Genomic DNA, 56,928 nt, shown 5'->3' on the forward strand with positions numbered 1-56,928 from the left:
CTTGGCCTGTTCCTCGCCGTGTGCGGTGAGGGGCAGGTCGGTCCAGCTGGTGTGCTGTCCCGACACGCTCCACTCCGTCTCCCCGTGGCGGACCAGCAGAAGATCCCCCACGGCGGGCCTACTTCGCCGACTCGACGGCGTGGCCGCCGAACTGGTTGCGCAGCGCGGCGATCATCTTCATCTGCGGCGAGTCCTCCTGGCGGGAGGCGAACCGTGCGAAGAGGGACGCCGTGATGGCGGGCAGCGGTACGGCGTTGTCGATGGCGGCCTCGACCGTCCACCGCCCCTCGCCGGAGTCCTCCGCGTAGCCGCGCAGCTTGTCCAGGTGCACGTCCTCGTCGAGGGCGTTGACGGCCAGGTCGAGCAGCCAGGAACGGATCACGGTGCCCTCCTGCCAGGACCGGAAGACCTCGCGCACGTTCTCCACGGAGTCCACCTTCTCCAGCAGCTCCCAGCCCTCGGCGTAGGCCTGCATCATGGCGTACTCGATGCCGTTGTGGACCATCTTCGAGAAGTGCCCGGCGCCGACCCGGCCCGCGTGGACGTAGCCGTACGGGCCCTCGGGCTTGAGCGCGTCGAAGATCGGCTGGAGCCGGTCGACGTGCTCCTTCTCGCCGCCGACCATCAGGGCGTAGCCGTTCTGCAGGCCCCAGACGCCGCCGGAGACACCGGCGTCGACAAAGCCGATGCCCTTGGCTCCGAGTTCCTCGGCGTGCTTCTCGTCGTCCGTCCAGCGGGAGTTGCCGCCGTCGACGACGGTGTCGCCGCTCTGGAGCAGGTCGGCGAGTTCGTCGACGACGGACTGGGTGGGCGCGCCGGCCGGCACCATCACCCAGACGGTGCGGGGGGCTTCGAGCTTGGCGACGAGTTCGGCGAGGTCCTTGACGTCGGATACCTCGGGGTTGCGGTCGTAGCCGACGACGGTGTGGCCGGCGCGGCGGATCCGCTCGCGCATGTTGCCGCCCATCTTGCCCAGACCGATGAGGCCCAGCTGCATCGATGTCATGTCAGTTCTCTACTTCCTGAGTTCGCGGTAGGCGGCGACGAGAGCGGCGGTGGAGGGATCGAGGCCGGGGACCTCGGCGCCCTGGGTGAGGGCGGGTTCGACGCGCTTGGCGAGGACCTTGCCCAGCTCCACGCCCCACTGGTCGAAGGAGTCGATGTTCCACACCGCGCCCTGCACGAACACCTTGTGCTCGTAGAGGGCGATGAGCTGACCGAGGACCGACGGGGTCAGCTCGGGGCTGAGGATCGTGGTCGTGGGGTGGTTGCCCTGGAAGGTGCGGTGCGCGACCTGTTCCTCCGCCACGCCCTCCGCCCGGACCTCCTCGGCGGTCTTGCCGAAGGCGAGCGCCTGCCCCTGCGCGAACAGGTTCGCCATCAACAGGTCGTGCTGAGCCTTGAGTTCGTCGCTCAGCTCGTCGACGGGACGGGCGAAGCCCAGGAGGTCGGCCGGGATGAGCTTCGTGCCCTGGTGGATCAACTGGTAGTAGGCGTGCTGCCCGTTGGTGCCCGGGGTGCCCCACACCACCGGCCCGGTCTGCCACTGCACGGGCCGGCCCGCGCGGTCCACCGACTTGCCGTTGGACTCCATGTCGAGCTGCTGGAGATAGGCGGTGAACTTCGACAGGTAGTGGCTGTAGGGCAGTACGGCATGCGACTGCGCGTCGAAGAAGTTGCCGTACCAGATGCCCAACAGGCCGAGGATCAGCGGGGCGTTGGACTCGGCCGGGGCGGTGCGGAAGTGGTCGTCGACGATCCTGAACCCGTCGAGCAGCTCCCGGAACCGCTCCGGGCCGATGGCGATCATCAGCGACAGGCCGATCGCCGAGTCGAAGGAGTAGCGGCCGCCGACCCAGTCCCAGAACTCGAACATGTTGGCCGTGTCGATGCCGAAGCCGGCGACCTTCTCGGCGTTCGTGGACAGCGCGACGAAGTGCTTCGCGACCGCCTTCTCGTCGCCCCCGAGGCCCTTGAGCAGCCAGGTCCGGGCCGAAGTGGCGTTGGTGATCGTCTCGATCGTGGTGAACGTCTTGGAGGCGACGATGAACAGGGTCTCCGCGGGGTCCAGGTCGAGGAGCGCCTCGTGCAGGTCGGCGCCGTCGACGTTCGACACGAAGCGGAACGTCAACTCCCGTGCCGTGTACGCCCGCAGCGCCTCGTACGCCATCGCGGGGCCCAGGTCGGAGCCGCCGATGCCGATGTTGACGACATTGCGGATCGGGCGGCCGGTGTGCCCGGTCCACTCGCCGGAGCGGACGCGCTCGGCGAAGCCGCTCATCCTGTCCAGCACGGCGTGCACCTGGGGGACGACGTTCTCGCCGTCGACCTCGACGACGGCGCCGGAGGGGGCGCGCAGCGCGGTGTGCAGGACCGCGCGGTCCTCGGTGAGGTTGATCCGCTCGCCGCGGAACATGGCGTCGCGCAGCCCGAACACGTCGGTGGCGGCGGCGAGTTCGCGCAGCAGGGCGAGCGTCTCGTCGGTGACCAGATTCTTGGAGTAGTCGATGCGCAGGTCGCCGACGCGGACCACGTAGCGCTGTGCGCGCCCCGGGTCCGCCGCGAACAGCTCCCGCAGGTGCGCCTGCCAGCGGGCGCGGTGGTCCTCCAGGGCGGCCCACTCGGGCCGCCGGTCGAGCCGGGAGGAGGAGGTGTCAGACATGGGAAGAGGTCTCCTTGGCGGCCTCGCCCCGCAGGGCGACGGCGTACATCTCGTCCGCGTCGAGGCGCCGAAGCTCCTCGGCGATGAGTTCGGAGGTGGCGCGGACCTTCAGGGCGAGGGTGCGCGAGGGCTGGCCGGGCAGGGTGAGCGTGGCCAGGGGGCCCTCGGGGCGGTCGATGACGATGTCGCCGTCCGCGGTGCCCAGGCGCACGGCCGTGACGACCGGTCCGGCGGTGACGACGCGGTCGATCGTGACGTTGAGCCGCGCCTCCAGCCAGCGGGCCAGCAGCTCCGCGGCGGGGTTGTCCGCCTCGGCCTCCACGGCCCCCGAGACGATCGGCACGCGGGCCTGGTCCAGGGCCGCCGCCAGCATCGAGCGCCACGGCGTGAGCCGGGTCCAGGCGAGGTCGGTGTCGCCGGGGGCGTAGGAGCGCGTCCGGGCCTGAAGTGCCGCCAGCGGGTTCTCGACGGCGTAGAGGTCGGTGATCCGGCGCTGCGCGAGCGCGCCCAGCGGGTCCTTGGCGGGGTTCTCCGGCGCGTCCACCGGCCACCACACGACGACCGGCGCGTCCGGCAGCAGCAGGGGCAGGACGACGGAGTCGGCGTGCTCGGACACCTCGCCGTACGTCCGCAGGACCACCGTCTCGCCGGTGCCGGCGTCGGCGCCCACCCGGACCTCGGCGTCCAGCCGGGAGGCCGTACGGTCGCGCGGGGTGCGGGCGTGCCGCTTGATGACGACCAGGGTGCGCGCCGGGTGCTCGTGCGACGCCTCCTCGGCCGCCTTGATCGAGTCGTAGGCGTTCTCCTCGTCCGTGACGATCACCATCGTCAGGACCATGCCCACGGCCGGTGTGCCGATGGCGCGGCGACCCTGCACCAGCGCCTTGTTGATCTTGCTTGCCGTGGTGTCGGTCAGGTCGATCTTCATGGCCTGCGCCAGCTCCGTCCGTCTCGTGCGAGCATCTCGTCGGCTTCCTCGGGTCCCCAGCTGCCCGAGGCGTACTGCGCGGGCCTGCCGTGCCGTGCCCAGTACTCCTCGATCGGGTCGAGGATCCTCCAGGACTCTTCCACTTCCTGGTGGCGCGGGAAAAGGTTGGCGTCGCCGAGCAGCACGTCCAGGATGAGGCGCTCGTACGCCTCGGGGCTGGACTCGGTGAAGGACTCGCCGTAGGCGAAGTCCATCGTGACGTCCCGGATCTCCATCGAGGTGCCCGGCACCTTGGAGCCGAACCGCACCGTGATGCCCTCGTCCGGCTGGACGCGGATGACGATGGCGTTCTGCCCGAGCTCCTCGGTGGCCGTGGAGTCGAAGGGGGAGTGCGGCGCCCGCTGGAAGACCACCGCGATCTCGGTGACCCGGCGGCCGAGACGCTTGCCGGTGCGCAGGTAGAACGGCACGCCCGCCCAGCGGCGGTTGTCGACGTTCAGCTTGACCGCGGCGAACGTGTCCGTGGTGGAGGCCGGGTCGATGCCGTCCTCCTCCAGGTAGCCGCGCACCTTCGCGCCGCCCTGCCAGGCGCCCGCGTACTGCGCCCGCACGGTGTGCCGGCCGAGGTCCTCGGGCAGCTTCACCGCCTTCAGCACCTTCAGCTTCTCGGTGAGCAGCGAGGCCGCGTCGAAGGAGGCGGGCTCCTCCATCGCGGTCAGCGCCATCAGCTGCAGGAGGTGGTTCTGGATGACGTCACGGGCCGAGCCGATGCCGTCGTAGTATCCGGCCCGGCCGCCGATGCCGATGTCCTCGGCCATCGTGATCTGGATGTGGTCCACGAAGGACCGGTTCCAGATCGGCTCGAACATCGTGTTCGCGAACCGCAGCGCCAGGATGTTCTGGACGGTCTCCTTGCCCAGGTAGTGGTCGATGCGGAAGACCTGGTCGGGTTCGAAAACGTCGTGCACGACCGTGTTGAGCTCCTGGGCGCTGGCCAGGTTGTGCCCGAACGGCTTTTCGATGACGGCCCGTCGCCAGGCCCCCTCCGGCGCCTTCGCCAGCCCGTGCTTCTTCAGCTGCTCGACGACCTTGGGGAAGAACTTCGGCGGCACGGAGAGGTAGAAGGCGAAGTTGCCGCCCGTGCCGCGGGAGGTGTCCAGCTCGTCCACGGCCGCCTTGAGCTGCTTGAACGCCGTGTCGTCGTCGAAGTCGCCGGGGACGAACCGCATGCCCTCGGCGAGCTGCTGCCAGACCTCCTCGCGGAACGGGGTCCGCGCGTGTTCACGCACCGCGTCATGGACGACCTGCGCGAAGTCCTGGTCCTCCCAGTCGCGGCGGGCGAAGCCGACGAGGGAGAAGCCCGGCGGAAGCAGACCGCGGTTGGCGAGGTCGTACACCGCAGGCATCAGCTTCTTGCGGGACAGGTCGCCGGTCACGCCGAAGATGACGAGGCCGGACGGGCCCGCGACGTTGGGGAGGCGTCGGTCGCGGGGATCCCTCAGTGGGTTCTCCCAGTCCGCGCCGAGCGTACCGGTACTCATTACGCGTCAACTCCCTTGCTCATCAGCGACTTCGTGACCGCGTCCAGAAGGTCCTGCCACGCCGTCGCGAACTTGGCGACACCTTCGTCCTCCAACCGGGTGACGACCTCGGCGTAGGAGATGCCGAGTGCCTCGACGGCGGCGAGGTCGGCACGGGCCTGCGGATAGCCGCCGGTCACCGTGTCGCCGGTGATGTCGCCGTGGTCGGCGGTGGCGTTCAGCGTGGCCTCGGGCATGGTGTTGACCGTGCCCGGTGCGACGAGATCGTCCACATACAGCGTGTCCTTGTATGCGGGATCCTTCACCCCGGTGGACGCCCAGAGCGGACGCTGCCTGTTCGCCTTGGCCCCGGCGAGCGCGGTCCAGCGGTCCCCCGCGAACACCTCTTCGTAGGCCTCGTAGGCGAGGCGCGCGTTGGCGAGCGCCGCCCGGCCCTTCAGCGCGAGGGCCTCGTCGGTGCCGAGGACGGTGAGCCGCTTGTCGATCTCGGAGTCGACACGGGAGACGAAGAAGGAGGCGACGGAGTGGATGGCGGCCAGGTCCAGGCCCCTGGCCTGCGCCTTCTCCAGGCCCGCCAGATAGGCGTCCATGACCTCGCGGTAGCGCTCCAGCGAGAAGATCAGCGTGACGTTGACGCTGATGCCGAGGCCGACGACCTCGGTGATCGCCGGCAGGCCCGCCTTCGTCGCCGGGATCTTGATCATGACGTTGGGACGGTCGACCAGCCAGGCGAGCTGCTTGGCCTCGGCGACGGTGGCCGCCGTGTCATGGGCCAGACGGGGGTCGACCTCGATGGAGACCCGACCGTCGACACCCTGCGATGCGCTGTACACGGAACGCAGGATGTCCGCTGCGGCCCGCACATCGGCCGTCGTCATCATCCGCACGGCCTCGTCGACCGTGACGCCCCGCACCGCCAGGTCGGCGAGCTGCTCCTCGTAGCCCTCGCCGGAGCCGATGGCGGCCTGGAAGATGGACGGATTGGTGGTGACGCCGACGACGTTCTTCGTCTCGACGAGTTCGGCGAGGTTGCCGGAGGCGATCCGGCGCCGCGACAGGTCGTCCAACCAGATGGACACGCCCTCGTCGGACAGGCGCTTGAGCGCTCCCGCGGTCGCGGTTGCTTCGGTCACTGTGATCATCTTCTTTCTGGCGGTCGGATCAACCACGCGCGGCGGCGAGCGATTCCCGGGCTGCGGCGGCGACGTTCTCGGCGGTGAAGCCGTACTCGGCGAACAGGGTCCCCGCGTCGGCGGAGGCGCCGAAGTGCTCCAGCGAGACGATGCGTCCCGCGTCGCCCACGAACCGGTGCCAGGTGAGACCGATGCCGGCCTCGACCGCGACCCGGGCCTTCACCGACGGCGGAAGCACTCGGTCGCGGTACTCGCGCGGCTGCTCCTCGAACCACTCCACGGACGGCATCGACACCACTCGGGCGCCGATCCCCTCGGCCTGGAGCGCCTCGCGCGCGGCGACGGCGAGCTGCACCTCGGAGCCGGTGGCGATGAGGATGACGTCCGGTACCTCGGAAGAGGAGTCCTGGAGCACATAACCGCCCTTCGCCGCATCGGAGTTGGGCGCGTACGTCGGTACGCCCTGGCGGGTGAGGGCCAGGCCGTGCGGGGCCGGGTGGGTGGCGTGCCGCTTGAGGATCTCGGCCCAGGCGATCGCCGTCTCGTTGGCGTCGGCGGGGCGGACGACGTTCAGGCCCGGGATGGCGCGCAGCGACGCGAGGTGCTCGACCGGCTGGTGGGTGGGGCCGTCCTCGCCGAGACCGATGGAGTCGTGCGTCCACACATACGTCACGGGCAGTTGCATCAGTGCCGCCATTCGCACGGCGTTGCGCATGTAGTCGGAGAACACCAGGAACGTGCCGCCGTAGATGCGGGTGTTGCCGTGCAGCGCGATGCCGTTCATCTCCGCGGCCATCGAGAACTCGCGGATCCCGAAGTGGACGGTACGGCCGTACGGGTCGGCCCCGGGCAGCGGGTTGCCCCTGGGCAGGAAGGAGGACGTCTTGTCGATGGTGGTGTTGTTGGAGCCGGCGAGGTCGGCGGAGCCGCCCCACAGCTCGGGGAGGACCGCGCCGAGCGACTGGAGCACCTTGCCGGACGCCGCCCGGGTGGCGACGGACTTGCCGGGCTCGAACACCGGCAGTGCGTCCTCCCAGCCCTCGGGGAGCTGACCTGCGACGACCCGGTCGAACAGCTGGGTGCGCTCCGGGTTGGCGGCCCGCCACTCGGCCACCCGCTTGTCCCAGGCCGCGTGGGCCTCGGCGCCGCGGTCCAGGGCGGCGCGGGTGTGCGCGAGGACCTCGTCGGTCACCTCGAAGGACCGCTCGGGGTCGAAGCCGAGGACGCGCTTGGTGGCGGCGACCTCGTCCGCGCCGAGGGCGGAGCCGTGGGAGGCCTCGGTGTTCCGGGCGTTCGGGGCGGGCCAGGCGATGATCGTGCGCAGCGAGATGATCGAGGGGCGCCCCGTCTCGGCCTGGGCGGTCTTCAGGGCCCCGTACAGGGCGGGGACGTCGATGTCGCCGTTTTCTGTGGGCTCCACACGCTGGGTGTGCCAGCCGTAGGCCTCGTACCGCCCCAGCACGTCCTCGGAGAACGCGGTCGCGGTGTCACCCTCGATGGAGATGTGGTTGTCGTCGTAGACGAAGACCAGGTTGCCGAGCTTCTGGTGGCCGGCCAGCGAGGACGCCTCCGCGGAGACGCCCTCCTCCAGGTCGCCGTCGGAGACGATCGCCCAGATCGTGTGGTCGAACGGCGAGGTGCCCTCGGGGGCGTCCGGGTCGAACAGACCGCGCTCGTAGCGGGCGGCCATCGCCATGCCGACGGCGTTGGCGACACCCTGGCCGAGCGGTCCGGTGGTGGTCTCGACGCCCGCGGTGTGCCCGTACTCGGGGTGACCCGGCGTCTTCGAGCCGTGCGTGCGGAAGCTCCTGAGGTCGTCCAGCTCCAGTTCGTAGCCGGACAGGAAGAGCTGGGTGTAGAGCGTCAGCGAGGTGTGTCCGGGGGACAGGACGAAGCGGTCGCGGCCGGTCCACTCGGGGTCCGCCGGATCGTGCCGCATCACCTTCTGAAAGATCGTGTACGCGACCGGGGCCAGGCTCATGGCCGTTCCGGGGTGCCCGTTGCCCACCCGCTGCACGGCGTCGGCCGCGAGAACACGCGCGGTGTCGACGGCACGCCGGTCGATGTCGGTCCACTCGAAGCTGTTCGGTGTCTGCGTGCTCATCTTCAAGAAGTCCTCGATAGGAGGGGGTCAGCTGCTCTGTTGCGTTCAAACTTAAAAGTCGGACTTTTACGGGGGAAGGTCGCCGTGTGTCAGCCTGTGGTGAAAGTGGGACACGGACGGCGTGACCGGGGCGGCGCGAGAAGGACATGGTGGACAGAACCATCCAAGACGGAGACGGTGACGGCGGTGTGGACGGGATCAGAACGTTCCCCTTCCCGGTCGAGCTGAGCGTCGGCGGCGTCGGCATGCAGGTGGGCCCCATGGGCGCCGGCCGCACCTGGCACGCGGACGACGCGCCGCTGGACCGCGTGCACCGCATCGACTTCCACGTCGTGATGCTCTTCGACGACGGCCCCGTCCGCCACATGATCGACTTCGCCGAGTACGAGGCGACGGCCGGCGACGTGCTGTGGATCCGCCCGGGCCAGGTCCACCGTTTCTCGAAGTCGAGCGAGTACCGCGGAACGGTCCTGACCATGCAGCCCGGTTTTCTGCCCCGTGCCACCGTCGAGGCCACCGGCCTGTACCGCTACGACCTGCCGCCGCTGCTGCATCCGCGGGAACGGGAGCTCGCGGGCCTGCGCGCGGCCCTGACCCACCTCCAGGGGGAGTACGACGACGGCGGCGCCGACGGCACCCTGCCCGTCAGTCTGCACACGGCGGTGCTGCGGCACTCGCTGACCGCGTTCCTGCTGCGGCTGGCGCACCTCGCGGCGAGCGGCGCGGAGGCGGCGCGCCGCCAGGCCGACACCACGTTCACACTCTTCAGGGACGCCGTCGAGAAGGACTTCGCCACCAACCACAGCGTCAGCGCCTATGCCGACGCCCTCGGCTACTCCCGCCGCACCCTGGTCCGCGCGGTCCGCTCGGCCACCGGCGAGACGCCCAAGGGCTTCATCGACAAGCGGGTCGTCCTGGAGGCGAAGCGGCTCCTGGCCCACACGGACCTGCCGATCGGCCGGGTCGGCGCGGCCGTGGGCTTCCCCGACCCGGCGAACTTCTCCAAGTTCTTCCAACTGCACACGGGACACACCCCGGTGGCCTTCCGCGCCGAACTGCGCTGACGAGGCCGTGCAGCGGGGGCGCCCGCCGGGGCCGCCCCCGGGGCGATGCGGCACAACTGGGACTCCGACGTGGGCGACCAGGGCGAAACCCAGCTGCGGGGACGGACTCGGGCGGCCGGCGCGGTCGACGCGGCGCACCGCACCGGCCCGGCCGGGAACCCCGGGTCTCCCCGACGCCGGCCAGGCCATGGTGGGGTTCTGCATGGCGGCGACGCCAGAGGGCTGACGTATGCGTGAAGGTCAACCGTCCGGCGTCGCCGGGGAGTTGCTCAGTGCCCGAAGGTGAACCAGTTGACGTTCACGAAGTCCGCCGGCTGGCCGCTGGTGAAGGTCAGATAGACGTCGTGGGTGCCCGTGACGGAGCTGATGTTCGCGGGGACCGTCCGCCAGGACTGCCAGCCACCGGTGTTGGCCACCGAGAAGCTGCCGATGGGCGGTGCCGTACGGCTGTCGAGGCGCACCTCGACCAGTCCGCTCACCCCGCCGGCCGCACCGCTCGCGACCCGCGCGTTGAACTGGGTCGCCGCCTTGGAACCGAAGTTGACGGCCTTGAACAGTGCCCAGTCGCCGTTCGCGAGGGAGCCGATGTCCTGGCCGCCGCCGGTGTCGGTCGTGGCCTCGGTGGCCGTGCCCGACTGGCTGTCGTAGGACTCGGCCTGGATCGTGCCGTAGGCGTCCCGGCTGCCGGACGGCGGCGGGGTGGTGCCGCCGCCGCTGCCGGCGGCCTGGAGCACCTGCACGTAGTCCACCACCATCGGGTGCCCCGGCTCGGTGGCGGCGTCCAGGCCGCCGCCGAAGGCGTCCGGGAACGCGCCGCCCATCGCGACGTTCAGGATGACGAAGTAGCCGTGGTTGGTGGCGTTCGTCCAGGTCGTCGCGTCGACCTGGTTCGCGGTGACCGTGTGGTAGTTGACGCCGTCGACGTAGAAGCGGATCGCCTCCGGAGTCACCGAGCGGTCCCACTCCATCGCGTAGGTGTGGAAGCCGGACTGACAGGTCGTGTTCGGACAGGCGACGGAGTTGCCGATGCCGGTGGTCTCGTTGCACGGGCCGCCCGGGTTGGTGCCGCAGTGCATCGTCGCCCACACCTTGTTCAGGCCCTGGACGTTCTCCATGATGTCCAGCTCGCCGACGCCCGGCCAGTTCTGGTAGTTGCCCCGGTACGGAGCGCCCAGCGTCCAGAACGCGGGCCAGTAGCCCTCGGCGGCGGTGCCGGTCACATTGGGCATCTGCAGCCGGGCCTCGACCCGCAGCTTGCCGCCGGACGGCGGCTGGAAGTCGGTGCGCTTGGTCTCGATGCGGCCCGAGGTCCAGTTGCCGGCCGAGTCGCGCAGCGGGGTGATGCGCAGGTTGCCGTTGCCGTCGAGTGAGACGTTGTTGGTGCTGTTGGTCATCGTCTCCACCTCGCCGGTGCCCCAGTTGGCCGGCCCGCCCGGATACGAAGTCCCGGTGCTGTACTGCCAGTTGGAGCTGTTGACGCCGGTGCCCGCGGCGCCGGTGAAGTCGTCGAGGAAGACCTGCGTCCAGCCGGACGGGGGCGTGGGCGCGGAGGCGTTCGCGGGCAGGGTGACGGCCGCCGCCGCTGCGGCCGCCAGCCCGAGCGTGCTGAGCACGGCGACGAGCGCGCGTCGCCGTCTGGGTATGCCGGAGGTTGCACTCATGGGGGTGCCTCTCGGGTACGGGGGGAGGTGCGCGGGTGACTTCGAGAGCACGTCGAGAGCACGTCGAGAACACTCTGAGAGCGCTCTCAAAGTGGGCCCAATGTGCTCTCCGTCCCGAAGGCCGTCAAGACTTAAAACAAGGAAAGTCCTTTAACCGCAGGGAAGTTCACCCCTTGAAGCACCCAAACCCCCCTGGACGAGCTCTTACAGCGCGAGGGCGAGGCCACCTTTGCGCCTGCATCCTGGTGGGCGAACGTCACGTGAGCGGGTAGTCGTAGCGGATGAACCCGTTGAAGCCCGCCACCTTGTCGTAGAGGGCACGGGCGGTGGTGTTGTTTTCCTGGGTGCTCCAGTACAGACGGACGGCGCCCCGCTCGCGCGCCGCCTCGGCGACCCGCTCGATCAGCGCCCGGGCCACGCCCCGGCCGCGCGCCGCCTCGTCGACGTAGAGGTCCTGGAGATAGCAGCTGTCCGCCGTCCAGGCCGTGGCGTGGAACAGGTAGTGCGCGATGCCCACCAGCTCCCCGTCCAGCCGGGCGCCGACGGCGTGCACCTCGCCGCCGTCGCGCAGGCGTCGCCACATCTCCTCGTAGCCTTCGTCGGGCACGTCCGTGCGGTAGAACGCCTTGTAGCCGCGCGCCAGCACTTCCCAGGCGGCGCGATCCTCCGGGCCCGGTGAACCGATCTCGATCATGGGTGGGCATTCTCGCCAAGGAATCCCGTGGCCGCCAGTCCCGGCGGCCGGCTCACTCGGGCCGGCCCTCCGGCTGCCAGCCCAGGGCCCGCGAGATCCCGCGCGCCGCGAGCCGCACCGCGGGCGCCAGCACCGGGACGGCCGCGTCGGCGTAGGGCACGACGACCGACACGGCGGCCACCACCGCACCGCCCGGACCACGCACCGGAGCGGCCACCGAAAGGGCGTCCTCGGTGACCTGACGGCTGCTCACCGCCACACCCGTACGCCGTACTTCGGCCAGCACCCGGCGCAACTGCCCAGGATCGGTGATGGTGTGATCCGTGTAGGACGCCAACGGCCGGGCGCAGTAGCTCTCTTGGAGCTCCGCCTCACCGTGCGCGAGCAGTGCGAGCCCGACCCCGGTGACGTGCAGCGGCCAGCGGGCGCCCACCCGGATGTGCACACCGACCGCCGAACGCCCCGACAGCCACTCGGTGTAGACGACCTCGGACCCGTCCCGCACCGCCAACTGCACGTTTTCGTGGGTGGCTTCGTACAGGTCCTCCAGATAGGGCAGCGCGACCTGGCGCAGCGCCAGGCCGCGCGGCGCCAGCGCCGCTATCTCCCACAGCCGCAGCCCCACGTGGTAGACGCCGGACGCGTCCCGTTCCAGGGCGCCCCACTCCGTCAGCGCGCCCACCAGTCGGTGCGCGGTGCTGAGGGTCAGCCCGGCGCGGCGGCTGATGTCGGTCAGCGACAACGCGGCATGCGTGTGGTCGAAGGCGGCGAGCACGGCCAGCAGCCGGTCCGGCGCGGAACGGGAGGTCACGGCGAGGGCGTCCCGGTCCATCAGCAACTCCTCACTGCGTCAGGCGAGTCCGTCCCCGGCGATCCGCATCAGCAGCGTGTGCAGGGAGGCGCGGTCGGCGGGGTCGAGGGGGTCCAGCAGTTCGTTCGTCACTCGCAGGCCCGCCTCGTCGGTGCCGCGCAGGAAGGCGCGGCCGTCCTCGGTGAGGACGACGATCCGGCTGCGGCGGTCGTCCGGGGCCGGGCGGCGCTCGGCGAAGCCCAGCTTCTCCAGGTCGTCGACCAGCCCGACGATCGCGCTGGGGTCGTAGCCGAGCCGGGTGCTCAGCTCACGCTGGAGGGCGCCCTCGGAGGTGGCGAGGAAGCGCAGCACCGCGTAGTGGCGCAGGCGCAGCCCCGACTCCTGGAGGAACGTGTTGAACAACTGACCCGAGCGCAGCCCCAGGCGGTAGAGCAGGTAGCCGGTGTCCGCGTGCAGCTCGCGCATCCATGGCTCGTCCGCGTCGATCGGCGCGGCGTTCACTGCGTTGTCCTGGCGGGCGATGGCGGGCTCCCTGGGCTCGGTCCCCTTTCGGGGGGCGGTGCGTCGTGTTCCGGGGGTGGTGCGTCGTACTGATTCCAGCATGACGCACCCCATAGGTCGACAACAACTATTGACGACAACAATTATTGCTCTTAGCTTCAATCTCGAAGTCGCGCTCCCTGCGACGCGAAGCCGCACCCCACGCGAACCCGCGCGAAGCCGCGCGAACCCATGTGCACGCATGTGCACCCATGTGAAGGGACACCGTCGTGCCCAGCATCGATCTCACCGGCAAGGTCGCCGTCGTCACCGGCAGCGGCCGGGGCCTCGGCCTCGCCTACGCGCACGCGCTCGCCGCCCACGGCGCCGCCGTGGTCGTCAACGACGTCGACGAGGCGGTCGCCGAGCAGGCCGTGAAGTCCATCACCGAGGCCGGCGGCACGGCCGTCGCCGAGGTGGTGCCGGTCGGCACGACCGAGGCCGCCGAGCGGCTGGTGAACCGGGCCGTGGCGGAGTTCGGGCGGCTCGACATCCTGGTCACCAACGCGGGCATCCTGCGCGACAAGGTGCTGTGGAAGATGACCGACGACGACTTCGACGCGGTGATCGCCACCCACCTCAAGGGCACCTTCACCTGCGCCCGCGCCGCCGCCGTGCGGATGCGCGAGCAGGGCGAGGGCGGCACGCTGATCCTCGTCGGCTCCCCGGCCGGCCAGCGCGGCAACTTCGGCCAGACGAACTACGCCGCCGCCAAGGCCGGCATCGCCGCGTTCGCCCGCACCTGGTCCATGGAGCTGGGCCGCGCGAACATCACCGTCAACGCGATCGTGCCGGTCGCCGCCACCGCGATGACCGAGACCATCCCCGCCTTCGCTCCCTACGTCGAGGCGCTGAAGAACGGCGAGCCGCTGCCGGACTTCCTGCGCAAGGGCGAGGGCTTCGGCACTCCCGAGGACTGCGCGGCCCTCGTGCCCTTCCTGGCCTCCGAGGCCGCCCGGACCGTCACCGGCCAGGCCATCGGCATCGGCGGCGACAAGGTGGCACTCTGGTCGCATCCGCAGGAGATCCGCGCGGCCTACGCCGACGGCGGCTGGACCCCCGAGACCCTGGCCGACGCCTTCCCCACCTCGGTGGGCGCCGAGCTCCAGAGCGTCGGCATCCCCGCCCCGAAGTTCCCGGAGGCCTGACCATGGCGACCATCGACGTCGAGGAACTCGTCGCGATCGACGTCCACACCCACGCGGAGGTGTCCTCCAAGGGCCACTCCTCGCTCGACGACGACCTGCACGACGCCTCCTCCGCCTACTTCAAGGTCGAGGGCAAGCGGAAGCCGACTTTGGAGGAGACGGCCCGCTACTACCGGGAGCGGAAGATGGCCGCCGTGATCTTCACGGTGGACGCCGAGTCCGCGACCGGCACCGCCCCCGTCCCGAACGAGGAGGTCGCCGAGGCCGCCGCCGCCAACGCCGACGTCCTCATCCCGTTCGCCTCCATCGACCCCTTCCGCGGCAAGGCGGGTGTGCGGCAGGCCCGCCGCCTGGTCGAGGAGTACGGGGTGAAGGGCTTCAAGTTCCACCCCAGCATCCAGGGCTTCTTCCCCAACGACCGCTCGGTCGCGTACGACCTCTACGAGGTCATCGAGGAGACGGGGACCATCGCCCTGTTCCACACCGGCCAGACCGGCATCGGAGCGGGCGTCCCGGGCGGCGGCGGGATCCGGCTGAAGTACTCCAACCCGCTGCACGTGGACGACGTCGCCGCCGACTTCCCCCACCTCAAGATCATCCTGGCGCATCCGTCCTTCCCCTGGCAGGACGAGGCCCTGGCCGTCGCCACCCACAAGCCGGGCGTGCACATCGACCTGTCCGGCTGGTCGCCGAAGTACTTCCCGCCGCAGCTCGTGCAGTACGCCAACACGCTGCTGAAGGACAAGGTCCTCTTCGGCTCCGACTTCCCCGTCCTCACCCCCGACCGCTGGCTCGCCGACTTCGACAAGCTGACGATCAAGGACGAGGTGAAGCCGAAGATCCTCAAGGAGAACGCCGCCCGGCTCCTCGGGCTGACCGCACCGTAAGGGGCGTGGAAGATGCGCAACGAGGGACTGGGGTCATGGCCCGCACGCCGGGCCCGCAAGACCCCGCACCGCACCGCCCTGGTCCACGGTGACGAGTCGACGGACTACCGCACGCTGTATGCACGCACCACGCGCCTGGCCCACGCCCTGCGCGCCCGGGGCGTGCGGCGCGGCGACCGCATCGCCTACCTCGGCCCGAACCACCCCTCCTACCTGGAGACACTGTTCGCCGCCGGCACCCTCGGCGCGGTGTTCGTCCCCCTGAACACCCGCCTCGCCGGCCCCGAGATCGCCTACCAGCTCGCCGACTCCGGCGCCAAGGCCCTCGTCTACGGCCCCACGCACGCCGGCCTGGTCGCCGGACTGCCCGGGAGCACGGACGTCCGGGCCTACGTCGAGGTAGGCGCCGAATACGAGGAGGCGCTCGCCGCCGCCTCCGACGAACCGATCGACACGCCGGTCACCCCCGACGACACCTGCATCATCATGTACACCTCGGGCACGACCGGCCGCCCCAAGGGCGCCATGCTCACGCACGGCAACCTCACCTGGAACGCGATCAACGTCCTCGTCGACACCGACCTGATCGCCGACGAACGCGCCCTGGTCTCCGCGCCGTTGTTCCACACGGCCGGCCTGAACATGCTGACCCTGCCGGTGCTCCTCAAGGGCGGCTGCTGCGTCCTGGTCGAGGCCTTCGACCCGGACGCCACGTTCGACCTGATCGCACGGCACCGGATCACCTTCATGTTCGGGGTGCCGACGATGTTCGAGCAGGTGGCCCGGCATCCCCGCTGGGCGGACGCGGACCTGTCGTCGCTGCGGATCCTGACCTGCGGCGGCTCCCCGGTGTCGACGCCGCTGATCGCCGCCTACCAGGAACGCGGACTGACCTTCCTCCAGGGCTACGGCATGACCGAGGCCTCGCCCGGCACCCTGTTCCTGGACGCCGAGCACTCGATCAGCAAGGCGGGCTCGGCCGGCGTGCCGCACTTCTTCAGCGACGTACGCGTCCTGCGCCCCGACCTCGCCCCGGTCGAGGTCGGCGAGACCGGCGAGGTCGTCGTGCGCGGGCCGCACGTCATGCCCGGCTACTGGGGACTGCCCGAGGAGACGGCCGCCTCCTTCGCCGACGGCTGGTTCCGCAGCGGGGACGCGGCCCGGGTCGACGAGGACGGTTATGTGCACATCGTCGACCGCATCAAGGACATGATCATCTCGGGTGGGGAGAACATCTACCCCGCCGAGATCGAGGACCTGCTCCTCGCCCACCCCGACATCGTCGAGTGCGCGGTCATCGGCGTGTCCGACGACAAGTGGGGCGAGGTGCCGCGTGCGGTCGTCGTGCCCCGCGAGGGCGCTTCGCTCGATCCCGACGAGGTGCTCGCGTCTCTGGCGGGCCGCCTCGCCAAGTACAAGATCCCCAAGTCGGCGGTGGTGGCGGACGAACTTCCGCGCACCGCCTCCGGAAAGCTCCTGAAGTCCCGGGTGCGTTCCCGGTACGGCTCCAAATCCTGACCAACTCCCCTGTGAGGAACGGCATATGAGCATCACCGTCACCGGCATCGACGAGCTGAAGAAGCTGGCCGGCAGCGACCTGGGCACCAGCGAGTGGATCGAGGTCACCCAGGAGCGCATCGACACGTTCGCCGACGCGACCGGGGACCACCAGTGGATCCACGTCGACCCCGAGCGGGCCAAGGAAGGCCCCTTCGGCGCGCCGATCGCCCACGGTTACCTGACCCTCTCCCTGTTCATCCCGCTCTTCACCGAGCTGCTCGACGTCGAGGGCGTCACGACGAAGGTCAACTACGGGCTGAACAAGGTCCGTTTCCCCTCGCCGGTGAAGGTCGGCTCGCGGATTCGGCTGGTCGGCAAGCTGACCGAGGTCGAGGACGTGCCCGGCGGGGTGCAGATCACCGTCGACGGGGCGATCGAGATCGAGGGGGGCGCGAAGCCCGCGGCGGTGCTGCAGAGTCTGTCGCGGTTCTACGCGTGAGGCTGCGTCGCTTCAGCCGTTCAGCGCCGTAGGGGCTTGTGCCGTGGGGAGACTGCGGACCGGTTGTGGCCGGTCGCGCAGTTCCCCGCGCCCCTGAAAGACCTTCAGCTGACGACGTCGACGAAGATCGGGTTGGAGTAGAACCAGGTGTCGGCCCACGGGTCGCCGTTGCCGGGCTCGTGGGGGATAGGGCCGTGGGGGTCCACGGAAGCGCCCAGGTAACCGGCTGCGTTCCGGTTGCCGTCGCTGCCGCGCAGGCGGACGTAGAAGGACTCCTCGCCCACGGTGAGCGGGACGCGCAGGGTGTACGTGCCCTTGCGGCCGCTCACCTCCGTCGTGTGGGCGACCTTCGTGTCGGGCGCCTGCCACGCGTCCCGGTCGGACACCGCGCCGCGCACCGCGCCCCGGATGACGTCCACGTGCGCCAACTCCGGCAGGATTCCCTGGGGGTTGGGCCGGGAGGCGGTGGTGACGGTGATGTTGAGGGTGAGCTTCTCGCCGCCGCGCACCCGCAGCCGGCCGCCGAGCGTGACGCCCCGGCCGCTGCTGTGCTCCCGGCGCAGCCGGACCTCGAGCCCGTCGAGCAGATGCCCGTGGTCCAGCCAGACGCGGCCCTCGCGCAGCCCCGTCATCACCGCCCGGTAGCCGTACCGGGTGACGCCCACATGGGTGCGGCTGAACTGGCCCGGCCAGAAGTCGCTGCCCGGCTGCGGGGTGACGGTGTTCACCGGGTCGGGCAGCCTGCCGGTGTTGTCGAAGTTCTGCCCGGCCGGCCAGTCGCCGTTCTTCCAGGTGTCGAAGACGGTGCGGTGGTTGTCGGAGTTGGTGGTGATCGAGAACAGCCGGCCCTCGGCCAGCATCGAGTCCCACAGGCCGCCGACGGTCGCCGTCGCCCAGTCGAAGCCGCCGTACGTGAGGTAGGCGTCCGCCGGGTAGCCCGCCCAGGACTGCGCGGACGGCTTGTTCTCGTACTCGCCGCGGATGGACGTGGCCCCGCGCCAGCCGGGGAGGGCCGCGCCCTGGGCGCCGGGCGCGCCCTCCATGCCGATCATGATCTCGGGGGCCGCGTCGCGCCAGGCGCGCATCTCGTGCGGGGAGTCGATGCCGAGGCGCAGCGGGTGGTTGGCGAGGACGAGGACGTCGTCGACGTAGCCCGAACGGCGCTGCTGTGCCAGCCACTTGATCGCCTTGACGGCGTGCGCCTCGTTGCGGGCGGTGTCGGCCGCGCCGGCGGATCCCTCGGTGTAGCCGAGCAGCTTGCCGTCGTAGGCGAGCTCGAACTGCGTGAGCAGGTCGACCTCGTGCGGGCCGGGCGCGGCGAACACCGTGCAGTGCTCGGCGGCCGGGATGTACCACTCCAGGCCCTGGAAGATCAGCTGGCGCGGGTTGTCGGCGCGGGCCTTGAGGATCTCCTGGTGCTCCAGGGCGGCGCCGTAGTGGGCGTGCCCGAAGTTGGAGTGCTCGTTGAACACCATCCAGTCGAGCCCGTACCGGGCGGCGGCCCGCGCCTGCTGGGAGAAGGTGTACTTCGCGTCGTGGCTGTACACGGAGTGCACATGGTGGTCGCCGACGAGGTAGGCGAGGTGCGGGTCCTCGCCGCCGTAGCCGTGGCCGGTGGCGGCGACGGCCGGGGCAGCCACCCCGCCGAGGGCGAAAGCGGCCCCGAACAGACCGGCACGGCGCAGGAGTTGACGTCTCGACACGCCTTGGGCGTCGAGAACGGCGGGGGAGACGGAAGGGTCCGCCCAGACGGGCAGTTGCTGCTCGGTCATGATTCTTCGGTGTCCTCTTCGAGGGCGTCAGTGGTTCATGAAGGACGTCACGGGCAGCGCCCTCTCGACGATGCGGACGTCGCCGAGACGGCCGTGCAGGATCTGGTCGATCGCGCCGCCGTACTCGTAGCCGCCGAGCAGCCACGGCAGCCCGACGGAGGTGATGCCGACGGACGCCGCCTTCGGGTTGCGCACGACCGGGCAGCCCTCGACATACAGCGTGGTGTGCCGGCCGTCGTTGACGACCGCGAGGTGCCACCAGGTCTCCAGCGGCGTCTCCTGCCCCCAGTTGGTGGCGATGCCCTCCTGGTTCAGCGGGCGCATCGCCCACTGCGGCTCCCGGTCGTTGGAGAGGGAGAGGGTGGCGAGCGGCTCGTCCGGGTCGTCGCCGGTCTTGCCCGCGGCGCCGCCCGTTCCCGTCCGGCTGACCAGTCCCGACCATGCGTGGTGCGAGGGGTCCCAGTCCGCCGGAAGGCGGTAGAACGCCTCGATGGTGTAACCGGCCTTGAACGTGGCCGAGTTGAGCGGCGCACCGTCGACCGTGCGCAGGTACGCCCCCTTCAGCGGGGACTTGAAACCCTGGAACTCCAGGCTGCCGTGCCCGGGTTGGTCGGGATGGTGGTCGGAGGACCAGCCGAGGGCGCCGCCGGCGACCGGGACGACGGTGAGGTCGTTGCCGCGCCCGGACAGGTCACGGACGGTGCCGGACACGGTCGTGGCGTCGGCGTGCCCGTCGAAACGCCAGTAGGCGACCGTGCCCGGGATGACGACCTTGGAGGCGGGACGTGCGGCCCGCGCCGGCACCGGGGCGAAGCCGGAGAAGCGCTCGGTGAAGTCGATGTCGACGGAGAACCGGTCGGCGTCGCCGCTCAGTTCGATCTCCTGCCGCTCCAGTTCGTTGAGCCCCTTCGCGGCCCGGCCCAGGATCCACGGGGAGACGGTCTCCACGTCGATGACGCCCCGGTCGAGGTCGAAGCGGTAGAGGCGGATCATCGCCGCACCGCCGAAGTAACGATTCTGATAGTTCGTCAGATGTAGGTGGACGTCATGTCCCGCCGCGTTCTTGCGCGTGGCCCGGCCGGCCGGCCAGTAGTGCCCGTTGAGGGTGAGGAAGATCTGGTCGTGGTCCTCGATCAGCCGGTCCCACAACTGCTGTCCGTACGCCGAGAGGGAGTCGTCCTCGACGACCAGCTCGTGCGTGGTCAGGACGACCGGAGTCTTCGGGTGCTCGGCGAGGACGCCGGCGGCCCAGGCGTAGCCCTGGTCCGACAGCCGCCAGTCCAGCGCCAGCACCATCCACTCCCGGCCGGCCGCCCGGAACAGGTGGTAGGAGTTGTAGCCGTCGGGGGAGGCCCCGCCGAACGTGGACTTCCCCCGGAAGCGCTGGGGACCGAAGGCGTCCAGGTACGGGGTCGCGCCGCGCTGGTCGGTCGTCGACGACTTCACGTCGTGGTTGCCGGCCAGCACGCTGTAGCCGACCCCGCGCCGGTCGAGCAGCCCGAACGCCTCGCTGATCGCGGTGACTTCGTCCTTCGTCCCGTTCTGGGTGAGGTCGCCCAGGTGGGACAGGAACACGATGTTCTCGTCCTTGCCGTGCTCCAGCAGATAGCGCAGCGACGCCTCGACCGGCGCCTTGTCGATGCTCGGGCCGTCGAAGAGGTACTGCGTGTCGGGCATGACGGCGAGCGTGAAGCGGCGGCTGTCGGGGTCGGGACGCCAGCTCTTGGCGGAGGCCGCCTCGACGGAGGCGGCCTCGGCGGTGGCCGGCAGGGCGATGCCGGCCGTGGCGGCGCCGAGCAGCGCGGTGGCGCGGAGGAACCCGCGTCTTCCGGCGCCGGCCTGCGCGGCCTCGCCGCAATCGTGGGCATGCGAAGTACACATGTGTGCTCCGTAGGGAAGTCCGTTGCTGGGAGAGGGAGTTCAGAGAACGCGCAGGGTCCAGCTCCAGCGGTGGACGCCCGGTGCGACGAGGTAGGAGGGGAACGTGTCGGGCCCGCACGATGCCGTGCCGAGGCCGCGGTGCGCCGCGTCGAGGTGCACCACGCAGCCGGCGCGCGGGAGGAGTTCGTCATGGTGGGAGACGGCGGTCAGGTCCTCGGCGCGGTACCGCGTGACGGACACCTGGCGCGGCTCGTCCAGCGTGACGGCGAGGCCGGTGGCGTCCGGCGCCGAGAGCGTGAAGCGCCGTACCCCGTGCCGGCCCCCGCTCTCCTGAGGACGCAGGTAGGGCGTGAACAACTCGTCGACGGGAACCGAGTGATGGCCCACCGGCGCGCCACCGCTGCGGTCCGGGTACGACTCCCAGGGGCCCTGCCCGAACCACTCCAGCAGGTCCAGCCCCGCGACCGTCTCGAAGACCGAGCCGACCCGCGCGACATCGTCGAACTCCTCGGGCAGCTCGGCCTGTTCGTCGATCCGCACCCCGCCCTCCACCGGCGTGAACACCTGCCGGTGCCGGACGACGCCGGTGGTGCCGGCGTACTCGGAGAGCACGGTCACCCCGTCGCCCTCCTGGTGGACCGAGAGCAGCTTGCGCACGAGGGAGTCCAGGCCCCAGGTCCGCCAGCGCAGCGCCATCCCGCCCAGCTCGTCGTTGTCGGTGGGCGCCCGCCACAGCGACAGCGTGGGCGCGGCGGTCAGCAGAGGGTGGACGAGGAGTCCGTCGGCGTCGATCTCGACCCGACCGGATCCCACCGGTTCCTCGGCGGGCGCGGCGGCTCGGAGCTGCACCTGTGGTGCGCACACCTGCGTGCCGCGCGGCGCCCACGGCAGGTCCTGCGCCGTTGTCACCCGCAGCGTCAGCCATGCCTCGCCGCCGTCCTCGGGCAGCGCGAACGGCAGCGGCACCACGGTCGTCTCGCCCGGCCGAAGGTCGGGCAGTTCGGCCGTCGCGGTGAGCGTCCCGCCGTGGGCGAGCGACAGCTCCCACTCGCCGGCGAGCCACTCCAGTCCGCGGAAGTGCTGGTGGTTGGAGAGGACCAGGCCCTCGTGCCGGAAGCCCTGGAGCCGCAGGGGCGCGGCGAGCTCACGGTGTTCGTACATCACCGGCTTCGGCGTGCGGTCCGGGAAGACGACGCCGTCGGCGATGAACGCGCCGTCGTGGTCCTTCTCGCCGAAGTCGCCGCCGTACGCCCAGCGGTACCCGGGTGCGGCGACACCGTTGTCGTAGAGCCCGGCGCCCCCACGCCCGACCGGTCTTCCGTCCTCGTTCACGGACTGAAGGATTCCGTGGTCCCAGAACTCCCAGATGAACCCGCCCTGAAGACCCGGGGTTGCCTCGATGGCAGCCCAGTGGTCGGCCAGCGTGCCGTTGCTGTTGCCCATCGCGTGGGAGTACTCGCACTGGATGAGCGGCTTGGTCTGCTGCCCGGACAGCGCGTGCGCGACGCAGTCCTCCAGGGGCGCGTACATCGGGCAGGCGATGTCGGAGGCGAGCTCCGGATCCGCCCAGCCGCGCTTGGCGGCCCCCTCGTACTGCAGTGGCCGGGTCGGATCGTGCCGACGCACCCAGCCCGCGGCCGCGTCGTGGTTCGCGCCGTAGTCGGACTCGTTGCCCAGCGACCAGATGATGACCGACGGATGGTTCTTGTCGCGCAGCACCATGCGCGAGACCCGGTCGACGAAGGCGTTCAGATAGCGCGGGTCGTCGGCGATCTCGTGGGCGTGGTCGTGCGACTCGATGTCCGCCTCGTCGACGACGTAGAAACCGAGTTCGTCGGCCAGGTCGTACAGCGTCGGGTCGTTGGGATAGTGCGCGGTGCGGATCGCGTTGAAGCCGAAACGCTTGAGCAGGACCAGGTCCGCGCGCATGTCGTCGTACGACACCGTCCGCCCCGTCAGCGGGTGGAAGTCGTGCCGGTTGACGCCCCGGACGAAGATCCGCTCGCCGTTGACCAGCAGGTCCCGGCCGACGATCTCGACGTCGCGGAAGCCGACGCGGTGCCGGGAGGTGTCGGCGACCGTGCCGTCGGCGCGGTGCAGCCGGACGATCAGGCCGTACAGCTCGGGCGTCTCGGCCGTCCAGGTGCGCACCTCGGGCACGCGTGCGGTCAGACGTGCCTCGCCGAGGAAGTCGGAGACACGCTCGTCCTCGGCGTTGGCCAGATCGAACGCGGCGTCCTGGGTCACCGGCAGGCCGTCCAGGTCCCCGCTGACGTACCAGCCCTCGGGCAGCGCCCCGCCGCCCGCGTCCCGTACCCGGCAGTCGACGCGCAGCGCCCCGTCCTGCCCCGCCCGCACGGTCACATCGGCCAGCTGCAGCGGGTCGGTGGCGTACAGCAACACCGAGCGGGTGATCCCGCCGTGCCACCAGTGGTCCTGGTCCTCGATGTGCGAGGCGTCCGACCACTTGACGACCGTCAGCCGCAGCACGGACCGCCCGCCGGGGCGCACGACGTCCGACAGGTCGAACTCGGCTGCCAGATGGGAGTCCTTGGAGACGCCGACGGGCCGCCCGTCCACGTGCACCAGCAGCACGCTCTCGGCGGCCCCGACCTGGAGCACGATCCGGCGCCCGGCCCACTCGGCGGGGACGTCGATCTCCCGCTCGTACACCCCGGTCGGATTGACGGGCGGCGACAGGGGAGGAAACTCCGCATACGGCATCCGGATGTTCAGATACTGCGGAAGGTCGTCCGTGCCCTGCATGGTCCATACGCCGGGCACGGTCGCCGTCGACCAGGGACCGCCGACCGGCGCGTCCGGAGCGGACAGCAACCGAAAACGCCAGTCGCCGTCCAGGGAGTGTGCTCCGGTGCGCCGGTCGACGGCGTTCATGGGCAGCCGCCCCCAGGAGGTCACCTCGGGTGCCTCCCACGGGCGCAGCGCCAGCAGCGGGTCCGTCACGTGATCGCTCACTTGATCGCTCCCTTGGCGAGGTCCCCGATCATCTGGCGGGCGCCGATCGCGAACACGATCAGCAGCGGGACGAGGGCGAGCAGTGCGCCGGTCATGACCATTCCGTAGTCCGTGGTGCCGTGGGTGCCGTTGAGCTGGGACAGGGCGACCTGGAGGGTCACGTTGTCCGGGTTGGTGAGGGCGATCAGGGGCCAGGCGTAGTCGTTCCACTGGCCCATGAAGGTGAAGATGCCGAGGAACGCGAGGCCCGGCCGGACCACCGGGAGGGCCACGTGCCAGTACTGGCGCAGGAAGTTCGCGCCGTCGATGCGGGAGGCGTCGAGGAGTTCGTCGTGGATCGCGCCCGTCATGTACTGGCGCATCCAGAAGATGCCGAACGCGTTGGCGGCCGCCGGCACGATCAGCGCCGTCATCGAGCCGATCCAGCCGAGCTTCGCCATGATGACGAACTGGGGGATCGCCTGGAGCTGTGCCGGCACCATGAAGATGAACATGAGCAACACGAACAGCAACCGCTTGCCCGGGAACTCGAACTTGGCGAAGACGAAGGCCGCCAGCGAGTCGAAGAACAGGACCAGGAACGTCACCGAACCCGCGACCAGCAGCGAGTTGAACATCGAGCCGAAGAAATCGATGTTGTCGAACAGGTTGCGGACGTTCTCCAGGAAGTGCGTGCCCGGCAGCAGCTTGGGCGGGTACGAGAAGATCTCCGACGACGTGTGCGTCGACATGATCACGGCCCAGTAGAACGGGAAGGCCGAGAGCAGGACGCCGAGGACGAGGCCGGCGTGCAGCGCGAGCCCTCTGCGCAGCGACCCGTCGATCCTCTTGGTACGCCGGGGCCTGGTTTCTTGGATGGATGCCATGGTGAGCGGGCCTCCCTAGTCTTCGCCCCGGCGCTGCACCAGACGCCAGTTGATGATCGAGAAGAGGACGACGACGAGGAAGATGCCCCACGCCACGGCGGCGCCGTAGCCGAAGTCGTTGTTGTCGAAGGTCTGCTGGAAGAAGTAAAGGACCATGGTCCGGCCGGCGTGGCCGGGGCCGCCCGAGAACGTCGAGTCGTTCGAGGTGTTCTGCAGCAGGACCTGGGGTTCGGAGAAGCTCTGCAGACCGGTGACCGTCGACACGACGAGCACGAACAGCAGCACCGGACGCATCATCGGCAGCGTGATCCGGAAGAACGTCTGCACGGGGCCCGCGCCGTCCATCCGCGCCGCCTCGTACAGCTCGCCCGGGATGGTCTGGAGCCCGGCGAGGAAGATGATCGCGTTGTAACCGGTCCACTGCCAGGTCATCAGCGTCGCGATGGCGATCTTGATGCCCCAGGGGGTGTTCAGCCAGGCGATCTGGTCGAAACCGATGGCCTGCAGGAACGCGTTGACGAGACCGAAGTTGGTGGAGAAGACCGAACCGAAGATGATCGCGATCGCCACGACCGAGGTGACGTTCGGCAGGAAGTAGGCCACGCGGTAGAGGTTCTTGAAACGGACCGCCGAGTTGAGCATCACGGCCGTCACCATCGCCAGAAAGATCATGGGGAAGGTGGCCAGCGCCCAGATGACGATCGTGGTCCCGATCGAGCTCCAGAACTCGGAGTCGCTCAGCAGGTACTGGTACTGCGACAGGCCCGCCCACTCCATCGAGCCGAGGCCGTCCCAGCGGTGGAACGAGAGATAGAGCGAGAAGCCGACGGGTATCAGGCCGAAACAGAGAAACAGCAGGTAGAAGGGGGAGATCGCGGCATAGAGGTGCCAGTGCTTGCGGAAACCTTTCCGGGGCTGCGTCACAGGTGTCTCCGTGACGACCGCCGGGGGCTTCTCCAGCGCGGGGAGGGTGGCCATCAGTAGCTCACCCCCAGGTGCTTCGCGATCCGCCGGCATTTGCTCATGGCGTCACTCCAGGCCTGCTTCGGGTCCTTGCCGAGGACGCCGACGTTCTTGATCTCGTCCTTGATGGGCTGCCCGAGCGCGATGTCGAACGGGCTGTTGTAGGCGACGACGATCTTCTGCGCGGCGGGCCCGAAGACGTCCATCGTGACCTGGCCGCCGAAGAAGGGGTCGGGCTCGCGCAGCTGCGCCGCGCCGTACGAGGCGGCGGTGGAGGGGAAGAGGCCCGCGTCGACGAAGCCCTGCGCCTGGTTGCCCGCGTCGAGCATCCAGCTGATGATCTGGAAGGCCTGCTCGGGATCCCGGCACGCCTTGGTGATCGACAGGAACGAGCCGCCGTTGTTGGCGGGCCGCACCGGCATGTCGGCCACCCGCCACCGGCCCTTCGTCTTCGGCACGCCGTTCTTGAGGTCGCTGGTGGCCCAGGAGGCGCCCAGCTGGCTCGGCAGCTTTCCGTCCTCCACCGCCGACAGCTGGTCCGGGGTGCCGGTGACCAGGTTCGACACGATCTTGCGCTGTTTCGCCTCGACGGCGAGCGCCCAGGCGTCGCGCACATGTTCCTGGTCGCCGATGAAGTGGCGGTCCTTGTCGACGTAACGCTTGCTGCCCTGGTTCACCACGTTCTCGTAGACGCTGGTGACGTCGGTGAGCAGCGAGGTTCCCGGGATCCGCTGTCTGAGCTGCTCGCCCGCCGCGAAGAACTTCTCCCAGGTGTTGAGCTCCTTCGACACATCGGCGGGCTCGTAGGGCAGTCCCGCCTTCTGGAAGACGGCGTACTGGTAGAAGTGCCCCACCGGGCCGCAGTCGATCGGGAAGCCGATCATCGTGCCGTCGTCGGCGATGCCCTGCTCCCACTTCCAGGGCAGGTACTGGGACCTGTACTTGTCCGCGCCGAGCGAGCGCAGGTCCACGAACTGGTCGGCGTTGGGCAGATAGGACGCCATGTCCTCGCCCTTCAGGCCCGCGATGTCGGGGATGTGGGCGCGGCCGGCCATCGTCGTGATCAGCTTCGACCGGTAGTAACCGCCGATCTTGATGGCCTGGAGGTCGACGGAGGTGTCGTATCGGGCCTTGGCGTTCTTGATGACCGTGTCGCCGAGGCCGCCGTCCCAGTACCACAGGACCATGTTCCGCCCGGTCGAACCGGTCGGAACGGCGCAGCCGGACGCCAGGCCGCCGAGCGCCGTGACGGCCGAACCGGCCAGGCTCGCTCGCAGCAGGCCTCTACGGGAGAGCCGCACAGCTCCCACCGCCTTTCGGATCTGTTCGCGTCTTCGCAGACGATGTGCCATTCGAGGGGCAAGCGTGAGGTGGTGTCGTGTTCGGGGGCGGGCGGGGTCAGAGCCGGACGGGCGGGGTGACCGGCGCGTAGTGCACGGCCGGGCCGACGTCCGCCGGGATGCGGTCGGCGAGGAAGCCGTACGTCCGCTTCAGCTCGGGGTCGGTCACCGAGCGCCACCAGCGGTCGATGCCGTACCAGCCGGGCGCGGCGAGGGCCCCGCCGTGGTGTCGCACCGAGAGCCCGGCGGACAGGACGGCGAACAGCAGCCGCTCCTCCAGCGGCCAGCCGCCCAGGGAGGCCGCGACGAAGCTCGCGCCGAACACGTCCCCGGCGCCCGTCGCGTCCAGGACGTCGACGGCGAGGGCGGGGACTCCGGCGTACTCCCCGGTCGTCTGGTCGACCGCGAGCGCGCCCTCGGCGCCCCGGGTGACCACGGCCACCGGCACCAGCTCCGCGAGCGTGCCGAGCGCGGCGACCGCGCTGTCGGTGCGGGTGTACGCCATCGCCTCGGTCTCGTTGGGGAGGAAGGCGTGGCACAGGGCGAGCTGGTCGAGGAGGTCGGTGGACCACTGCTGGGTGGGGTCCCAGCCGACGTCGGCGTAGATCTGCGTGCCGCCCGCGGCCGCCTTGGCGAGCCAGGCGCGCGGTTCGGCCTCCAGGTGCACCAGGGCCGTGCGCGCCTCGGGCGGGTCGCCCATCAGCTGGTCCTGCGAGTACGGCGGCTCCTGGCCGTGGGTGACCAGGGCCCGGTCGTGGCCGTGCGCGAGGGCGACGGTCACGGGGGTGTGCCAGCCGTCCGCCACGCGGGACAGGGCGAGGTCGACGCCCTCCTGCCCGGCCAGGACCTCCCGGCAGTGGGCGCCGTAGAAGTCGTCGCCGAAGACCGTGGCCAGCGAGGTGCGCAATCCGAAGCGGGACGCGGCCACCGCGAGGTTGGCGATGCCGCCGGGGCCGCAGCCCATGCCCGCGGTCCAGATCTCCTCGCCGGGCGTCGGCGGTTTGCCGAGCCCCGTGAGGACGAGGTCGTAGAAGAGCAGCCCGGTGAGCAGCACCTCGGGCCGGTCGTCGTCCACCGCACATCCTCTCGTCAAAACTCTTCAATTCGGTGACCGGAATCGTGCGCCCCTCGGCGAGATTGGTCAATACCTCAGCAGAACTGAGCATGGATTTGATTGAAGATGACGAGTAGTGTTCACGTCGTGCTGGCAGAACGACGACATCAACTCATCCTGCGGGCCCTGCGCTCCGGCGGTCCCGCGGCCGTGACCGATCTCTCCGAGCAGCTGGGCGTGAGCCCCGCCACGATCAGGCGTGACCTGGTCAAACTCGAGGAGGACGGCCTGCTCACCCGGGTGCACGGCGGCGCCGTCGCGGAGGAGGGCGACCAGCCCTTCGCCGAGGTCGCCGAGGTGCGCGTGGCCGAGAAGGACACGATAGCCGCGCACGCGGCGGCGATGGTCGCGGACGGCCAGTCGGTGCTCCTCGACATCGGCACCACCGCCTACCGCCTGGCCCGCCAGCTGCACGGCCGCCGCCTGACGGTGATCACCTCCAACCTGGTGGTCTACGAGGAGCTCGCCGACGACGAGGGCATCGAGCTGGTGCTGCTCGGCGGCATGGTCCGCCGCGAGTACCGCTCCCTGGTCGGCTTCCTCACCGAGGACAATCTGCGCCAGCTGCACGCCGACTGGCTCTTCCTCGGCACCAGTGGAGTGCGCCCGGCCGGGCAGGTGATGGACACGACGGTCGTCGAGGTGCCGGTGAAACGGGCCATGATCAAGGCTGGTGACAAGGTCGTCCTGCTCGCCGACTCGGCGAAGTTCCCGGGTACGGGCATGGCGAAGGTCTGCGGTCCCGAGGACCTGGACGTGGTGGTGACGGACACGCCGGTCGACCCGGTGACCCGGTCCTCCTTGGAGGAGGCGGGCGTCGAGGTGGTCGTGGCAGGAAAGGTGCGAGGTTGAAACTGACGATTCTGGGCGGCGGCGGGTTCCGGGTGCCGCTCGTGTACGGGGCGCTGCTGACGGACCGCGCCGAGGGGCGGGTCACGGAGGTCGTTCTGCACGATCTGGACGACAGCCGGCTGTATGCGGTCGCCAAGGTGCTGGAGGAACAGGCGGCCGGCGTCCCCGACGCCCCGAAGGTGACCGCCACCACCGACCTCGACGAGGCGCTGCGCGGCGCCGACTTCGTCTTCTCGGCGATCCGCGTCGGCGGCCTGGAGGGCCGCGCCCACGACGAGCGGGTGGCTCTCGCCGAGGGTGTCCTCGGCCAGGAGACGGTCGGCGCCGGCGGCATCGCCTACGGCCTGCGCACGGTCCCCGTCGCCGTCGACATCGCCCGGCGGGTGGCCCGCCTGGCCCCCGACGCCTGGGTCATCAACTTCACCAACCCGGCCGGCCTGGTCACCGAGGCCATGTCCCGCCACCTGGGCGACCGCGTCATCGGCATCTGCGACTCCCCGGTCGGCCTCGGCCGCCGGATCGCCCGCGTCCTCGGCGCGGACCCGAAGGAGGCGTGGATCGACTACGTCGGCCTCAACCACCTCGGCTGGGTCCGCGGCCTGCGCGTCGCCGGACGCGACGAACTCCCGCGGCTGCTCGCCGACCCCGACCTGCTCGGCTCCTTCGAGGAGGGCAAGCTCTTCGGCGTCGACTGGCTGCAGTCCCTCGGCGCGATCCCCAACGAGTACCTGCACTACTACTACTTCAACCGGGAAGCCGTCCGCGCCTACCAGCAGGCCGAGAAGACCCGCGGCGCCTTCCTCGCCGACCAGCAGGCCCGCTTCTACGAGGAGATGAAGCGCCCCGACGCGGCGGCCCTGACCACCTGGGACCGCACCCGCGCCGAGCGCGAGGCCACCTACATGGCCGAGAACCGGGAGACGGCCGGCGCCGGCGAACGCGACGCCGACGACCTCTCCGGTGGCTACGAGAAGGTCGCCCTCGCCCTGATGCGGGCCATCGCCCGGGACGAGCGCACGACCCTGATCCTCAACGTCCGCAACCAGGGCACCCTCTCGGTGCTCGACACCGACGCCGTCATCGAGGTGCCCTGCCTCGTCGACGCCAACGGCGCGCACCCGGTCGCCGTGGCCCCGCTGCCCGAGCACGCCACCGGCCTGGTCTGCGCGGTGAAGGGCGTCGAGCGCGAGGTGCTCGCCGCCGCCGAGTCCGGCTCCCGCACGACGGCCGTGAAGGCGTTCGCGCTGCACCCGCTGGTGGACTCGGTGAACGTGGCCCGCCGGCTGGTCGAGGGCTACACCGACGTCCACCCCGGGCTGGCGTACCTTAAGTAGGCGCCCGATAGAAAGCGCTTTCCCGCCTCTTGTTCCGCCCGGCCCCCGGCCCGGGCCTCCCCGCCCTCCCTGCCTTCCCCGCCCTCCGCGGTCCCTCTCTGGAGATTCCCCATGCATGACGAACGCCGCCGCATCGAGGAGCGCGTCGAGCGCGTCCACAACCAGCGCATCAAGCCCGCGATCTACGCGGCCACCGTGCCCTTCGAGGTCGAGGCCTGGCAGGCGCCGGGGGAGCCGGTCCCCTTCGCCGAGGCCGCGGCCGCCGCCTACGAGCCCTTCGCGATGGACACCCCCTGGGGCCCGCCCTGGGGCACCACCTGGTTCCGGATGCGCGGCCAGGTGCCCGCCGAGTGGGCCGGCAAGCGCGTCGAGGCCGTCATCGACCTCGGCTTCGTGGGCGACTGGCCCGGCAGCCAGGCCGAGGCCCTCGTCCACCGCACCGACGGGACCCCGCTGAAGGCGGTCAACCCGCTCAACCAGTACGTGCCGATCGGCAACCCGGCGACGGGCGGGGAGAGCATCGACTACCTGGTGGAGGCGGCCTCCAACCCGGACATCCTGGCGAACGACTTCGCGGGCCCGACCCCGCTGGGCGATGTGCTGACGGCGGGCGACCGTCCCCTCTACACCTTCCGCCGCGCCGACATCGCCGTCCTCGACGAGCAGGTCTGGCACCTCGACCTCGACCTCCAGGTGCTGCGCGAGCTCATGGTCCACCTCGGCGAGCACGAGCCGCGCCGCCACGAGATCATGCACGCCCTGGACCGCGCCATGGACGCCCTCGACCTGGACGACATCTCCGGCAGCGCCGCCGCCGTCCGCGAGGTCCTCGCCCCCGTCCTGGCCCGCCCCGCGCACGCCAGCGCCCACACCATCTCCGGCGTCGGCCATGCGCACATCGACTCCGCCTGGCTGTGGCCGATCCGTGAGACGAAGCGCAAGACCTCCCGCACCTTCTCCAACGTCACCTCGCTCGCCGAGGAGTACGACGACTTCATCTTCGCCTGCTCGCAGGCCCAGCAGTACGAGTGGGTGCGCGACAACTACCCGCAGGTGTGGGCGCGGATCCAGGAGTCGGTGAAGAAGGGGCAGTGGGCGCCGGTCGGCGGCATGTGGGTCGAGTCCGACGGCAACCTGCCCGGCGGCGAGGCCATCGCCCGCCAACTCGTGCACGGCAAGCGGTTCTTCATCGAGCACTTCGGCATCGAGACCAAGGGCGTCTGGCTGCCGGACTCCTTCGGCTACAACGCCGCCTACCCGCAGCTCGCCAAGCTCGCCGGCAACGAGTGGTTCCTCACCCAGAAGATCTCCTGGAACCAGACCAACAAGTTCCCCCACCACACCTTCTGGTGGGAGGGCATCGACGGCACCCGCATCTTCACGCACTTCCCGCCGGTCGACACCTACAACGCCCGGTTCAGCGGCGAGGAGATGGACCGCGCCGTGCGCAACTACGCCGAGAAGGGCGGCGGTTCGCGCTCCCTGGCCCCCTTCGGCTGGGGCGACGGCGGTGGCGGCCCCACCCGCGAGATCATGGAACGGGCGCGCAGGCTGGCCGACCTGGAAGGGTCGCCGAAGGTCGTCGTCGAGCACCCCGACGCGTTCTTCGCCAAGGCCCGCGCGGAGTACCCGGACGCGCCGGTCTGGGTCGGCGAGCTCTACCTGGAACTGCACCGCGCCACCTACACCACCCAGGCCCGCACCAAGCAGGGCAACCGGCGCAGCGAACACAAGCTGCGCGAGGCGGAGTTGTGGGCGACGACGGCCGCACTGCACGCGCCGGGGTACGCCTACCCGTACGACAAGCTCGACCGGCTGTGGAAGACGGTCCTGCTGCACCAGTTCCACGACATCCTGCCGGGCTCCTCCATCGCCTGGGTGCACCGCGAGGCGGAGGCCGAATACGCGCGTGTCGCCGGGGAACTGGAGGCGCTGACGGCGCAGGCGGTGGCCGCACTGGGCGGTGGCGACGCCCGTGTCTTCAACACCAGCCCGTACGCCCGCGCCGAGGTGGTCCGCACGCCCGAGGGCGCACCGGCGTACGTCGAGGTGCCCGCGAGCGGCAGCGCGCCGCTGGCCGGCCCGGCCGCCGCCGAACTCCCGCAGCCCGTGACGGTCGCCGGACGCATCCTCGACAACGGCCTGGTCCGGGTACAGGTCGCGGAAGACGGCACCCTGTCCTCCGTCTACGATCTGCGCTCCAGCCGCGAAGTCCTGGCCGACCCGGGCAATCTGCTGCGCCTGCACACCGACCTCCCCAACTACTGGGACGCCTGGGACATCGACAAGCACTACAAGAACCGCTACACCGACCTGCTGGAGCCGGACGCGGTGACGGTCGTGGAGGAGGACCCGCTCGTCGGCGCGATCCGGGTCACCCGTTCCTTCGGCAAGGGCTCGACCATCACCCAGACGATCACTCTGCGGGCCGGCAGCCCCCGCATCGACTTCGAGACCGACATCGACTGGCACGAGGCGGAGAAGATCCTGAAGGCGGCCTTCCCGGTCGACGTCCGGGCGCCGCACTCCTCCGCGGAGATCCAGTTCGGCCACATCCAGCGCCCCACCCACACCAACACCAGCTGGGAGGCGGCCCGGTTCGAGGTCTCCGGCCACCGCTGGGTGCACATCGGCGAGCCCGGCTACGGCGTCGCGGTCATCAACGACTCGACCTACGGCCACGACGTCTCACGCACGGTCCGCGAGGACGGCGGTACGACGACCACGGTCGCCCTGAGCCTGGTCCGCGCCCCGCGCGTGCCCGACCCCGAGGCCGACCAGGGCCGGCACCGCTTCACCTACGCGCTGCTGCCCGGCGCGAGCATCGAGGACGCGGTCGCCGAAGGCTACGCCCTCAACCTTCCGCTGCGCGTGGCGGACGCGGCGGGCGCGCCCGAACCGGTCGTCTCGGTGGCCGGCGACGGCATCACCGTCGAGGCGGTGAAACTCGCCGACGACGAGTCCGGCGACGTAGTCGTCCGGCTCTACGAGTCCCGCGGCGGCCGGGCCACCGGCGCCCTGCGCACGGGCTTCCCGCTCGCCGGCGCGCAGATCACCGACCTGCTGGAGCGGCCCCTGGAGCCGGCGACCGTCGGTGCCGACGGCGCCGTCGACGTCGTCCTGCGCCCCTTCCAGATCCTGACGCTCCGTCTGGAACGCGCCGCCACCGGCCGTTAGCAACGGCCCCTCGTGGGCGGGCCCGCGATCTGGCACCAGGCAGCACGCCACACCGCGCGCCCGCCCCCGACCCCGAAGTGCCCTGCCCTGCGGAGGAGTTCAGCCGTGCCCATGCAACCCTGGTTCACCGACGCCAAGTTGGGGATCTTCGTCCACTGGGGGATCTACGCCGTCGACGGCGTCCAGGAGTCCTGGTCGTTCTACGACGACATCGTGCCGCACGACCAGTACATGTCCCAACTCGACCGTTTCACCGGCGCCCACTACGACCCGCGCGCCTGGGCCGACCTGTTCGCCCGGGCGGGCGCCGGGTACGCCGTCCTGACCAGCCGCCACCACGACGGCGTCGCCCTGTGGGACACCGCCTACGGGAACCTCAACCTGGGCCGCGACTACCTCACCGGCTACGCCGACGCCCTGCGCGAGAAGGGCCTCAAGGTCGGCCTGTACTACTCGCACTCCGACTGGAACCACCCCGACTACGCCACCACCCGCAAGCCGGGCCGCCCGCCGGAGATGGAGGACAACCGCTACTCCGAGTGCTCGGCCGAGGACGAGGACCTGGTGGCCTGGGAGCGGTTCATCGCCTACCGGGACGGCCAGATCACCGAGTTGGCCTCCCGCTACCGGCCCGACCTCATGTGGTTCGACGGCGAGTGGGACCGCAGCGAGGAGCAGTGGCGCATCAAGGAACTCGCCGCGCTGATCCGCTCGTACTCCCCGGACGTCGTCTTCAACGCCCGCATGCTCAGCGAGGGCGACTACGCCACCCCCGAACAGGGCGCGCCCATCGAACCCCCGCCCGGGCCCTGGGAGTTGTGCCTCACCATCAACGACTCGTGGGGGTACCGACACCACGACCAGAACCACAAGTCGCTCACCCAGCTGGTCCGCTACTTCACGGAGACCATCGGGGGCGGCGGCAATCTGCTGCTCGACGTCGGCCCGATGGAGGACGGCACCATCCCGCAGCCGCAGGTCGAGCGCCTCGAAGGGCTGGGGGAGTGGATCCGCACACACGCGGAGGCCGTGTACGGGACCGTGCGGGGGCTCCCGGCCGGGCACCACTACGGGCCGAGCACCCTGTCCGCCGACCGCCGCACGCTCTACCTCACGCTGTTCGACATCCCGCGCTCCGAGATCGGTGTGCGGGGTCTGGTCACGCCGGTCCGCAGGGTCACAGTGCTCGGCACCGGAACGGAACTGGCCCACCGCGTGATCGGCGGGCTGCACGAGGCCGTCGGCGTGCTGTGGATCGACCCCCCGGCGGGGTCCGACCTCGACCCGCACGCCACGGTGCTCGCGGTGGAGCTGGAGGGCGAACTGGAGCTGTACCGGGGGTCGGGACGCTTCTGAGACGGCCGCGAGGCGAACCGGCTGCAAGGCGAACCGGCTGCAAGGCGAATCGGCTGCGAGGCGAATCGGGGGAGAGGGGACATGCGTTCGGGTCGGTCGGTCGCTCCCCGTGACAGCGGCCGACCGACCCGATCCCCCGATCCCCCGTTCCCCCGGGAATCCCCCGTCGATTCCCGTTCTTCCCCCGTCGATCCCTGTGCTTCCCCCCGGGCCCCGGCGCTTCCCCCAAGCTCCCCCCGTAGGGCCCTTCACCCTTAAGAGCAGCCACCCCGCGTCCTGATACACCTTCCGCGAAAGAAAGTCCCCCGGACCACAATCCGGGGGACTTTCGTTTCGCTTCCGAGGAGCTCAGCCCGTGAAGCCGGCCGTGATGGAGGTGAACTGCCAGGTGCTCTGGCTGATGCCGGAGCAGTTGCTCACCACACCCCCGCCCGGGCACGGCCGGTCGCGGTTGACGGCCCAGTAGGCGAGTCGCGCGATGTGGTGGCTGTTGCTCCAGTCACGGATCTGCGTCCAGATCGCCGGAGTGGTGTTCTCCTGCTGGTCGGACAGGCCGTTCATGCCGGAGATGCCGATGTGGGCGTAGGCCGTCGCGTCGTCCCACCCGAAGGTGGACTTCAGCTTGGTCTTCAACCCCTCCGTCGCGTTCACGGTGTTGCCGTACATGTCCCCACCGCCGCCGAAGTCGAACGGCATGATGGTGAAGACGTCGATGTCGGCGCCGAGCGACTTGGCCTGCTCGATGAGGCGGTTGCCGTAGTACGTCGGCCCGGTGGTGGAGGTCCCGAAGGTCACGATGGTCTTCAGGCCCGGGTTGTTGGCCTTGACCGTCTTCAGCGCGGTGAGGATCCGCGCCTGCACGGCCTCGTTCTCGAACTCGTCCGTGTTCTCGATGTCCATGTCGATCGCCTTGAGGGAGTAGGCGTCGATCACCTTCTGCAGCGCGGCCGCGAGCGCGCTCGCCGAGGAGCAGTTGGCGCCGAGCTTGCTGCCCTGCCAGCCGCCGAACGACGGCACGATGTCACCGCCCGCCGAGCGGACCTGGTTGATCACGCTCTGGTCGACCCCGCCGGTCAGCGGACGGTTGCCGTCCCACATCGGGTTGCAGCCGCCGCCGTCGAGCACGAACGCCATCGTGAACCACTTGACGCCGGTGGAGCTCATCACCGTCGACACGTTCGGCGGGTCTCCCCAGCCCTCGAACAGATAGGGCGCGGCCTGCTTGAACCCGGTCCCGCCGCCGCTGCCCGCGTTCGTCGTCACGGACACCGCGTTGGAGGCCGCGGAGACGTTCCCGGCCGCGTCGCGGGCCTTCACGGTGAAGGTGTATCCGGTGCTCGCGGACAGCCCGCTGACCGTCGCGGACGTCCCCGACACGGTGAGCACCCGCGCGGACCCGCTGTAGACGTCGTACGCCGTGACGCCCACGTTGTCGGTCGAGGCGTTCCATGCCAGGGACACGCTGGAGGACGTCTTGCCGGTCGAGGTCAGCTGGCCGGGCGCCGTCGGCGCCTGCGTGTCCGTGCCGCCGCCCCCGCCGCCGGGCCCGTCGAGACTGATGTCGTCGGCGTAGTAGGAGCCCTGCGCGTACCAGCCGTGGACATAGATCGTGGCGCTGGTCTGCGAGGCCCCGGTGGTGAAGGACACCGACAACTGGCTGTACGCCGACGGCGACGTCGTCCAGGTGGAGGCTCCGCCGTCGACGCCGAGGTAGACGTAGGAGCCGCGCACCCAGCCGGTCAGCGCGTAGGTGGTGTTCGGCTGGACGGAGACGGTCTGGCTGCACTGGGCGTTGTCGCTCGAACTCACCGCCCCCGTAAGGGACTTGGATCCGCCGTGTACGGGGGAGGAGACGACCGAGCCGAGGTTTCCGGTACAGGACCAGGGCGAGAGGGCGCCCGACTCGAAACCGGGGTTGGTGAGGACGTTGGCCGCCTGGGCGGTACCCGGCAGGGCCACGGCCCCGGCGAGGGCGAGCCCGGCGGTGCCGAGCAGGGCGAGGAGTCGACGCCATGGGCGTCCGAGCGGTGTGCTGCGCACGCGATCTCCCTGAAGGAATGGGGGTGTTCGGGAGTGCAGGGGAGTGCAGGGGGAGTGCAAGGGGGTGCGCAACAAAGTTGGTATGGACCAATCCGCCTGTCAAGGTGACGGGCAGAATTGGTCCATACCGGTGAGCTGTTCGGGTTTCAGGGGACGAGAGCAACCGCGCGATCAACCGCAACCGGGCCGCACCCGGCCGACAGGCTAAAGCGGCAGTGCCTGCGCCGCGCTCGCGGGGGCGACCTCGACGGAGTCGGCGGGCGCGGGCGCGGCCGGCAGCAACGGCTCGGTGTCCTCGACCCGCTGATGCGGCAGCGACACCGCGCGGAGCTGCCGAGGACCCGACACCACCGTGTAGTCCTGCCCCAGGAACGGCGGCACGATCTCGCCCGGGTCCTCGCCGAGCGCCAACTGCACTGCCGCCCAAGGCGCGTTGACGCCGCACAGGGACAGCTGGTGCAGCCCGCCGGCCGGACGGGTGTTGACGTCCATCAGGACCGGCCGGTCGCCGAACATCCGGAACTGGATGTTGGACAGGTAGTGCAGCCCGAAGCCCTCGGCGATGAGCCGCGCCGGCTCCAGCCACTGCTCGTGCAGCGTGAAGCCCCGACGGCGGCCGTTCTTCGTCCGGCCGATGGCCATCCGCAGGACGTTGTCGGGGCCCGTGAGGCAGTCCACGGACACCTCCGGCTGCTCCAGGCGCGGCATGACCAGCCAGTCGACCGGCTCCTCCGCCCGCTTCAACGCCTCGACCACCATGTCCAGTTGGACATACGGGCTCGGGAACCCGCTGAGGTGGGTGAGCGAGAAGGGGGTGTGCGTGATCACCCGGAAGCCCACCCCGCCCGCGCCGGACGCGGGCTTGAAGCACGCCTTGTGTCCGGCCTCCTCCAACTCCTTGACGGCGACGACGAGTTCGTCGGCCGTGCGGACCCGGAACCACGGCGGCACGGGGACCCCGATCGCCTGTACGGCCTCGTACGCGATCACCTTGTCGTGGAAGACGGCGACGGCCTCCGGCGGCGGCGCGAGCAGCGCGGTGCCGACCGCCTCGAAGTCGGCGCGGTGCGCGACGATCGCCTCCTGGTGCAGCCGGGGCACGAACACGTCGATGCTCCGGCGTTTGCACTGGGCGAGCGCGTACTCGACGTACGCGGCGGGGGAGAGGCCCTCCGGCTCCAGCTCGGCGGTGTCGGCGGCGGCCAGGACGGGGGAGTCGGCGTCACCGTGCGTGGCGTGGATCTCCACGGCCCGGTCGCTGGGATTTCGTCGCAGCTGATCCGTGAAGAACACGTTCTCCGCGTACGTGCGGTTGAGCCAGACGCGTACGCGAGAGACCATGCGAGGCCGCCTTTCACGGTTCGCGGGCAGGGCGAAGCAAGCCCGGCCCGGGCAGGGGGAATGGTGGGTCACCAAACCGCCCTGCGTGAAGGGACGTCCATGGCGGTGGTGTTGGGGCGATCATACGGCTTCCGAGGGGTGCGGCGTGCAACACGCGTGTTACGGAATTTCCGATCTTGTTCACGTGGGGCGCTCGTTCGGTGTAGAAGCGCCCGCTGCGGCGCAGGTGGAGCCGGGTGCCGGCCCCGAGGGCGACCCGATTCGACCTTGTCCGCCACGCGTGAATGTGTTCTCGTGGTGGCACTGGTGTGTTCGTGAGCATACGGAGCGTGGACTTGTGAGCGGGGGCGGAAGGTGACGTCGACGGCCGGTGGCGCCGGACAACTGCTGGCGATCAGCGATCTGCACATCGGATATCCGGAGAACCGGGCCCTGGTCGAGGCCATGGCCCCGGAGTCGGACGAGGACTGGTTACTCGTCGCCGGTGACGTCTCGGAGAACGTGGCCGACATCCGCTGGACGCTGAAGACGCTTGCGAGCCGCTTCCGCAAGGTCGTCTGGGCGCCCGGCAACCACGAGCTGTGGACCCACCCCAGCGACCCGGTCACCCTGCGCGGCGTCGCCCGCTACGAACACCTCGTCGAGGTCTGCCGCGACCTGGGGGTGACGACGCCGGAGGACCCCTACCCGGTGTGGGAGGGCCCGGGCGGTCCGGTGGCCGTCGCACCGCTGTTCCTGCTGTACGACTACTCCTTCCTCCCGGCCGGCTGTACGACCAAGGAGGAGGGGCTGGCCTACGCGCACAGCACCGGCGTCGTCTGCAACGACGAGTACCTGCTGCACCCCGACCCCTACCCGAGCCGTGAGGCCTGGTGCCGGGCCCGCGTCGCCGAGACCGAACGGCGGCTCGCCGAGATCCCCGACGACCTGCCCGTCGTCCCCGTCAACCACTACCCCCTGCACCGGCACCCGATGGACGTCCTGTGGTACCCCGAGTTCGCCATGTGGTGCGGCACCGGGCTGACCGCCGACTGGCACCGCCGGTTCCGGATCGAGACCATGGTCTACGGCCACCTCCACATACCGCGGACCACCTGGCACGAGGGCGTCCGCTTCGAGGAGGTGTCGGTGGGCTACCCCCGCGAATGGCGCAAGCGGCCGCAGCCCCCGGGCCGGCTGCGGCGCATCCTGCCCCAGGAGGCCGAGGCCAAGTGATCGACGAACTGTTGCCGGCGTCGGTGGTGGCGGTGGAGGCCTTCGGGGAGGAGGGCGTCCGCGAGTTCGAGGACGCGCCGCTGTACCCGCAGGAGGAGGCGCTGATGGTGCGGGCGGTCGACAAACGCCGCCGCGAGTTCACCGTCGTACGCTCCTGCGCGCGGCGTGCCATGGAGAAGCTCGGCGTGCCCCCGCAGCCCCTGCTGCCGGGCGAGCGCGGCGCCCCGCAGTGGCCGCAGGGCCTGCGGGGCAGCATGACCCACTGCGAGGGCTACTGCGCCGCCGCCCTGGTCCGGGCCGGCGATCTGGCCTCCGTCGGCATCGACGCCGAACCCCACGCGCCCCTCCCCGAGGGCGTCCTGTCCGCCGTCGCCCTGCCCGCCGAGGCGGAGCGGCTCGGCCGGCTGGCCGCGGACCGCCCCGAGGTGCACTGGGACCGGCTCCTGTTCAGCGCCAAGGAGTCCGTCTACAAGGCGTGGTTCCCCCTCACCCGTAAGTGGCTCGACTTCAGCGAGGCCGACATCGACCTCACCCCCGTCGGCCCCGCGGGCCGCTCGTACGGGGCCTTCCGGGCCCGGCTGCTGGTGCCCGGACCGATGGTCGGCGGCCACCGGCTCGGGCACTTCGACGGCCGCTGGACCGTGCAGCGGGGGCTGGTGGCCACGGCGATCGCCGTCCGGCACACCTGAGGGCCCGCACGCGCCGGCTCAGGTGCGGGCGGTCAGGGGCCGGGGTACCAGCTGTGCAGCAGCCGGAAGAACTCCTCCTCGTTGCCCGCCAGACCCGCGTCCGCCAGAGCCTGCTCCGCCTCGGCCAGGACGGCGGGCGGCACCATCGGCGGCAGCCGGTCGTGCGCCGGGCCCGAGCCGCCGACGCCCTCGCCGCTCCCCTCGTCGCCGAAGGCGGCGCGTACGGTGTGCAGCAGCCGCAGGTAGGCCTGTACGGCGGTGCGCTCGCGGTCGGTCAGTACAGCTGTGGGCATCGGTCGGCTCTCCCCGTGTCGGCGTCGTCTCCCCCGCGCCCCTGACGGCGCGTACGCCCCTGTGCGGCGGCGCACTTTCCAGCTTGCCGCCCACCACTGACAATCCGGCCTCGTCCGGGCACGGTTCGCCCGCTTAGCCGAGGCGAAACCTCCTCGAAATCCCCTGACGGAAAGCGGTCCTACCCTGGTGTGAACGGCTTTCGGCGGACCGCCTACGGCCAACGACCGAGGGAGGCGAGCGGATGGTCGACGTCCCCCGGCGGCGCCCGGCGCGCGCCGCCCGACTGCGCCCGGTGGGCGACTCAGAGCTGGAGTTGCAGTACCGGGTCGTGCACGGCTACCGGCGCGCCTTCCGGATGGCCGGCCAGGGCCCGGCGCTGGTCCTCATCCACGGCATCGGCGACTCCTCGCAGACCTGGGCCGGGCTGATCCCCGACCTCGCCCGCAACCACACCGTCATCGCCCCCGACCTCCTCGGTCACGGCGACTCCGACAAACCGCGCGCCGACTACTCGGTGGCCGCGTACGCCAACGGGCTGCGCGATCTGCTCAGCACGCTCGGCGTCGAGTCGGCGACCCTGGTCGGGCACTCGTTCGGCGGGGGAGTGGCGATGCAGTTCGCCTACCAGTTCCCCGAGCGCACCGAACGGCTGGTCCTCGTCAGCGCGGGCGGAGTCGGCCGGGAGGTCAACCCCGCGCTACGGCTGGTCTCCCTGCCGGGCGCTCATCTGGCGCTCTCCGCGCTGCGGTTGCCGGGAGCCAGACTTCAAGTCGGCTTTGTCATAGGGTTGATGAAGCTGCTGGACACCGATCTCGGCCAGGACGCCCCCGACTTGCTCCACCTCGTCGACGCGCTGCCGGACGAGACGTCGCGCAGCGCCTTCATCCGCACCCTGCGCGCGGTCGTCGACTGGCGCGGTCAGGTCGTGACCATGCTCGACCGCTGCTATCTGACGGCCGGGATGCCGACGATGCTGCTGTGGGGAGACCGGGACAGCGTGGTGCCGGTGCGGCACGCGTACGGCGCCCACGAGGCGATGCCGGGCAGCCGGCTGGAGATCTTCGAGGGGGCCGGTCACTTCCCGTTCCACAGCGACCCCGCCCGATTCCGGGCGCTCGTCGAGGAGTTCATCCGCACCACGGCCCCGGCCGACTGGAGCCGCGAACGCTGGCGGGCACTTCTGCGCGAGGGCCGCCCCGCGACGGGGGCGACGGGCCGGGCGGACGGCACCGCACGCGCCGTGCGGGAGGCCGGCGAGCGCAGCGCGACCTGAGCGCACCGTGCGGGGGTCTCAGTTCTGCGGGCCCCGATACCCCAGCGACGCTTCGATGCGACCCGCCAGGTGGTCCCGCTGGCCGCGACCGCGGGAGGTCGAACCGGCCAGCCAGGTAAGGCACTTGCTCGCCAGCAGCAGGCCGAAGCTCTCCGCCTGCTTCTCGTCGGCCAGGTCGAAACGGGTGCGGGCGGCGACACTGCGGACCGTCGCCTGGAGATCCGCCCCGTCGGCCAGTAAACGGGCCGCGACCGCGGCGCCCTCGACGTGGTGACTGCAGTGGCCCGCCTTCATGTGCCACAGCTCATGGCCCAGGATCACCAACTGGTGCTCGGGCGCGGTGCGTTCCTCGATGACCACGAGGTCCTGGTCGGCCATGTCGAGCCACAGCCCGCTGGCCGTGTCGGCGGGGAAGGCGGCCATGCGGAAGTGGACGGGGCGGCCACGCCGTCTGCTCATCCCGTCGCACAGAGCCGTGTACAGCTCGGCCGGCGCGGCCGGGGCCGAGAGGGTCAGTTCCGCGACCAGTTCGCCGCTGAGGCGGCGCATTTCCTTGGCGATGCTCACAGTTCTCCCCCGGATCACGACTCGGGCCGCTTCACGCTCTCCAGGAGCATGTCCAGCCACTCGGCGACCTTGTCGCGGTGCTGGTCGGTGGGCAGCTGGGCGGCCCGCCACGCGATCCCGCGCACGCCGTGGTCCTGCAACAGCCGCTCCAGCGGGTCCGCGACGGCCGCGGCCGCCTCCCGCGCGGCGAGCTTCTGGAGCAGCTCCTGCTCGATGTGCTGCAGGGCCCCCGCGAGCGCCTCCGGGTCCTCGGCCGTGAGGAATCCGGCGTGCACCCGGAAGAAGCGCTGGAGGGCGTCGCAGTGCTCCATCGTGGGGCGCCGGTCGCCGTTGATGAGGGCGCCCGCCTGCTGGCGCGACATGCCGGCGCCGTCGGCGATCTCCTGCTGGGTGTACTTGCGGCCGTTCGGCTTGAGCCGCGTACGGCGCAGCAGGTCCAGACGTTGCAGGAAACGGGCCTGCACATCGGGCTCACCGGCGGGCCGGCCGCTCAGCAGGGCCTTGACCACGGACTCCGGGACCCCGGAGGCGACGGACAGTCGCCCGGTGCCGAAGACCTCCACGTGCGGCACGCCGAGCCGGTCGGCGAGCGCGGCGACACGGGCGACGACGGCCGACAGCAGCACCGTCGCCGTGGCGCCCGGAACCTCGAAGCCATCCTCCGCCACCGACAGGTCTCCTAGGTCTCTCACGTCCCTCACACAGGCATGGACGGTCGCCTGAACTGCGTGGAGAGTAACCGGTCTTTCGAACTCACATCCAGGTCTCGCCACAACTGTGGCCAATTTCAGCCGTCAACGAGCATGGAATGCCACGATAGTTGACATGCCTCGCGTCGGGGCAGCAGGATCGGGGCGCCGCGTGAAGGCCGCATAGGCAAGAGGGGTGACCTCCCGATGGCACATCAGGCAGGAGAGCAGCGGTCCGTGCCGCGGCCCGTCCCCGAGAGTCCCGAGGCCCGGGCGTATCTGCAGGACTACGCCGCATACCTGGAGGCCGTCCCCTTCCCGTCCGTCGTCCTCGACCACCGCTGGGACGTGCTGCAGTCCAACGCCGCTTTCGCGTCACTTTTCCGGGACGTGAGCCCGCATCCGACGGCCCTGCCAGGCGACAACTTCATGCGGTTCGTCCTTTTTCATCCGGACGCGTCCTCGGTTCTCGGCGATCACGAGGCCCGCTGGTGCCTGCCGATGCTCGCCTGTTTCGCGGCGGCGGTGGAGCGGCAGGGCCAGGACCATGTGCTGCAGGCGATCCGCCGCGAGATAGCCGCGGACCCGATCATGGAGGCCGCCTACCGGCAGGGCCTGCCGCACTGGATCCGCGCGGTCGGCGCGGAGGCCGTCGAGCACGACGGGACCGTCCGCCCCCTCCTGCACCCCGACCCGCGCTGGGGCGCCACCGAGTGCCGCATCATCGGCGACACCCCGAGGACGCTGCAGGACATGGGGTACACACGGCTGACGATGGTGCTGCGCGACACCCGTCCGGCGTTCGTACCGCGCAGGACGCGCCCCGCGCGCCGCACCGCGAGCCATCTCAGCGTGGTCCCGCCCCTCGAGGCCTGAGCGCCTCCGGGGCCCGAGCGACCCCGAGGCCGACCGGGCACCGTCGACGTTCAGGTCGCCGACGGCGCCCTGGTCGGCCCGGCCGGGCTCGCCGGGCGGCCGGGTGGGCAACCGGTCGCGCTCCGGCGGCAGATCGACCTCCAGGGGCATTGTCCAACTTCTTCCGCTTCAAGGGCAGTTCGACGTTGTCTCCCACTCGTATCCAGGGGAAGACAGACGAGTTCGCCCGCCCCGACGGTGAAGGTCGGGTCGTGCACCGCCTCAGTCGGTTCGGGGTCGGCCGCCCTCGTGGTCAGAGGTCGAGGACGAGCTTCTTCCCGAGACACCGCGACACGCAGATCATCATCGTCTCCCCGGCCTCGCGCTCCTCGGCCGTGAGCACGGAGTCGCGGTGCTCCGGCGTGCCCTCCAGCACGTCGGTCTCGCAGGTGCCACAGGTGCCCTCGGTGCAGGAGAACAGCACCTCGACGCCCGCGGCGCGCACGGTGTCCAGGACGGAGACACCCGGCGCGACGGTCAGCGTACGGCCGCTCTGCGCGAGCTCGACCTCGAACTCGCCGTCCTGGCCCGCCGGTTGATCCTTCGCCTGGAACCTCTCGACGTGCAGCGCACCGGACGGGCAGCGCTCCTCCACCGCGTCCAGCAGGGGACCGGGACCGCAGCAGTAGACCAGGGCGCCCTCGGGCAGCGCGTCCAGCACCGAACCGAGGTCCAGCAGCCCGGTCTCGTCCTGCGGGGCGACGGTGACCCGGTCGCCGTACCGGGCCAACTCCCCGGTGAACGCCATGGAGTTGCGGGAGCGGCCGCCGTACAGGAGCGTCCAGTCGGCGCCCGCCGCCTCGGCCGCCGCCAGCATCGGCAGGACCGGCGTGATGCCGATCCCGCCCGCGATGAAGCGGTACCGCGCGGCCGTGCGCAGCGCGAAGTGGTTGCGGGGGCCGCGCACCCGCACCTTGTCGCCCTGCCCCAACTGCTCGTGCACATAGGCGGATCCGCCCCGCCCGTCCGGCTCCCGCAGCACCGCGATCCGCCAGGCGTGACGGTCGCCCGGATCGCCGCACAGCGAGTACTGCCGCTCCAGGCCCGGCCCGAGCACCACATCGACGTGGGCGCCCGGCTCCCAGGCCGGGAGCGCCTCGCCCAGGGGGTGGCGCAGGGTGAGGGCGAGCACGCCGTCGGCCGCGAACTCCCGCTGGCCGACGACGAGTTCGGCCTCGTACACGTCGCTCATGACGCTTTTCCTTGTGGCTCGTGTCCTTCGGGGTGGGCGAGCATCCACTCCCACATCTCGATCGGGTCCTGCGAGGCGTGCTCGGCTCCGCAGTGACAGGTGCCGTGCAGGACGTCGGTGCCCGGCAGCCAGTCGATGCGGTAGATCTCGCCGGTGGCGCCGGTGCTCACAGGACCTTCTCCACGGGCTTGTCGCCCTCCTCGACCAGCCGGGCGAGGATACGGCGGGCGGCGAGGCCGCCGGTGTCGATGTTGATGCTCAGCTCCTGGTACCCGGCCCGCTCCGAACCGAGCGTCCGCTGCAGGAGGTTGAGCGCGTCGACGTCCTGCATGACCACCGTGTGGTTGTTGCCGCGCAGGAACTCGGTGACCTCGTCGTCGTCGGTCGCCCAGTCCCGCGAGACCATCCAGAAGTCGTACACCTTGCCGTCCGCGGACGGTGTGATCGCGTACGTGATCTCGGTGTGGAAGCCGTTCGGGTCACTGCCGTCCGCCTCCGGCAGGACGCCCACCGGCGCGATGCGGCTGTGCAGCAGGTACAGACAGGGCGCGTGGTACTCGATGTCCTGCCAGCGGGTGATCCGGCCCTCGATGCCGGTCGACTTGGCGTAGAACGGCGGGCACTCGGCGTCGTCCATGTGCCGGCTGACCCGTACGATGCCCGCGCCCTCGTCGACCTCGGTGGTGATCGGCGTCTCGGCGACCTCGGGGGTGCCGATGTAGCCGCCGTGCAGATACGTCTCGTGGGACAGGTCGAGGAGGTTGTCGACGAGGAGCCCGTAGTCCGCGTCGATGGGCTCCATGCCGCGCACGGTCGTCCAGCCGGGGGCGTCGAGGTGGCGGGCGCGCGGGATGGTCTGCGGGTCGGCGAGCGCCGGGTCGCCGATCCAGACCCACACCAGGGAGTCCTGCTCGACGACCGGGTAGGAGGCGACCCGGGCGGTGCGCGGCACGCGCTTCTGGCCGGGCACGTACACGCAGGTACCGGTCGTGTCGTACGTGAAGCCGTGATAGCCGCACACGAGCCGGTCGCCGTCCAGCCGGCTCGGCTTCTCGTGCAGCGGGAACCGGCGGTGCACACAGCGGTCGGCCAGCGCGACCGGGGTGCCCTCCTCCTCGGTCCGGTAGAAGACGAGCGGCTCACCGAGGATTGTCCGGCCGAGCAACTCCTCGCGCCCGACCTCGTGGCTGTAGGCGGCGACGTACCACTGGTTCCTGGCGAAGGCGGTCGTGTGCGGCATGGCGGCTGGCTCCCGTCTTTGGGTCGTGGCGACATCGTCGTGACGGGCTGCACACGTGCGCAATACGGCTTCCGTGTCACGGAAGGGGGCGGGGAATCCCCATGGCCCTGCATGAGGGGGTCACCCTCGATCCCGACGACCCTGTGGGCGCGCCGGGTATGACAGTCGCTATAAGCTGTGTAGCCTGCCTCCTATAACGACTGTCATAGGAGGATGTCATGACCATCGTCACCGTGAACGCGCCGACGGGGCGCCTGAGTCTGGAGCAGCGCCGTGAGCTGGCCGAGACCCTGACCGACGCGGTACTGGTGCCCGAGGTGGGGCAGCATGCCCCGGCCGCCCGGGTCGGGTTCCAGGTGCACTTCGTCGAACGTGAGCGGGACATGATGGCCATCGGCGGCCGACTGCTGGCGGACGCCGGCCCGGAGCTCGACGTGATGGTGATCGACATCGCGGTCATGGACGCCGCCTGGCAGCAGGAGGTGCGGGCCGAGGTCATCGACCGCGTCCTGGCCGCGCTGGCGGCAGCCTGCGGGCTGGAGAAGCCGGCGCCGGCCTGGTGGGTCAACTTCCGGGTGATCGACGAGGGCAGTTGGGGCTCGTCCGGGGGTGTGCTGTCGATCCTGCCGCTGCTGGAGAGCGGGGTCTTCACCGAGGACCGGGTCAAGGCGGTGCGCGCCGCACTGGGTGTCTGAAGCGGAATGCCGGGAGGCGGCTCAGTCCTTGATCGTGGCCAGAATGAGCGCCTGCAACTGCTCGGCGGTGTCATCGAGAGGCTGGGTGCTGCGCTTGGCGCGGCACATGGCCACGGTGCCCTCGACGGCGGCGACGATGAGCGTCGCGAGCTGGGCCGCCTGATCCTGCTCGGCGCCGTGCTCGCGCAGCGAGTCGGCGAGCAGGCTCTCCCATGTGGTGAAGACGTCGGCGGCGGCCGCGATGGCGGTGGTTGCCTCATCGGTCGCGGGTTCCTCGATGGAGACGGCGAGGACGGGGCAGCCGGCCCGGAAGTCGCTGTCGACGACGATCCTGCGCCACACGGCGAGAAAATCCCGCAGTCCGGCGACCGGCCCCGCCTCCAGCGCCCTGCGCAGACCCCGGGCGGTCCACTCGCCCGTGTACCGGACGGCCTCCGTGGCCAACTGCTGCTTGCCGTCGGGGAAGTAGTGGTACGTCGAACCCAGCGGCGCCCCGGTGTACTTGGCGGTCTCGCGGATGCTGGTCGCATTGAGGCCGCGCCGACTGATCATGTCGGCCGCACCTGCCACGATCCGCTCGCGCACCGTCGGACTGGGCTTCATGGACACGATTCCTTCCGGTCCCATTTTTTATGACGACCGTCATAGCATAGCGTGACCCCGCCTCCAGCAGAGACAGGCCTGCTCATCCCTGGTGGAAGCCACCGTGAGTACTGTCGCCACCCCTGACACCCTCCACCGCGTGGCGGATGCCGTCCGCCAGGTCACGGCCCAGCTCACCGGACGACGACGCACGCGGGCGGAGATTCCCGAGGTGGACGAGTTCCCCACCGGCGTCCGGATCTACAGTCCCGTGACCGGAGCCGGAAGTCCGCTCGCTCCACCCGTGAGCGTCACGTCGACCACCGACGGGGGGTCCGCCCGGATACGGCCATGGCGGCATGAGCGCCATGCTGCTGGACGAGCTCATGGGCCGCGCCTGCGCGACCCGTGGGGCGCCCGGTCTGGCGGTCTCCCTCCACCTCCGTTACCACGGGCCCGTACCGCTTCGGACACCGCTGCGGATCCTCGCCCGGGTCTCCGACACGGACAACCGCAAGACGCACGTGAGCGGCTCGATCACCACAGAGGCGGATCCCGCCACGTCAACCCACCCCGAACTGGTCACCAGCCAGGCGGAGCGTCTGGACGAAAATCCCTTGCGGCGAAGGGTGGTGATCGCCCTACGGTTGCTCCCCGTGACCATGGAGATGCCCTACCAGCCACTTCCGATCGACCAGTCCGACGTGCGCTACATCCACGGGCCCGATTCCGCTCAGCAGTCGGGCGTGCCCGCCGGCGAGACGGTCGAGTTCGAGTGGCGGGGCAGCGCGGTCTACCCGGGAACCTTCCGGAAGTTCTGGGTACACGTGCCCGCACAGTACGACCCGGCGCAACCGGCATCCTTGATGGTGTTCCAGGACGGATGGTGGTACCTGGACCCCGCAGGGGAGGTACGCGGCGCGATCGTCCTGGACAACCTCGTTCACCGCGGCGACATCCCCGTCACCATCGGCGTGTTCGTCGATCCCGGCGTCTTCCCCGATGGGGAGAACCCGAAGAACCGTAACCACGAGTACGACGCCTTCGACGACCAGTACGTCACCTTCCTCCTCACCGAGATCATCCCGCAGGTTGCGGAGCGGTACACCATCGCCCGGTCGCCCGAAGGGTGGGGCATCTGCGGCGGGAGCAGCGGCGGCAACTGTGCCTTCACCGCCGCGTGGCTGCGTCCGGACAAGTTCCGCCGCGTCATCGGATGTCTGTCCAGCTTCGCGCAGATGCCGGACGGCAATCCCTACCCGGACCTCATCGCCCGCGTCCCCCGCAAGCCGCTGCGCATCTTCATGCAGAGCGGCCACCGCGACCTGCACTGGAATGAGCCCCAGGGGAACTGGCTCGCCGAAAACCTGCGCGTGGCAGCCGCTCTCGCTGAAGCGGGCTACGACTTCCGCCTTGTCCTGGGAGACGGCGGACACAGCCCCAACCACGGCGGCGTCCTGCTGCCGGACGCTCTGCGCTGGCTGTGGCGGCCCGATGAGGATTGATCGACACACGCATCATCCAACCGGGCGCCGGCTGCGATGAGGTGGGCTGCACCCTGGTCGCATACAAGATCACTTGCTTGACCAGGCGCGTCGTCGTGCTTGGGTCCGCCCGTCCGCGATCGACCTGTCGCTCACACTTGCGCTTCCGGCGGGCCCTGCTCGTCCTGGCCCATCCCGCCTGCGGCGAGGGCGTGCCTGTAGGCGCGTTCGTCGGCGTCTTCGAACACGGTGAACACCACGCGGTCGAATCGTCCGGGATGCGCTGCGATCCAGTCGGCGACGGTGTGCAGCGCGACCGGGGCGGCTTCCTCCTTGGGGTAGCCGAAGACGCCGGTGCTGACGGCGCAGAAGGCGAGCGTGCGGATGGTCTCCACCTCGGCCGCGAGGTCCAGGCATGCCCGGTAGGCGGAGGCGAGCGCCTGCGCGTCCTGCGCGCGCGGACGGCCCTGGACGACAGGGCCGACGGTGTGCAGGACGTACCGCGCCGGCAGGTGGTAGCCCCGGGTGATCTTGGCCGTGCCGGTGGGTTCGGGGGCTCCTTGCGCCGTGATGATCGTGTGGCAGTCGTCGCGCAGCTGAGGTCCGGCGGCGTTGTGCAGGGCGTTGTCGATACAGGGGTGCAGAGGGCGGAAGCAGCCGAGCAGTCGGCTGTTGGCGGCGTTGACCACGGCGTCGGCGGCAAGGGTGGTGATGTCTCCCCGCCACAGCACGGCCTCGGCCGGGGCCCGGACGGTCGCGCCGTGGAACTCCTCCGCGATCGTGGGCAGTTCACGTGCCGAGACGGTGGGCCGTAGGCGCCGCTCCGCGCCGAGGAGCGCGTCCAGCTCCCGGTCCGCTCCCTCCGGCAGCGGACCGGGATCACGTACGGTCAGCAAAGCGCGCAGCATCCGGCGGGACGTGCCGGCGTCGGCGAGGTGTCTCAGTGAGTCGGCCCGCAGCCCCAGCCGGGACACGGCCGGATCGGCACTGAGCAGGTGCAGTGCCGAGCGCACATGGGCGTCCAGCCGAGCGGTCGTGGCCGGGGGCGCCGTGGGGCGGAAGGGCTCGTCGAGGGCTACGGCCGACCGGTGGGCGGCCAGGGGCAGCGCGGAAAGCTGTGTCTGCGTTCCGGCGACGGCATCGGACTCGACTCGGATCGGACTCATCGAAGGCTCCGGGTGGGGCGGGTGAACGAGGTGTGCTGATGGCCCGGCATCGGCACGCGGCGCGCGTGGGCCGGGCCATCGGGTGGATCACATCAGAACAGGCCGTTGCCGTGGGGCAGTTCGGCCGGGACGGGGGCGATGACGTCCCAGTGCTCGACGATCTTGCCGTCCGCGACACGGAAAAGGTCGTAGTAGGCGACGGGCACGCCGAACTCGCCCTCGGACTGCGTCAGCACGAACTCGCCCTCGGCGATGACCTTGTGCACCTTCTTGTAGATCAGGTTCTTGCCCTGCTCGGCCCACTTGGCCGCGGCCGCCCCGAAGCCGTCGAGGCCGTCGGCGGCGTCGGTGTTGTGCTGGTGGTAGGTCTCGGTGGAGATGTAGTCGGTGAGCACCGAGTAGTCGGCGCCGACGAGGACCTTCTCGGCGAACTCGGCCACCAGGGCACGGTTGGCGTCGGTCTTGTCGGTCTCGGTGACCGCGGCGGGGCCGTCGGTCTGGGAGCGGCCCGAGAGGGTGTCCTTGACCTGCGGGGTCAGGGCGTCCCAGTGCTCGGCCAGCTTGCCGTCGGCGTCGACCCGGAAGATGTCGAACCCGACGAGCGGGTCCGGACCGAAGCCGAAGTACGTGCCGTGGAGGGCGACCAGGTCGCCGTCGGCGATGACCCGGGCACCTTCGTAGCGGAAGTCCTCACCCAGGCCTGCGACGAGCCCGCGCAGGGCCTCGGGCCCGTCGGCGGCGAGCGCGCTGTGCTGCTTGTAGTCCGCGGCCACCCAGCGGTCCACGGCGGACGGGTCCTTGTCGCCGAACAGCTCGGCGGCGGCCTGAAGGACGGTGTTCTTCGCGTTGCTCATGACGGTCTTCCTTGCTTGGGGACCTGGCCGGGACGGACCGGCGGTCCAGCGGCGATATGTTCAAACTATGCCGAGGACATCCGATCGATCGGCAGAGATAGCGACTACCGATGGTCAAAACACGACACGGTTGCTTTGCTGAACCGTACGAGGACCCCGTCCCGCCGGGCGGTGCCGACGGCGGTGCGGGTCAGCGCCCGGTCGCGCGGACGACGTCGGCGAGGGGGGTGGCGGGGCGGCCGGTGAGGCGGGGCACGGCGTCGCTGACTCCGTCGAGTTCGCCGGACGCGATGGCCGTGTAGGTGGACACCCACGCGTCCAGCTGCCACGGCGGGGCGCCGTAGGAGGCGCGGGAGGCATAGGCCTCCTCGACCGTCTCCTGTCGGTAGGTGACGGTGCGTCCGAGCTGCTCGGACAGGACTGCGGCCGCTTCGTCCAGGGTGAGCGACTCGGGCCCGGTCAGGTCGTAGGCGAGGCCCGCATGGTCGTCGGGCCGGGACAGCACCGCGTCGGCGGCGTCGGCGATGTCGTCCTGGCTGACGAACGCGGCGCGCCCGTGCCCGGCCGGGCCGCGGATGGCGCCGTCCTCGCCGACGAGGTCGGGTACGAACTCCGCGTAGAGGTTGTCCCGGAGGAAGGTGTACGCCAGGCCGCTCGCGCGGATGTGCTGCTCGGTGTGGAAGTGGTCGCGCGCCAGGGTGAAGGTGGCGTCGGGCGCCGCGCCGTAGAAGGAGACGTACACCAGGTGCCGGACGCCTGCCTCCGCGGCCGCGTCCACGAACGCCTTGTGCTGCGCGAGCCGGTCGGCGCTCTCGGAGGCGGAGACCATGAAGACGGTGCGGGTGCCGGCGAGGGCCTCCCGTACGGCGTCCCGGTCGGCGTAGTCGCCTCGCACCGCCACCGCGCCGGGAAGCCGTGGAGCGCGTGCCGGGTTGCGGGCCAGGAGCCTCTGCGGGACGCCCCGCTCGGCCAGTCGCCGTGCGACGCGCCCGCCCAGTCGGCCGGTGGAGCCGGTGACGGCGATCGTGGCTGCGGATGCCTCGGATACCTCGGATGCCTGGGACATGTCGTGACTTCTCTTCCTGTGGTGACGGAGGCGCGCTGCCGCCGGACGTCAGGGATCGAGCCCGTCGAGGAGCCGGTCCGCTCCCTGGGGAACGGCCAGAGCTCGTGCCCCGAGGTCCGAGGGGACGTCGGGATGGTCGGGGTTGATCCGGACGAGGCGGGCCCGAGGGGTCTGGCGCACCAGGTTCTCCATGGGCCGGCGGATCACGCCGGGAGTATTGAATCCGGCGCCGATTTCCAGCACGAGCAACGTGCTGTCCGTGGGCGCGTCGTCGAGCCACCGGGCCAGCCGCTGCCCTGCGGGCGCATAGGAGTCGTAGACGAACTCGGGACCGACACGGATGTTGGGGAAGACGTCGCCACCGCAGCGGGGGCAGCGCGGCAGGGCCGTCGGGTCCGTCACCCGACCCGTGTCACGGTCGTACGCGGCGAGGATCGTGTCGAGGAAGGGCCTGCTGGACCAGGTGTCCCGCGTGCACGGAACCGTGCACTGGAGGCGGCCGTAGTCGCCCTGCGGGGTGAAGACCCGGTCCGCCTCGAAGCCGTTGCGGGCGAAGAGGGCGTCGACGTTGGACGTCATCACCCAGTGGTCGCGGTCGCCGGCCAGCCGCCTCAGCGTGCGGTACAGGGGGTTGGGTTCGGTGCGGTAGCGGATGTCGTCGATGTGGACGGCCCAGTAGCCCCACATCATGTCCTTCGGCAGGGGCACGCCGAGCAGATAGCGCGAGCGCAGGCCGAGCCCGTACAGCGCCGGCAGCAGTTCGCGGAAGCGTTCGGCGTCGCCGTAGTCGTAGCCGGCGGCCGCGCTCAGACCGGCGCCGGCCGCGATCAGGACCCGGTCGGCCTCCTGCAGCCAGGTGCGGATGGTCTCTTGTGCCGGTGCCACGTGCCGTCCTTTCCTGTTTCCGCCAAGGAGACGTCTTGTCCGCGGGCGGCAGCACCAACGTACGAGGAGTGCAGGGAGAAAGCCGGATAAGCTTCCGACTGATGATGGCCAAAAAGCGACACGATTCCTCGCGTGAGATTCCGCAGATCGGATTCGCCGCGCCCGCGGGCACTCCCGCCGGTGTCGAGGTCATGTCGCTGGCCGAGCTACGGCGGCGTGTCTGCGAGCGCACCCTCGTGCGGCCTCAGCGCCCCGACTTCCACCACCTGCTCACTCTCACCGCGGGCGACCTCCGGCACGTCGTCGATTTCAACGGCTACGTTCTGCGGCCGGGCTCCTGGCTGTGGGTGCGCCCGGGGCAGGTGCACCAGTGGGGCGACCCCACCCAGGCCGAGGGCACGCTGATCCTCTTCCGGCAGGACGTGCTGGACCCGGCCACGGCTACGGCCGCTCGGGTCGACGATCCGCACGCGCCGGTCGTCACCACTCCCGTCGCCGCCGACGCCGAGGCGGTGACCATGGCCGCGGAACACCTGAGCCGCGAGTTCCAGGCGCTCGGTCACCTGCCCCTTGAAGCGCACATCGCGGCCCTGCGCCACCTCCTCGCCGTCCTCCTGCTGCGGCTGGCCCATCTCACGGTCCCCGTCGGGGGCCCCGCTCCGGAGCCGGACGAGACCTACCTGCGGTTCCGTGACGCGGTCGAACAGCGCTTCACCGCCACCCGACAGGTGGAGGACTACGCCCGCATGCTCGGCTATTCGGGGCGCACCCTCGCCCGGGCCACCCTGGCGGGCGCCGGGCTCAGCGCGAAGGAGTTCATCGACCGCCGGGTCGTGCTGGAGGCGAAGCGTCTGCTGGCGCACGGCGACGAAACCGCCGCCCAGATCTCGGACCGCCTTGGCTTCGTCACGGCCTCCCAGTTCAGCAAGTACTTCATGCACCGCACGGGCCGTTCCCCGATCGACTTTCGCAGGGAGATCCGGGGACAGGTGACCAACCAGTAGGACCACACCCGTTGGCTCCGAGAGGAGCGCCTCCTCCGTCGGGGGGCGGCCATGTCTCCGGCTGTCTTGGCGGGCGGGCGCCCGCCACCGGCCGCGTCGCGCCCGCGCCTGCCGTAAAGGGCTGGTCAGAGCCGTCCGGTTGTCCTGCTCGGAGTGACGCGGACGATGACGCGCTCCCCGTCGTTCTTCGAGGCCGGGTTGAAGGTGGCGTACTCCTGGCCCGTGTACTTGAGGGAGAGCTCGTTCACCAGGTCGCTGGCGGGGTCGGGGGTGAGCGTCGCGGTGCCGCGGATCTCGGCGTAGGTGTACGGGTTCTCGGGCGGGTTGATCATCACGGTGACGCGCGGGTCGCGAGCGATGTTCTTGCCCTGAGCCCGGTCCACGGTGGTGGAGAACAGCAGGTCGTCGCCGTCGCGCTTGATCCAGACGACGGTCAGGTGCGGCCGCCCGTCGGCCGCCACCGTCGCCACGGTCGCGAAGACCCGGGAGTCGTCGAGGTACTTCTTCAGTTCGTCGGAGAGCTCGGCTGCCACGGTCGAAGTCCTTTGTCCGATGTCGTGTGTGAGGTTGAAGCGTGCCACGAGGGTGCGGTGGATCCGTGAAGCGCGTGTGCTGCAACCCTGACGCGGTCACGAGAATTCCCGTCGGGCAGGGAGTCGACGGCCGACGGTGACTCCCGTTCTCCGTACGGCCGTTCGAGGCACTTGGTGATCTCATGGCCTGTCGCACACCCCACGTACCGTCGACTTTCACATCGGCGTCATCCGGGCCTTCCCTGACGTTCGGTGCTCTTGGAAAACTCCTTGCGCGCGCACTCCGTCACCGAACCGGCCGGCAGAACCCCATCTGCACGAGAGGTGCCTCACCCATGTCCGAAGTAAACCGGCGCCGCTTCCTCCAACTCGCGGGCGCCACCACGGCGTTCACCGCGCTCTCCAGCTCCATCGAGCGCGCCGCCGCGCTGCCCGCGAACCACCGCACGGGGTCGATCGAGGACGTCGAGCACATCGTCGTCCTGATGCAGGAGAACCGGTCCTTCGACCACTACTACGGCAAGCTGAGGGGCGTCCGTGGCTTCGGCGACCCCCGCCCGGTGACCCTGGCCGGCGGAAAGTCCGTCTGGCACCAGCCGGACGCCGGCGGCAAGGACGTCCTGCCGTTCCACCCCGACGCCGACGACCTGGGCCTCGCCTTCATCCAGGACCTCCCGCACGGCTGGAACGACGGCCATGCCGCCTTCAACTGGGGCAAGTACGACAAGTGGGTGCCCTCGAAGAGCGCCACGACGATGGCGTACCTCACCCGCGAGGACATCCCCTTCCACTACGCGCTCGCCGACAGCTTCACCATCTGCGACGCCTACCACTGCTCCTTCATCGGCTCCACCGACCCCAACCGCTACTACCTGTGGACCGGCTACACCGGCAACGACGGCAAGGGCGGCGGCCCGGTCCTCGGCAACGACGAGGTCGGCTACAGCTGGACGACGTACCCCGAACGTCTGGAGCAGGCGGGGGTCTCCTGGAAGATCTACCAGGACGTCGGCGACGGCCTGGACAAGGCAGGCAGCTGGGGCTGGATCCAGGACGCCTACCGCGGCAACTACGGCGACAACTCGCTGCTCTACTTCACCCAGTACCAGAACGCCCAGCCCGGCGACCCGCTGTACGACAAGGCCCGCACCGGCACCGACGCCCGCAAGGGCGAGGGCTTCTTCGACCAGCTGAAGGCCGACGTCAAGGGCGGCAAGCTGCCGCAGATCTCCTGGATCGTCGCGCCCGAGGCCTTCACCGAGCACCCCAACTGGCCCGCCAACTACGGTGCCTGGTACGTCGCCCAGGTCCTCGACGCGCTCACCTCGGACCCGAAGGTGTGGGCGAAGACGGCGCTGTTCGTCACCTATGACGAGAACGACGGCTTCTTCGACCACCTGCTCCCGCCGTTTCCGCCGGCCTCGGCCGCGCAGGGCAGATCGACGGTCGACGTCGGCCCGGACCTCTTCAAGGGCGACAGCGGACACACCGCCGGCCCCTACGGACTCGGCCAGCGGGTGCCGATGCTCGTCGTCTCCCCCTGGAGCAAGGGCGGCTACGTCTGCTCCGAGACGCTCGACCACACCTCGGTCATCCGGTTCATGGAGCGCCGCTTCGGCGTCCACGAGCCGAACATCTCGCCGTGGCGCCGGGCGGTCTGCGGCGATCTGACCTCCGCCTTCGACTTCTCCCGCAAGGACACCCGGCCGGTCGCCCTGCCCGACACCGACGGCTACCGGCCCCCGGACAAGAACCGCCACCCCGACTACGTGCCCACCCCGCCGGCCAACCCCGTCCTGCCGAAGCAGGAGCGCGGCCACCGGCCCACCCGCCCGCTCAAGTACACCCCCGCAGTGGACGCTTCGGTCGATCCGACCGCAGGGAAGCTCACCCTCACCTTCGCCTCCGGGGCCAAGGCCGGCGCCGCCTTCCTGGTCACCTCCGGCAACCGCACCGACGGGCCCTGGAGCTACACCACCGGGGCGGGCGCGACCGTCTCCGACACCTGGAACTCGGCGTACTCCGGCGGCTCGCACGACCTGACCGTGCACGGCCCGAACGGATTCCTGCGGGTGTTCAAGCAGGCCGGGAAGGCGGCGGGGACCGAGGTGGTCGCACGGCACCTCAGCGACGGCATCGAACTGACCTTCACCCACCGCGGCTACGAGACGGTGGAGCTGAAGCTGGCCGACGGGTACGGCGGCCGGACCACGACCGTGAAGCTGCGGCCCGGGGCCGTGGTCAAGCGCACCGTGGACCTGCGCGCGAGCCGACGGTGGTACGACCTCACCGTCACGTCCACCACGGACAGCGCGTTCCTCAGGCGGTTCGCCGGCCATGTCGAGAACGGCCGCCCCGGCGTGAGCGACCCGGCGATCATCACGGAGTAGCGGCGGAGGTA

Annotated in this window: 49 protein-coding genes (1 of these 49 running past the window's edge); 17 read left to right on the forward strand and 32 right to left on the reverse strand. The window is 70.5% G+C overall.

The features are described 5' to 3' along the window. The 7 genes in view from ACZ5SK_RS22300 to tkt are tightly spaced (at most 19 nt apart) and all read right to left on the reverse strand, a layout consistent with a single transcriptional unit that may run on beyond the window. Positions 1-111: the 5' portion of a histidine phosphatase family protein gene (locus ACZ5SK_RS22300; RefSeq protein WP_334575401.1), read on the reverse strand. It extends 483 nt beyond the left edge of the window; 111 of the gene's 594 nt are visible here — the first part of the coding sequence; the start codon lies at positions 109-111; the stop codon falls past the left edge of the window. A gap of 7 nt (positions 112-118) precedes the next feature. Beyond that, positions 119-997, reverse strand: a complete 879-nt coding sequence (gnd, locus tag ACZ5SK_RS22305; protein ID WP_334581090.1) for a phosphogluconate dehydrogenase (NAD(+)-dependent, decarboxylating) — start codon at positions 995-997, stop codon at positions 119-121. Between the two features lie 18 nt (positions 998-1,015). Next, a complete protein-coding gene (gene pgi, locus ACZ5SK_RS22310) occupies positions 1,016-2,662 on the reverse strand; it encodes a glucose-6-phosphate isomerase (protein WP_334575400.1) in 1,647 nt (548 codons plus the stop codon). Then, positions 2,655-3,590, reverse strand: coding sequence for a glucose-6-phosphate dehydrogenase assembly protein OpcA (gene opcA / locus ACZ5SK_RS22315; RefSeq protein ID WP_468576510.1), 936 nt, complete (start codon positions 3,588-3,590; stop codon positions 2,655-2,657). The genes pgi and opcA overlap by 8 nt, the downstream gene beginning before the upstream one ends. After that, the gene (zwf, locus tag ACZ5SK_RS22320; protein WP_334575398.1) at positions 3,587-5,131 is read right to left on the reverse strand and encodes a glucose-6-phosphate dehydrogenase; all 1,545 of its coding nucleotides are present in this window, start codon (positions 5,129-5,131) and stop codon (positions 3,587-3,589) included. Before zwf ends, opcA begins: the two co-directional genes overlap by 4 nt. Further along, positions 5,131-6,273, reverse strand: coding sequence for a transaldolase (gene tal / locus ACZ5SK_RS22325; protein ID WP_334575396.1), 1,143 nt, complete (start codon positions 6,271-6,273; stop codon positions 5,131-5,133). Before tal ends, zwf begins: the two co-directional genes overlap by 1 nt. 19 nt (positions 6,274-6,292) lie before the next feature. After that, the gene (tkt, locus tag ACZ5SK_RS22330; protein ID WP_468157047.1) at positions 6,293-8,368 is read right to left on the reverse strand and encodes a transketolase; all 2,076 of its coding nucleotides are present in this window, start codon (positions 8,366-8,368) and stop codon (positions 6,293-6,295) included. Positions 8,369-8,514: 146 nt separating this feature from the next. Between tkt and ACZ5SK_RS22335 the strand changes: the two genes are divergently transcribed. Next, on the forward strand, positions 8,515-9,432 hold the full coding sequence (locus ACZ5SK_RS22335) for a helix-turn-helix domain-containing protein (RefSeq protein ID WP_334575394.1): 918 nt from the start codon (positions 8,515-8,517) through the stop codon (positions 9,430-9,432). Between the two features lie 269 nt (positions 9,433-9,701). Here ACZ5SK_RS22335 and ACZ5SK_RS22340 read toward each other — a convergent pair whose 3' ends face one another. The 4 genes from ACZ5SK_RS22340 to ACZ5SK_RS22355 all read right to left on the reverse strand — a co-directional run bounded on the left by ACZ5SK_RS22340 (position 9,702) and on the right by ACZ5SK_RS22355 (position 13,201). Beyond that, a complete protein-coding gene (locus tag ACZ5SK_RS22340) occupies positions 9,702-11,093 on the reverse strand; it encodes a glycoside hydrolase family 16 protein (protein ID WP_334575392.1) in 1,392 nt (463 codons plus the stop codon). Between the two features lie 256 nt (positions 11,094-11,349). After that, positions 11,350-11,787 carry a GNAT family N-acetyltransferase gene (locus ACZ5SK_RS22345; RefSeq protein WP_468415958.1) on the reverse strand — a complete coding sequence of 146 codons (438 nt, stop codon included), beginning with the start codon at positions 11,785-11,787 and terminating at the stop codon, positions 11,350-11,352. 52 nt (positions 11,788-11,839) lie between these two features. Next, positions 11,840-12,619: an IclR family transcriptional regulator gene (locus tag ACZ5SK_RS22350; RefSeq protein WP_334575390.1), complete on the reverse strand. Its 780-nt coding sequence runs from the start codon at positions 12,617-12,619 to the stop codon at positions 11,840-11,842. Between the two features lie 18 nt (positions 12,620-12,637). Continuing rightward, the gene (locus ACZ5SK_RS22355; protein WP_443041196.1) at positions 12,638-13,201 is read right to left on the reverse strand and encodes a MarR family winged helix-turn-helix transcriptional regulator; all 564 of its coding nucleotides are present in this window, start codon (positions 13,199-13,201) and stop codon (positions 12,638-12,640) included. A 167-nt stretch (positions 13,202-13,368) separates the two neighbouring features. Between ACZ5SK_RS22355 and ACZ5SK_RS22360 the strand changes: the two genes are divergently transcribed. Genes ACZ5SK_RS22360 through ACZ5SK_RS22375 form a run of 4 tightly spaced genes read left to right on the forward strand, consistent with a single transcriptional unit; the run spans position 13,369 to position 17,172 of the window. Further along, the gene (locus tag ACZ5SK_RS22360) at positions 13,369-14,286 is read left to right on the forward strand and encodes an SDR family oxidoreductase (protein WP_334575389.1); all 918 of its coding nucleotides are present in this window, start codon (positions 13,369-13,371) and stop codon (positions 14,284-14,286) included. 11 nt (positions 14,287-14,297) lie between these two features. Continuing rightward, positions 14,298-15,173, forward strand: a complete 876-nt coding sequence (locus ACZ5SK_RS22365) for an amidohydrolase family protein (protein WP_334581088.1) — start codon at positions 14,298-14,300, stop codon at positions 15,171-15,173. Between the two features lie 12 nt (positions 15,174-15,185). Next, positions 15,186-16,691, forward strand: coding sequence for an acyl-CoA synthetase (locus tag ACZ5SK_RS22370; protein ID WP_334575387.1), 1,506 nt, complete (start codon positions 15,186-15,188; stop codon positions 16,689-16,691). 25 nt (positions 16,692-16,716) lie between these two features. Then, positions 16,717-17,172, forward strand: a complete 456-nt coding sequence (locus tag ACZ5SK_RS22375; RefSeq protein ID WP_334575386.1) for a MaoC family dehydratase — start codon at positions 16,717-16,719, stop codon at positions 17,170-17,172. 104 nt (positions 17,173-17,276) lie between these two features. Here the strand turns inward: ACZ5SK_RS22375 and ACZ5SK_RS22380 are convergent, their stop codons facing one another. The 7 genes from ACZ5SK_RS22380 to ACZ5SK_RS22410 all read right to left on the reverse strand — a co-directional run bounded on the left by ACZ5SK_RS22380 (position 17,277) and on the right by ACZ5SK_RS22410 (position 28,045). Continuing rightward, positions 17,277-18,944 (reverse strand): histidinol-phosphatase, encoded by a 1,668-nt coding sequence (locus tag ACZ5SK_RS22380; protein ID WP_468415962.1) that lies wholly within the window; start codon positions 18,942-18,944, stop codon positions 17,277-17,279. Between the two features lie 27 nt (positions 18,945-18,971). Continuing rightward, the gene (locus ACZ5SK_RS22385; RefSeq protein WP_334575384.1) at positions 18,972-20,825 is read right to left on the reverse strand and encodes a LamG-like jellyroll fold domain-containing protein; all 1,854 of its coding nucleotides are present in this window, start codon (positions 20,823-20,825) and stop codon (positions 18,972-18,974) included. 39 nt (positions 20,826-20,864) lie between these two features. After that, positions 20,865-23,789, reverse strand: a complete 2,925-nt coding sequence (locus ACZ5SK_RS22390) for a glycoside hydrolase family 2 TIM barrel-domain containing protein (RefSeq protein WP_334581086.1) — start codon at positions 23,787-23,789, stop codon at positions 20,865-20,867. Between the two features lie 8 nt (positions 23,790-23,797). Then, entirely contained in the window at positions 23,798-24,667 is an 870-nt protein-coding gene (locus ACZ5SK_RS22395; protein WP_334575382.1) for a carbohydrate ABC transporter permease, read from the reverse strand. 15 nt (positions 24,668-24,682) lie between these two features. Further along, on the reverse strand, positions 24,683-25,645 hold the full coding sequence (locus ACZ5SK_RS22400; protein ID WP_334575381.1) for a carbohydrate ABC transporter permease: 963 nt from the start codon (positions 25,643-25,645) through the stop codon (positions 24,683-24,685). Beyond that, a complete protein-coding gene (locus ACZ5SK_RS22405; RefSeq protein WP_468576561.1) occupies positions 25,645-26,931 on the reverse strand; it encodes an ABC transporter substrate-binding protein in 1,287 nt (428 codons plus the stop codon). Before ACZ5SK_RS22405 ends, ACZ5SK_RS22400 begins: the two co-directional genes overlap by 1 nt. Positions 26,932-27,028: 97 nt before the next feature. Then, positions 27,029-28,045, reverse strand: a complete 1,017-nt coding sequence (locus ACZ5SK_RS22410) for a carbohydrate kinase family protein (protein WP_334575380.1) — start codon at positions 28,043-28,045, stop codon at positions 27,029-27,031. 126 nt (positions 28,046-28,171) lie between these two features. Here ACZ5SK_RS22410 and ACZ5SK_RS22415 point away from each other — a divergent pair, with 126 nt between their 5' ends. The 4 genes from ACZ5SK_RS22415 to ACZ5SK_RS22430 all read left to right on the forward strand — a co-directional run bounded on the left by ACZ5SK_RS22415 (position 28,172) and on the right by ACZ5SK_RS22430 (position 34,803). Further along, a complete protein-coding gene (locus ACZ5SK_RS22415; RefSeq protein ID WP_079658341.1) occupies positions 28,172-28,936 on the forward strand; it encodes a DeoR/GlpR family DNA-binding transcription regulator in 765 nt (254 codons plus the stop codon). Further along, a complete protein-coding gene (locus ACZ5SK_RS22420; RefSeq protein WP_361701922.1) occupies positions 28,933-30,270 on the forward strand; it encodes a 6-phospho-beta-glucosidase in 1,338 nt (445 codons plus the stop codon). The genes ACZ5SK_RS22415 and ACZ5SK_RS22420 overlap by 4 nt, the downstream gene beginning before the upstream one ends. A gap of 111 nt (positions 30,271-30,381) precedes the next feature. Next, complete coding sequence (locus tag ACZ5SK_RS22425; protein ID WP_334575376.1) at positions 30,382-33,447, forward strand: alpha-mannosidase; 3,066 nt, start codon at positions 30,382-30,384, stop codon at positions 33,445-33,447. Positions 33,448-33,552: 105 nt separating this feature from the next. Continuing rightward, positions 33,553-34,803 carry an alpha-L-fucosidase gene (locus ACZ5SK_RS22430; RefSeq protein WP_334575375.1) on the forward strand — a complete coding sequence of 417 codons (1,251 nt, stop codon included), beginning with the start codon at positions 33,553-33,555 and terminating at the stop codon, positions 34,801-34,803. 348 nt (positions 34,804-35,151) lie between these two features. Here ACZ5SK_RS22430 and ACZ5SK_RS22435 read toward each other — a convergent pair whose 3' ends face one another. After that, positions 35,152-36,843: a carbohydrate binding domain-containing protein gene (locus ACZ5SK_RS22435; RefSeq protein WP_468576515.1), complete on the reverse strand. Its 1,692-nt coding sequence runs from the start codon at positions 36,841-36,843 to the stop codon at positions 35,152-35,154. 204 nt (positions 36,844-37,047) lie between these two features. Next, on the reverse strand, positions 37,048-38,184 hold the full coding sequence (locus ACZ5SK_RS22440) for an ATP-grasp domain-containing protein (RefSeq protein ID WP_334575372.1): 1,137 nt from the start codon (positions 38,182-38,184) through the stop codon (positions 37,048-37,050). A 354-nt stretch (positions 38,185-38,538) separates the two neighbouring features. Between ACZ5SK_RS22440 and ACZ5SK_RS22445 the strand changes: the two genes are divergently transcribed. Both ACZ5SK_RS22445 and ACZ5SK_RS22450 read left to right on the forward strand, forming a co-directional pair. Next, positions 38,539-39,399: a metallophosphoesterase family protein gene (locus ACZ5SK_RS22445; RefSeq protein ID WP_334575371.1), complete on the forward strand. Its 861-nt coding sequence runs from the start codon at positions 38,539-38,541 to the stop codon at positions 39,397-39,399. After that, complete coding sequence (locus ACZ5SK_RS22450; protein WP_334575370.1) at positions 39,396-40,088, forward strand: 4'-phosphopantetheinyl transferase family protein; 693 nt, start codon at positions 39,396-39,398, stop codon at positions 40,086-40,088. Before ACZ5SK_RS22445 ends, ACZ5SK_RS22450 begins: the two co-directional genes overlap by 4 nt. Positions 40,089-40,120: 32 nt before the next feature. On the opposite strand, the gene ACZ5SK_RS22455 is transcribed toward ACZ5SK_RS22450, so the two are convergent. Continuing rightward, complete coding sequence (locus tag ACZ5SK_RS22455) at positions 40,121-40,381, reverse strand: hypothetical protein (protein WP_334575369.1); 261 nt, start codon at positions 40,379-40,381, stop codon at positions 40,121-40,123. 242 nt (positions 40,382-40,623) lie between these two features. On the opposite strand from ACZ5SK_RS22455, the gene ACZ5SK_RS22460 reads away from it, so the two are divergent. Further along, entirely contained in the window at positions 40,624-41,655 is a 1,032-nt protein-coding gene (locus ACZ5SK_RS22460) for an alpha/beta fold hydrolase (protein ID WP_334575367.1), read from the forward strand. An 18-nt stretch (positions 41,656-41,673) separates the two neighbouring features. On the opposite strand, the gene ACZ5SK_RS22465 is transcribed toward ACZ5SK_RS22460, so the two are convergent. Both ACZ5SK_RS22465 and ACZ5SK_RS22470 read right to left on the reverse strand, forming a co-directional pair. Continuing rightward, entirely contained in the window at positions 41,674-42,204 is a 531-nt protein-coding gene (locus ACZ5SK_RS22465; protein WP_334581084.1) for a toxin-antitoxin system, toxin component, read from the reverse strand. A gap of 32 nt (positions 42,205-42,236) precedes the next feature. Further along, positions 42,237-42,890, reverse strand: a complete 654-nt coding sequence (locus ACZ5SK_RS22470) for a helix-turn-helix domain-containing protein (protein ID WP_334575366.1) — start codon at positions 42,888-42,890, stop codon at positions 42,237-42,239. A gap of 228 nt (positions 42,891-43,118) precedes the next feature. Here ACZ5SK_RS22470 and ACZ5SK_RS22475 point away from each other — a divergent pair, with 228 nt between their 5' ends. Next, positions 43,119-43,787 carry an MmyB family transcriptional regulator gene (locus ACZ5SK_RS22475; protein WP_334575365.1) on the forward strand — a complete coding sequence of 223 codons (669 nt, stop codon included), beginning with the start codon at positions 43,119-43,121 and terminating at the stop codon, positions 43,785-43,787. Between the two features lie 292 nt (positions 43,788-44,079). Here the strand turns inward: ACZ5SK_RS22475 and ACZ5SK_RS22480 are convergent, their stop codons facing one another. Genes ACZ5SK_RS22480 through ACZ5SK_RS22490 form a run of 3 tightly spaced genes read right to left on the reverse strand, consistent with a single transcriptional unit; the run spans position 44,080 to position 46,258 of the window. Further along, a complete protein-coding gene (locus ACZ5SK_RS22480; RefSeq protein WP_334575363.1) occupies positions 44,080-45,018 on the reverse strand; it encodes a PDR/VanB family oxidoreductase in 939 nt (312 codons plus the stop codon). Continuing rightward, on the reverse strand, positions 45,015-45,188 hold the full coding sequence (locus ACZ5SK_RS22485) for a hypothetical protein (RefSeq protein WP_319671217.1): 174 nt from the start codon (positions 45,186-45,188) through the stop codon (positions 45,015-45,017). Before ACZ5SK_RS22485 ends, ACZ5SK_RS22480 begins: the two co-directional genes overlap by 4 nt. Next, positions 45,185-46,258: an aromatic ring-hydroxylating dioxygenase subunit alpha gene (locus ACZ5SK_RS22490; RefSeq protein ID WP_334575361.1), complete on the reverse strand. Its 1,074-nt coding sequence runs from the start codon at positions 46,256-46,258 to the stop codon at positions 45,185-45,187. Before ACZ5SK_RS22490 ends, ACZ5SK_RS22485 begins: the two co-directional genes overlap by 4 nt. A gap of 218 nt (positions 46,259-46,476) precedes the next feature. Here ACZ5SK_RS22490 and ACZ5SK_RS22495 point away from each other — a divergent pair, with 218 nt between their 5' ends. Further along, complete coding sequence (locus tag ACZ5SK_RS22495; protein WP_457494008.1) at positions 46,477-46,953, forward strand: tautomerase family protein; 477 nt, start codon at positions 46,477-46,479, stop codon at positions 46,951-46,953. A gap of 21 nt (positions 46,954-46,974) precedes the next feature. Here ACZ5SK_RS22495 and ACZ5SK_RS22500 read toward each other — a convergent pair whose 3' ends face one another. After that, entirely contained in the window at positions 46,975-47,556 is a 582-nt protein-coding gene (locus ACZ5SK_RS22500; protein WP_334575359.1) for a TetR/AcrR family transcriptional regulator, read from the reverse strand. A gap of 338 nt (positions 47,557-47,894) precedes the next feature. Here ACZ5SK_RS22500 and ACZ5SK_RS22505 point away from each other — a divergent pair, with 338 nt between their 5' ends. Beyond that, the gene (locus ACZ5SK_RS22505; RefSeq protein ID WP_468157056.1) at positions 47,895-49,040 is read left to right on the forward strand and encodes an alpha/beta hydrolase-fold protein; all 1,146 of its coding nucleotides are present in this window, start codon (positions 47,895-47,897) and stop codon (positions 49,038-49,040) included. Positions 49,041-49,171: 131 nt separating this feature from the next. Here the strand turns inward: ACZ5SK_RS22505 and ACZ5SK_RS22510 are convergent, their stop codons facing one another. From ACZ5SK_RS22510 to ACZ5SK_RS22525, 4 genes are all read right to left on the reverse strand, one after another. Next, the gene (locus ACZ5SK_RS22510; RefSeq protein ID WP_361701933.1) at positions 49,172-50,185 is read right to left on the reverse strand and encodes a protein-ADP-ribose hydrolase; all 1,014 of its coding nucleotides are present in this window, start codon (positions 50,183-50,185) and stop codon (positions 49,172-49,174) included. A 92-nt stretch (positions 50,186-50,277) separates the two neighbouring features. Then, on the reverse strand, positions 50,278-51,039 hold the full coding sequence (locus tag ACZ5SK_RS22515; RefSeq protein ID WP_334575354.1) for a nuclear transport factor 2 family protein: 762 nt from the start codon (positions 51,037-51,039) through the stop codon (positions 50,278-50,280). A 190-nt stretch (positions 51,040-51,229) separates the two neighbouring features. Beyond that, complete coding sequence (locus tag ACZ5SK_RS22520) at positions 51,230-52,105, reverse strand: SDR family oxidoreductase (protein WP_457494009.1); 876 nt, start codon at positions 52,103-52,105, stop codon at positions 51,230-51,232. Positions 52,106-52,153: 48 nt separating this feature from the next. Then, complete coding sequence (locus tag ACZ5SK_RS22525; protein WP_334575352.1) at positions 52,154-52,990, reverse strand: SIR2 family NAD-dependent protein deacylase; 837 nt, start codon at positions 52,988-52,990, stop codon at positions 52,154-52,156. 101 nt (positions 52,991-53,091) lie between these two features. Between ACZ5SK_RS22525 and ACZ5SK_RS22530 the strand changes: the two genes are divergently transcribed. Beyond that, complete coding sequence (locus tag ACZ5SK_RS22530) at positions 53,092-53,994, forward strand: helix-turn-helix domain-containing protein (protein ID WP_334575350.1); 903 nt, start codon at positions 53,092-53,094, stop codon at positions 53,992-53,994. 125 nt (positions 53,995-54,119) lie between these two features. On the opposite strand, the gene ACZ5SK_RS22535 is transcribed toward ACZ5SK_RS22530, so the two are convergent. Continuing rightward, positions 54,120-54,527 (reverse strand): PPOX class F420-dependent oxidoreductase, encoded by a 408-nt coding sequence (locus ACZ5SK_RS22535; protein ID WP_334575349.1) that lies wholly within the window; start codon positions 54,525-54,527, stop codon positions 54,120-54,122. Between the two features lie 335 nt (positions 54,528-54,862). On the opposite strand from ACZ5SK_RS22535, the gene ACZ5SK_RS22540 reads away from it, so the two are divergent. Then, positions 54,863-56,917 carry a phosphocholine-specific phospholipase C gene (locus ACZ5SK_RS22540; protein ID WP_457494011.1) on the forward strand — a complete coding sequence of 685 codons (2,055 nt, stop codon included), beginning with the start codon at positions 54,863-54,865 and terminating at the stop codon, positions 56,915-56,917. Positions 56,918-56,928: the final 11 nt, after the last annotated feature.

This window comes from Streptomyces sp. NPDC031474 (assembly GCF_055581185.1).

Excerpts from the sequence above, each read along its gene's own strand:
- gnd (WP_334581090.1), bottom strand. The coding sequence starts at position 997 with ATGCAGCTGGGCCTCATCGGTCTGGGCAAGATGGGCGGCAACATGCGC.
- pgi (WP_334575400.1), bottom strand. The coding sequence starts at position 2,662 with ATGTCTGACACCTCCTCCTCCCGGCTCGACCGGCGGCCCGAGTGGGCC.
- opcA (WP_468576510.1), bottom strand. The coding sequence starts at position 3,590 with ATGAAGATCGACCTGACCGACACCACGGCAAGCAAGATCAACAAGGCG.
- zwf (WP_334575398.1), bottom strand. The coding sequence starts at position 5,131 with ATGAGTACCGGTACGCTCGGCGCGGACTGGGAGAACCCACTGAGGGAT.
- tal (WP_334575396.1), bottom strand. The coding sequence starts at position 6,273 with ATGATCACAGTGACCGAAGCAACCGCGACCGCGGGAGCGCTCAAGCGC.
- tkt (WP_468157047.1), bottom strand. The coding sequence starts at position 8,368 with ATGAGCACGCAGACACCGAACAGCTTCGAGTGGACCGACATCGACCGG.
- ACZ5SK_RS22335 (WP_334575394.1), top strand. The coding sequence starts at position 8,515 with ATGGTGGACAGAACCATCCAAGACGGAGACGGTGACGGCGGTGTGGAC.
- ACZ5SK_RS22340 (WP_334575392.1), bottom strand. The coding sequence starts at position 11,093 with ATGAGTGCAACCTCCGGCATACCCAGACGGCGACGCGCGCTCGTCGCC.
- ACZ5SK_RS22345 (WP_468415958.1), bottom strand. The coding sequence starts at position 11,787 with ATGATCGAGATCGGTTCACCGGGCCCGGAGGATCGCGCCGCCTGGGAA.
- ACZ5SK_RS22350 (WP_334575390.1), bottom strand. The coding sequence starts at position 12,619 with ATGGACCGGGACGCCCTCGCCGTGACCTCCCGTTCCGCGCCGGACCGG.
- ACZ5SK_RS22355 (WP_443041196.1), bottom strand. The coding sequence starts at position 13,201 with ATGCTGGAATCAGTACGACGCACCACCCCCGGAACACGACGCACCGCC.
- ACZ5SK_RS22370 (WP_334575387.1), top strand. The coding sequence starts at position 15,186 with ATGCGCAACGAGGGACTGGGGTCATGGCCCGCACGCCGGGCCCGCAAG.
- ACZ5SK_RS22375 (WP_334575386.1), top strand. The coding sequence starts at position 16,717 with ATGAGCATCACCGTCACCGGCATCGACGAGCTGAAGAAGCTGGCCGGC.
- ACZ5SK_RS22380 (WP_468415962.1), bottom strand. The coding sequence starts at position 18,944 with ATGACCGAGCAGCAACTGCCCGTCTGGGCGGACCCTTCCGTCTCCCCC.
- ACZ5SK_RS22385 (WP_334575384.1), bottom strand. The coding sequence starts at position 20,825 with ATGTGTACTTCGCATGCCCACGATTGCGGCGAGGCCGCGCAGGCCGGC.
- ACZ5SK_RS22395 (WP_334575382.1), bottom strand. The coding sequence starts at position 24,667 with ATGGCATCCATCCAAGAAACCAGGCCCCGGCGTACCAAGAGGATCGAC.
- ACZ5SK_RS22400 (WP_334575381.1), bottom strand. The coding sequence starts at position 25,645 with ATGGCCACCCTCCCCGCGCTGGAGAAGCCCCCGGCGGTCGTCACGGAG.
- ACZ5SK_RS22425 (WP_334575376.1), top strand. The coding sequence starts at position 30,382 with ATGCATGACGAACGCCGCCGCATCGAGGAGCGCGTCGAGCGCGTCCAC.
- ACZ5SK_RS22440 (WP_334575372.1), bottom strand. The coding sequence starts at position 38,184 with ATGGTCTCTCGCGTACGCGTCTGGCTCAACCGCACGTACGCGGAGAAC.
- ACZ5SK_RS22455 (WP_334575369.1), bottom strand. The coding sequence starts at position 40,381 with ATGCCCACAGCTGTACTGACCGACCGCGAGCGCACCGCCGTACAGGCC.
- ACZ5SK_RS22460 (WP_334575367.1), top strand. The coding sequence starts at position 40,624 with ATGGTCGACGTCCCCCGGCGGCGCCCGGCGCGCGCCGCCCGACTGCGC.
- ACZ5SK_RS22465 (WP_334581084.1), bottom strand. The coding sequence starts at position 42,204 with ATGCGCCGCCTCAGCGGCGAACTGGTCGCGGAACTGACCCTCTCGGCC.
- ACZ5SK_RS22475 (WP_334575365.1), top strand. The coding sequence starts at position 43,119 with ATGGCACATCAGGCAGGAGAGCAGCGGTCCGTGCCGCGGCCCGTCCCC.
- ACZ5SK_RS22480 (WP_334575363.1), bottom strand. The coding sequence starts at position 45,018 with ATGAGCGACGTGTACGAGGCCGAACTCGTCGTCGGCCAGCGGGAGTTC.
- ACZ5SK_RS22490 (WP_334575361.1), bottom strand. The coding sequence starts at position 46,258 with ATGCCGCACACGACCGCCTTCGCCAGGAACCAGTGGTACGTCGCCGCC.
- ACZ5SK_RS22495 (WP_457494008.1), top strand. The coding sequence starts at position 46,477 with ATGACCATCGTCACCGTGAACGCGCCGACGGGGCGCCTGAGTCTGGAG.
- ACZ5SK_RS22500 (WP_334575359.1), bottom strand. The coding sequence starts at position 47,556 with ATGAAGCCCAGTCCGACGGTGCGCGAGCGGATCGTGGCAGGTGCGGCC.
- ACZ5SK_RS22505 (WP_468157056.1), top strand. The coding sequence starts at position 47,895 with ATGAGCGCCATGCTGCTGGACGAGCTCATGGGCCGCGCCTGCGCGACC.
- ACZ5SK_RS22510 (WP_361701933.1), bottom strand. The coding sequence starts at position 50,185 with ATGAGTCCGATCCGAGTCGAGTCCGATGCCGTCGCCGGAACGCAGACA.
- ACZ5SK_RS22515 (WP_334575354.1), bottom strand. The coding sequence starts at position 51,039 with ATGAGCAACGCGAAGAACACCGTCCTTCAGGCCGCCGCCGAGCTGTTC.
- ACZ5SK_RS22520 (WP_457494009.1), bottom strand. The coding sequence starts at position 52,105 with ATGTCCCAGGCATCCGAGGTATCCGAGGCATCCGCAGCCACGATCGCC.
- ACZ5SK_RS22530 (WP_334575350.1), top strand. The coding sequence starts at position 53,092 with ATGATGGCCAAAAAGCGACACGATTCCTCGCGTGAGATTCCGCAGATC.
- ACZ5SK_RS22540 (WP_457494011.1), top strand. The coding sequence starts at position 54,863 with ATGTCCGAAGTAAACCGGCGCCGCTTCCTCCAACTCGCGGGCGCCACC.